39 protein-coding genes, 2 tRNA genes and 1 pseudogene (1 of these 42 running past the window's edge) are annotated in these 51769 nt (G+C 46.3%); 22 read left to right on the top strand and 20 right to left on the bottom strand.

Annotated elements, in window-relative coordinates:
• Window positions 1-240: 240 nt before the first annotated feature.
• Entirely contained in the window at window positions 241-1869 is a 1629-nt protein-coding gene (locus tag AAKU61_RS08425; RefSeq protein ID WP_354331292.1) for an NAD(P)/FAD-dependent oxidoreductase, read from the top strand.
• Between the two features lie 118 nt (window positions 1870-1987).
• Here AAKU61_RS08425 and AAKU61_RS08420 read toward each other — a convergent pair whose 3' ends face one another.
• The 6 genes from AAKU61_RS08420 to glnA all read right to left on the bottom strand — a co-directional run bounded on the left by AAKU61_RS08420 (window position 1988) and on the right by glnA (window position 8872).
• Window positions 1988-2815 carry an HDOD domain-containing protein gene (locus tag AAKU61_RS08420; protein WP_354331290.1) on the bottom strand — a complete coding sequence of 276 codons (828 nt, stop codon included), beginning with the start codon at window positions 2813-2815 and terminating at the stop codon, window positions 1988-1990.
• Between the two features lie 284 nt (window positions 2816-3099).
• Window positions 3100-3606, bottom strand: coding sequence for an arsinothricin resistance N-acetyltransferase ArsN1 family B (locus AAKU61_RS08415; protein ID WP_354331288.1), 507 nt, complete (start codon window positions 3604-3606; stop codon window positions 3100-3102).
• A 247-nt stretch (window positions 3607-3853) separates the two neighbouring features.
• Window positions 3854-5377: a nitrogen regulation protein NR(I) gene (ntrC, locus tag AAKU61_RS08410; protein ID WP_354331286.1), complete on the bottom strand. Its 1524-nt coding sequence runs from the start codon at window positions 5375-5377 to the stop codon at window positions 3854-3856.
• Between the two features lie 82 nt (window positions 5378-5459).
• Window positions 5460-6521, bottom strand: coding sequence for a nitrogen regulation protein NR(II) (gene glnL / locus AAKU61_RS08405; protein WP_416200141.1), 1062 nt, complete (start codon window positions 6519-6521; stop codon window positions 5460-5462).
• A gap of 98 nt (window positions 6522-6619) precedes the next feature.
• Window positions 6620-7108 (bottom strand): DUF4124 domain-containing protein, encoded by a 489-nt coding sequence (locus AAKU61_RS08400; RefSeq protein WP_322121511.1) that lies wholly within the window; start codon window positions 7106-7108, stop codon window positions 6620-6622.
• Between the two features lie 348 nt (window positions 7109-7456).
• Window positions 7457-8872, bottom strand: coding sequence for a type I glutamate--ammonia ligase (gene glnA, locus AAKU61_RS08395; RefSeq protein ID WP_322121510.1), 1416 nt, complete (start codon window positions 8870-8872; stop codon window positions 7457-7459).
• Window positions 8873-9535: 663 nt separating this feature from the next.
• Between glnA and AAKU61_RS08390 the strand changes: the two genes are divergently transcribed.
• The gene (locus AAKU61_RS08390; RefSeq protein ID WP_354331283.1) at window positions 9536-10006 is read left to right on the top strand and encodes a rhodanese-like domain-containing protein; all 471 of its coding nucleotides are present in this window, start codon (window positions 9536-9538) and stop codon (window positions 10004-10006) included.
• A 72-nt stretch (window positions 10007-10078) separates the two neighbouring features.
• Here AAKU61_RS08390 and AAKU61_RS08385 read toward each other — a convergent pair whose 3' ends face one another.
• A complete protein-coding gene (locus tag AAKU61_RS08385; protein WP_354331282.1) occupies window positions 10079-10558 on the bottom strand; it encodes an Lrp/AsnC family transcriptional regulator in 480 nt (159 codons plus the stop codon).
• A gap of 148 nt (window positions 10559-10706) precedes the next feature.
• Here AAKU61_RS08385 and kynB point away from each other — a divergent pair, with 148 nt between their 5' ends.
• The 4 genes from kynB (at window position 10707) to AAKU61_RS08365 (ending at window position 15853) form a co-directional block, all read left to right on the top strand.
• Window positions 10707-11366 carry an arylformamidase gene (gene kynB / locus AAKU61_RS08380; protein WP_354331280.1) on the top strand — a complete coding sequence of 220 codons (660 nt, stop codon included), beginning with the start codon at window positions 10707-10709 and terminating at the stop codon, window positions 11364-11366.
• Between the two features lie 72 nt (window positions 11367-11438).
• The gene (gene kynU, locus AAKU61_RS08375) at window positions 11439-12695 is read left to right on the top strand and encodes a kynureninase (RefSeq protein ID WP_354331278.1); all 1257 of its coding nucleotides are present in this window, start codon (window positions 11439-11441) and stop codon (window positions 12693-12695) included.
• Between the two features lie 151 nt (window positions 12696-12846).
• A complete protein-coding gene (kynA, locus tag AAKU61_RS08370) occupies window positions 12847-13644 on the top strand; it encodes a tryptophan 2,3-dioxygenase (protein ID WP_354331299.1) in 798 nt (265 codons plus the stop codon).
• 382 nt (window positions 13645-14026) lie between these two features.
• Complete coding sequence (locus AAKU61_RS08365) at window positions 14027-15853, top strand: sensor domain-containing diguanylate cyclase (protein ID WP_354331276.1); 1827 nt, start codon at window positions 14027-14029, stop codon at window positions 15851-15853.
• A 171-nt stretch (window positions 15854-16024) separates the two neighbouring features.
• Here the strand turns inward: AAKU61_RS08365 and AAKU61_RS08360 are convergent, their stop codons facing one another.
• On the bottom strand, window positions 16025-17200 hold the full coding sequence (locus AAKU61_RS08360) for an acyl-CoA dehydrogenase (protein ID WP_322121505.1): 1176 nt from the start codon (window positions 17198-17200) through the stop codon (window positions 16025-16027).
• A gap of 494 nt (window positions 17201-17694) precedes the next feature.
• Window positions 17695-17769 (bottom strand) — tRNA-Arg (locus AAKU61_RS08355).
• Window positions 17770-18012: 243 nt separating this feature from the next.
• On the opposite strand from AAKU61_RS08355, the gene abc-f reads away from it, so the two are divergent.
• Complete coding sequence (abc-f, locus tag AAKU61_RS08350) at window positions 18013-19905, top strand: ribosomal protection-like ABC-F family protein (RefSeq protein ID WP_354331274.1); 1893 nt, start codon at window positions 18013-18015, stop codon at window positions 19903-19905.
• A 206-nt stretch (window positions 19906-20111) separates the two neighbouring features.
• Here the strand turns inward: abc-f and murJ are convergent, their stop codons facing one another.
• Window positions 20112-21662 carry a murein biosynthesis integral membrane protein MurJ gene (murJ, locus tag AAKU61_RS08345; protein WP_354331272.1) on the bottom strand — a complete coding sequence of 517 codons (1551 nt, stop codon included), beginning with the start codon at window positions 21660-21662 and terminating at the stop codon, window positions 20112-20114.
• Window positions 21663-21881: 219 nt separating this feature from the next.
• Here murJ and AAKU61_RS08340 point away from each other — a divergent pair.
• A tRNA-Ser gene (locus AAKU61_RS08340) sits at window positions 21882-21972 on the top strand.
• Window positions 21973-22105: 133 nt separating this feature from the next.
• On the opposite strand, the gene AAKU61_RS08335 is transcribed toward AAKU61_RS08340, so the two are convergent.
• Both AAKU61_RS08335 and AAKU61_RS08330 read right to left on the bottom strand, forming a co-directional pair.
• Window positions 22106-22972 carry an SIR2 family protein gene (locus AAKU61_RS08335; RefSeq protein WP_354331270.1) on the bottom strand — a complete coding sequence of 289 codons (867 nt, stop codon included), beginning with the start codon at window positions 22970-22972 and terminating at the stop codon, window positions 22106-22108.
• A complete protein-coding gene (locus AAKU61_RS08330) occupies window positions 22969-23961 on the bottom strand; it encodes a ParA family protein (protein ID WP_322121500.1) in 993 nt (330 codons plus the stop codon). Before AAKU61_RS08330 ends, AAKU61_RS08335 begins: the two co-directional genes overlap by 4 nt.
• A 485-nt stretch (window positions 23962-24446) precedes the next feature.
• Here AAKU61_RS08330 and AAKU61_RS08325 point away from each other — a divergent pair, with 485 nt between their 5' ends.
• The 3 genes from AAKU61_RS08325 to AAKU61_RS08315 are packed head-to-tail and all read left to right on the top strand — an operon-like array spanning window position 24447 to window position 27451.
• Window positions 24447-25214: a substrate-binding periplasmic protein gene (locus AAKU61_RS08325; RefSeq protein ID WP_322121499.1), complete on the top strand. Its 768-nt coding sequence runs from the start codon at window positions 24447-24449 to the stop codon at window positions 25212-25214.
• 51 nt (window positions 25215-25265) lie between these two features.
• On the top strand, window positions 25266-26330 hold the full coding sequence (rlmF, locus tag AAKU61_RS08320) for a 23S rRNA (adenine(1618)-N(6))-methyltransferase RlmF (protein WP_354331268.1): 1065 nt from the start codon (window positions 25266-25268) through the stop codon (window positions 26328-26330).
• Window positions 26327-27451 (top strand): acyltransferase family protein, encoded by a 1125-nt coding sequence (locus tag AAKU61_RS08315; protein WP_354331266.1) that lies wholly within the window; start codon window positions 26327-26329, stop codon window positions 27449-27451. Before rlmF ends, AAKU61_RS08315 begins: the two co-directional genes overlap by 4 nt.
• 230 nt (window positions 27452-27681) lie before the next feature.
• Here AAKU61_RS08315 and AAKU61_RS08310 read toward each other — a convergent pair whose 3' ends face one another.
• A complete protein-coding gene (locus AAKU61_RS08310) occupies window positions 27682-29520 on the bottom strand; it encodes a DUF885 domain-containing protein (RefSeq protein ID WP_354331264.1) in 1839 nt (612 codons plus the stop codon).
• Window positions 29521-29907: 387 nt separating this feature from the next.
• The gene (locus AAKU61_RS08305) at window positions 29908-31725 is read right to left on the bottom strand and encodes a PAS domain-containing sensor histidine kinase (protein WP_354331262.1); all 1818 of its coding nucleotides are present in this window, start codon (window positions 31723-31725) and stop codon (window positions 29908-29910) included.
• A 144-nt stretch (window positions 31726-31869) separates the two neighbouring features.
• On the opposite strand from AAKU61_RS08305, the gene AAKU61_RS08300 reads away from it, so the two are divergent.
• Window positions 31870-32304, top strand: coding sequence for a hypothetical protein (locus AAKU61_RS08300; protein ID WP_354331260.1), 435 nt, complete (start codon window positions 31870-31872; stop codon window positions 32302-32304).
• A 10-nt stretch (window positions 32305-32314) separates the two neighbouring features.
• Here AAKU61_RS08300 and AAKU61_RS08295 read toward each other — a convergent pair whose 3' ends face one another.
• Together AAKU61_RS08295 and AAKU61_RS08290 are read right to left on the bottom strand one after the other, a co-directional pair.
• Window positions 32315-33076 carry an IS1595 family transposase gene (locus AAKU61_RS08295; protein ID WP_354331298.1) on the bottom strand — a complete coding sequence of 254 codons (762 nt, stop codon included), beginning with the start codon at window positions 33074-33076 and terminating at the stop codon, window positions 32315-32317.
• Between the two features lie 111 nt (window positions 33077-33187).
• Window positions 33188-33274: pseudogene (locus AAKU61_RS08290) on the bottom strand (transposase); the annotation flags it as partial.
• A 209-nt stretch (window positions 33275-33483) separates the two neighbouring features.
• On the opposite strand from AAKU61_RS08290, the gene AAKU61_RS08285 reads away from it, so the two are divergent.
• The 3 genes from AAKU61_RS08285 (at window position 33484) to AAKU61_RS08275 (ending at window position 38422) form a co-directional block, all read left to right on the top strand.
• Entirely contained in the window at window positions 33484-33711 is a 228-nt protein-coding gene (locus AAKU61_RS08285; protein ID WP_354331258.1) for a DUF6471 domain-containing protein, read from the top strand.
• 110 nt (window positions 33712-33821) lie between these two features.
• Window positions 33822-35741 carry a site-specific DNA-methyltransferase gene (locus AAKU61_RS08280; protein WP_354331256.1) on the top strand — a complete coding sequence of 640 codons (1920 nt, stop codon included), beginning with the start codon at window positions 33822-33824 and terminating at the stop codon, window positions 35739-35741.
• Entirely contained in the window at window positions 35738-38422 is a 2685-nt protein-coding gene (locus AAKU61_RS08275; RefSeq protein WP_354331254.1) for a DEAD/DEAH box helicase, read from the top strand. The genes AAKU61_RS08280 and AAKU61_RS08275 overlap by 4 nt, the downstream gene beginning before the upstream one ends.
• Window positions 38423-38447: 25 nt before the next feature.
• On the opposite strand, the gene AAKU61_RS08270 is transcribed toward AAKU61_RS08275, so the two are convergent.
• Entirely contained in the window at window positions 38448-39068 is a 621-nt protein-coding gene (locus AAKU61_RS08270) for a hypothetical protein (RefSeq protein WP_354331252.1), read from the bottom strand.
• Window positions 39069-39527: 459 nt separating this feature from the next.
• On the opposite strand from AAKU61_RS08270, the gene AAKU61_RS08265 reads away from it, so the two are divergent.
• On the top strand, window positions 39528-40196 hold the full coding sequence (locus AAKU61_RS08265; protein WP_354331251.1) for a hypothetical protein: 669 nt from the start codon (window positions 39528-39530) through the stop codon (window positions 40194-40196).
• A 126-nt stretch (window positions 40197-40322) separates the two neighbouring features.
• Here the strand turns inward: AAKU61_RS08265 and maiA are convergent, their stop codons facing one another.
• From maiA to AAKU61_RS08250, 3 genes are all read right to left on the bottom strand, one after another.
• On the bottom strand, window positions 40323-41006 hold the full coding sequence (maiA, locus tag AAKU61_RS08260; protein ID WP_354331249.1) for a maleylacetoacetate isomerase: 684 nt from the start codon (window positions 41004-41006) through the stop codon (window positions 40323-40325).
• A gap of 89 nt (window positions 41007-41095) precedes the next feature.
• On the bottom strand, window positions 41096-41797 hold the full coding sequence (locus AAKU61_RS08255; RefSeq protein ID WP_354331247.1) for a fumarylacetoacetate hydrolase family protein: 702 nt from the start codon (window positions 41795-41797) through the stop codon (window positions 41096-41098).
• 47 nt (window positions 41798-41844) lie between these two features.
• The gene (locus AAKU61_RS08250) at window positions 41845-44457 is read right to left on the bottom strand and encodes a DUF349 domain-containing protein (RefSeq protein WP_354331246.1); all 2613 of its coding nucleotides are present in this window, start codon (window positions 44455-44457) and stop codon (window positions 41845-41847) included.
• A 562-nt stretch (window positions 44458-45019) separates the two neighbouring features.
• Between AAKU61_RS08250 and urtA the strand changes: the two genes are divergently transcribed.
• The 6 genes from urtA to AAKU61_RS08220 all read left to right on the top strand — a co-directional run.
• Window positions 45020-46273 (top strand): urea ABC transporter substrate-binding protein, encoded by a 1254-nt coding sequence (gene urtA / locus AAKU61_RS08245; RefSeq protein ID WP_322121489.1) that lies wholly within the window; start codon window positions 45020-45022, stop codon window positions 46271-46273.
• A gap of 358 nt (window positions 46274-46631) precedes the next feature.
• Window positions 46632-48233, top strand: a complete 1602-nt coding sequence (gene urtB, locus AAKU61_RS08240; RefSeq protein ID WP_354331245.1) for an urea ABC transporter permease subunit UrtB — start codon at window positions 46632-46634, stop codon at window positions 48231-48233.
• Window positions 48230-49378 carry an urea ABC transporter permease subunit UrtC gene (gene urtC, locus AAKU61_RS08235; protein ID WP_354331243.1) on the top strand — a complete coding sequence of 383 codons (1149 nt, stop codon included), beginning with the start codon at window positions 48230-48232 and terminating at the stop codon, window positions 49376-49378. The genes urtB and urtC overlap by 4 nt, the downstream gene beginning before the upstream one ends.
• The gene (gene urtD / locus AAKU61_RS08230; RefSeq protein ID WP_354331241.1) at window positions 49375-50226 is read left to right on the top strand and encodes an urea ABC transporter ATP-binding protein UrtD; all 852 of its coding nucleotides are present in this window, start codon (window positions 49375-49377) and stop codon (window positions 50224-50226) included. Before urtC ends, urtD begins: the two co-directional genes overlap by 4 nt.
• A gap of 65 nt (window positions 50227-50291) precedes the next feature.
• Complete coding sequence (gene urtE / locus AAKU61_RS08225) at window positions 50292-50990, top strand: urea ABC transporter ATP-binding subunit UrtE (RefSeq protein ID WP_354331239.1); 699 nt, start codon at window positions 50292-50294, stop codon at window positions 50988-50990.
• Window positions 50991-50997: 7 nt separating this feature from the next.
• Window positions 50998-51769, top strand: partial view of an urease accessory protein UreD gene (locus AAKU61_RS08220; protein ID WP_354331237.1) — the 5' portion only. It continues 122 nt past the right edge of the window; the window shows 772 of its 894 coding nt (coding positions 1-772); the start codon lies at window positions 50998-51000; its stop codon lies beyond the right edge, outside the window.

Below are 51769 nucleotides of genomic sequence, written 5' to 3'. Positions count from 1 at the left end.
CTGATCTTATTCAATTCTCTGCCTTCAAACTCCGTACTCACTTCTTGTGTTTCACTATCTTTCTTACCTCTACTTCCCCGCCTCTCGACGGGAGCCGAACTATAGCAAACTACACCTCCCTTTGGCAAGTAGTTTCAAATACAAAGTCATTGCAACTGGTTTTAACCCTGATGCGGAGAGTAAAATGTTGGTTTGGTCTTTGCTATACAGAAGGCTCTTTATTTACCTGGAATGCCGTAAATGCTACGTTTGACTGATATACAACTCCCACTCGATCATCCTGAGTCCGCTATTAAGATAGCTATTTTGCAGCGTTTAGATATTACTGAAAGTGATCTAGTCAGTTTCACTGTCTTTCGCAGAAGCTACGATGCCCGCAAGAAATCTGCCATTGTCTTGATTTACACCATAGACGTCGAAACGACTAAAGACGCGCAATTATTGTCCCTGTTAAAGAACAAGCCCAATATCGGCATCACGCCAGACACCAGCTATCACTTTGTCACTCAAGCGAAGAGCGCCCCCGAAGTACGACCTGTTGTGATTGGATTTGGTCCTTGCGGCTTGTTTGTTGCTTTAATTTTGGCGCAGATGGGATTTCGCCCCATCGTATTAGAGCGTGGCAAAAATGTTCGTGAACGTACCAAAGATACCTGGGGTCTATGGCGCAAACGTGAGCTGCAGCCAGAATCGAATGTGCAATTTGGTGAAGGTGGTGCCGGTACTTTTTCTGATGGAAAACTCTGGAGTCAGGTCAAAGATCCCAAGCATTACGGACGTAAAGTATTAACTGAATTTGTTACTGCCGGCGCGCCGCCAGAAATCATGTATGTCAGCAAGCCGCATATCGGGACTTTTCGATTAGTGAAGATGATTGAAGAAATGCGCGCCAATATCGAGTCTCTAGGTGGCGAAATTCGCTTTGAACAAAAAGTCAGCGACATTGAAATTACAGATGGTCAGATTAACGGCGTGCATCTGGCCGATGGCTCATATATAGCGACGAATCATGTCGTCTTGGCTGTAGGACATAGCGCAAGAGACACTTTCAAAATGGTACATCAGCGTGGAATTTATGTGGAGGCGAAGCCATTCTCCGTTGGCTTTCGCATTGAACATCCGCAATCCATTATTGACAAAGCCCGCTTCGGGCCGAATGCAGGCAATAAGATTCTAGGCGCTGCCGACTATAAATTGGTACATCATGCAAGCAACGGACGCTCCGTTTATAGTTTCTGTATGTGCCCTGGCGGTACTGTGGTGGCAGCAGCATCCGAACCGGGTCATGTCGTGACCAACGGCATGAGTCAATACTCTCGCAATGAACGCAACGCCAATAGCGCCATTGTTGTGGGAATTACTCCAACTGACTACCCGGAACATCCATTAGCTGGCATTGATTTCCAACGAAAACTAGAATCTCTGGCATTCCATTTAGGGGGCGAAAATTACAATGCTCCAGGACAGTTGGTTGGTGATTTTTTAGCAAACAAACCCTCAACAGAATTAGGCAGCGTAGAACCGTCCTATAAACCGGGCATTACCTTATGTGATCTGGCCGCAGCCTTACCTGACTTTGCCATAGAGGCTATAAGAGAAGCGATCCCAGCATTCGACAAGCAAATTAGTGGCTTTGCGATGAAGGACGCAATCATCACGGGCGTTGAAACAAGAACGTCATCGCCGATCCGGATAAAACGCGATGATGTGAGTTTGCAGAGCATTAATACAAAAGGTTTATATCCCGCAGGAGAAGGCGCGGGTTATGCTGGTGGCATATTATCAGCGGCAATTGATGGCATCCGAGTCGCTGAAGCGCTAGCCCTAGATATGCAAAAACACATGCAAAAACGGATTACCTCAAACTAATCACGCAATCATCATTACGCGCAAAACGGACAGATCTAAGATTCAATCTGTCCGTTTTTTTCAAAAATTTGCTTTTGATTTGTGATCTGGCTTTCTGGTCTAACTACTAAACAATTTACTACGCAATTAAGTCTTCCATCCCCTCGCTTAGCTCAGTCAAAGTCGGCATGTCATTCAATATGGCGTTAGACGAAATGCCGAGTTTTTTCGCTACCTCGACTGGGAAAGTGGCGTCTAACTCTTCTTGCGAGTAATTATTTTCCTGCGCACGTGAACGCCAGGCGGCAATGTGGATGATCGCTGCCATTGGTTCAAAAGGTGTATGTTCTAGCGGCTCTGGGAAAGCCTTAATCACAGTCGCAAAATTATCCGGAAAGCGCCAGCGCTTTGCCAGCTCTGCACCCACGTCAGAAAAATCATATCCAAACGAAGAATGCTCAACACTCAATCTGCGAGAATCTAAAGTCCCGGCGATTTTATCAACTTGTAGCATTTGCTCAGGCATTGCTGCATGCATTACCAGTTGACCAATCGCATGCATCATCCCGACGGTAAATGCAAAATCCGAATTACCCCGAATTTGTTTTGCAAGCCACTTTGCGATCACTGCGGTATGCAAGCTATAACGCCAAAACTGCTTTAAATCCACACCTGGCATCGCCTTAAAACCACCGGTCAAACCGCTACTGACAACCAGTGTACGTACTGCCATAAAACCCAGCATCAAGACAGCATCATCCACAGTGCCTATGGTTCTTGATGAATGGTAATACGAAGAGTTTGCCAGTCGTAATAACTTTGCACTCAAGACTTGGTCAGCGGCTAATTTTTTTGCAATCTCATCAATTGATACGTCTTCATTATTAAAACTATCAATGACTTCTTGAACGACTTTAGGAATGGTAGGCAGCGCATTTTGTTGCTGGAATAGTGCGTCGAAATTCATATAGCATCTCCTTTAACGACAGTTTGGAACTGTTACAGCTCATTATTGAATTTATATGCACAAGGAAAGCGATTGCCGCCTTCAGTTGATGTGAGGATTTTATTTTGCTCTCACTATCGAAAATCATACTCCGATAAGATACCGAAAGACATTAAATTTTCTACGAGATCAAAAAAGCACGTCGCCTCTAACGGACGTATATGCAAAAAAGGCGGGCTAATAAAAATTTAGTGCACTCCGTATTTACAAAGCAGCTTGTACGAATTTGCATAAGTCCTAAAAAATCAAAGTTGTTTCTGCCAATACGCAACATCGATCCATCGCCCATGCTTAAAACCGACCTGTGCAAATTGTGCCACTTGCTTAAATCCACATTTTTTATGCAAATGCACGCTCGCCTCGTTGGGTAAAGCGATACCACCAATTGCAGTATGCACACCCTGCTTAGCTAATTGACTCAACAAGGCGCCATACAAAATCGTGCCCGCCCCTTGGCCATGCGCCTCCGGTGACAGGTAGACAGAAACCTCTGCTGAAAATCGATATGCTGAGCGCGCCCTCCATTTTGTTGCGTATGCATAACCAAGCATAGCGCCATCACGTTCCAGGATTAACCACGGAAAATTCTGTGTTACCTCAGCAATGCGATCCGACATTTCAGCCAGACCGACCTCGCTCTCTTCAAAAGAGATCGCTGTAGTCACAACATAATGGTTATAAATTCTACAAATTGCTTCAGCGTCGTCAAGACTCACGGGGCGCACATCGGACATCATCATATTCTCACTCATAAAAAAACGCCTACCTGTACCATCACAGAGAGGCGTCTTTATTGACCTCAGATCAGAAATATTTCTATCACTTCATAGAGCATTTGAACAAGTCAACATCTAGGCAATATCAATATACTCCCCCTATTTTTCATCAAAAACCTTAGATTAACTAGGTTTTACTAGGACAACTAAAAATACTTACTAGGAGTATATTAATTAACTGCTTCCAACTCGATACATAAAGACTGGAAGAGTGCTCAAACTTTTATTCGTCTTTAGCACCATCAATGCCAAGTTCTTGAATCTTCCTTGTAATCGTGTTGCGCCCTATTCCCAACCGAATTGCCGCGTCATTTTTTCTACCGTGTGTATGTTTTAGTGCCGCCTTAATCACGACGGATTCAAAACTACGACCCAACTTATCGATCACATCGGATTGGCCTTGCGTCAGCATTGCTGTCGCCTCGGCTTCCAGCAAACTCATCCAATTATCTGCCTTGTGTTGCTGCGATTCTGCACTGCTGCCAACCAAACTATTACCATTTAAAACACTGCTGCTCAAGGTATCAGCTTGGCGCAACAAAGACGATTCGCTAGTAGTGTTGGCATGCTGCATCGGGGCTGCAACATGTACGGGAACCGGTAACAAATCCTGAGGCAAGTCCGGCACCTCTACCGTTTGCCCCGGTGCCATCACGGTAATCCAATTGCACAAATTTTCTAACTGCCGCACATTACCCGGAAACTCTAATCCAGACAAAAATTGCAATGCTGGTTCTGACATCCGCTTAACTTCTACGCCAAGTTGCTTGGCGCTTTGCGCTAAGAAAAATTTAGTCAGTAGCGGAATATCTTCGCGTCGTTCGCGCAAGCTGGGTAAGCGTAAGCGAATCACGTTTAAACGGTGATATAAATCCTCGCGAAACAAGCCATCCTTGACGCGGAATTCTAAATTTTGATGCGTCGCCGCAATCACACGAACATTCGCTTTCATAGGTTGATGTCCACCGACGCGATAAAAATGACCGTCGGACAAAACCCGCAGTAACCGAGTTTGCAAATCAAAGGGCATATCGCCAATTTCATCTAAAAATAAGGTACCGCCTTCGGCTTGCTCAAAGCGTCCGCGTCGGGTCGCTTGCGCACCGGTAAATGCGCCGCGCTCGTGTCCGAATAATTCAGACTCCAATAAATCTTTAGGGATCGCGGCGGTGTTCAGCGCGATAAAAGGCTGTGCTGATCTGGGGCTGTGTTTATGCAAAGCCCGAGCGACTAATTCTTTTCCGCTACCGGATTCGCCAGTGATCAAGACTGTGACATTCGATTGAGATAAACGGCCAATCGCTCTGAAGACATCTTGCATTGCGGGCGCTTGCCCCAAAATCTCTGGCGTCTCCGAAATGGTTTGCTCTACATTCGATTCGCGCAAACTTTCATCCAAAGCGCGACGAATTAATTCAACCGCTTTGTCCAGATCAAATGGCTTGGCGAGGTATTCAAACGCGCCGCCTTGGAACGCCGCTACCGCCGAATCCAGATCCGAAAACGCGGTCATGATAATCACCGGCAGACCAGGGAATTTTGCTTTAACGACCTGCAATAACTCTAAGCCAGAAGCGCCATGCATACGGATATCGGAGACCAAAACCTGTGGCGTATCGCTTTGCAATGCAGCCATCGCATCACGCGCATTAGTAAAGCTTTTTGTCGTGAGATTTTCGCGTGCTAAGGCTTTTTCAAGCACCCAGCGAATTGAATCGTCATCGTCAACTATCCAGATTGGTTTCATATAATCGTTTTGTCCCGCATTAAAAATTAAAGCAAATTAGATAGCGGCGCTTGTGGCACCACCAACGTTCCATCCACCCGCATTAAGGCAATGGAATCAAAATCCGGAAATCCGTGCACCCAGGCCGACTTTCGCAATCAATCACGCCCATGTGTTGCTCGATAAAAGTTTGCGCTAGTGTCAGTCCCAATCCGCTACCACCGTCACGTCCCGATACCAAGGGGTAAAAAATGCGATCGATAATTTCGGCTGGAATACCTGGTCCGTTATCGATGATATGCAAATCTAATGCCAGCCTGTACCGTATCTTGGAAATAGTAATCTGGCGCACCACACGCGACTTAAATGTCAGCTCGGCATCGCCACGCTTGATGCGCTCGCTTAAAGCCTGCGCTGCGTTGTGGGCAATGTTGAGTACGGTTTGAATCAGTTGCTCCTGATCGCCGCGGAACTCAGGAATCGACAAATCATAATCACGCTTAATACTCAAGCCTTGCGGAAATTCGGCAAAAATCAAACTGCGTACTCGCTCACAAACTTCGTGAATATTCACATCGCCAACGATGTGCGGCAAACGATGCGGCGCCAGCAAGCGATCAACCAACGTCTGTAAACGATCGGCTTCTTTGATAATGACCTGGGTGTATTCGCGTAACTCTTTTAGCTGACGCTCGGGCAATTCAAGTTCTAATAATTGCGCGGCACCGCGTATGCCGCCGAGGGGATTTTTGATCTCATGGGCCAGGTTGCGAATCAATTCTTTATTCGCTCGGTTCTGGTCTTGCATACGTTCTTCGCGATCCAGCTTGAGCTGTTGTACGTTCTCGCGCAACTCGATTAATACCGGATTATCGGGATTGTCCAGTGCAGTGACAATACTGTGTACATGCAATGGATCTTTGCCCGCCCGCACCAGAGTTAAATCTTGGCGCTTGTCCCCGAACTGATGTGCGACTGCCTGATCAAATACTTCTAACAGCTCGTTACCGTTTAAAAACAAATCACTTAATTTTTGTTGATTTAAGGCCTTGAGTGAATTCTCTAGCAAACTCTCTGCCGACGCATTGGCATATAAAATATAACTATCTGCATCCAGCACAATTACGGCTGAAGTCAGCAAATCGAGTCCCGCAAAAGAGGTCATTGGTGTTTTCAAGATAATCCATAAAAAAAGGCCGCCTAGTGCGACCTTGTTAAGCAAGCATCATGCCTGAAATCTTTTTTTATTCAGACGCCAGCTCTTTATTTTAAATTGCTGAGCTCTCGTTTCAGTGCTTCGATGTTTTTTTCGGTGCGGCTAATATCATCTTTCATCATATTAGTGCGCTCTTGATACTTGGCATAATTTCGCTCATCGCCACGTCGTTCTGGCTCACCATTGTTGTAATCTTTTTTCAATGCAGCTAATTTTTGCTCTTCCGTTTTTAACTCATCTTGCAGAATTTGTTTTCGATCAGAGTCACGTGCTTTCTGAGTACTCTCATCCACCTTGGGGAAATCCGAAGGTGAGGATGCTGATTTTGACGCTGTTTTTTTTGTCCCCATAAATGCTGGCGCAGGGACGACTGTAATGCCGGGCAACTCAACTCGCTTGCAACCTTTAGTTTCGCCGGTGTTTTTGTACTCTTTATTGCCATTGGCATCGACGCACAAAAACACATCCGCATCTGCATGTGCGGACGGTGCAAAAAAAACTGCCAGTAAAGCTAGGCCACTCAATAGTCGATTCATTTTATCTATAGGTCAGTCAATAACCTCTTTAGTGTATTCCAAGCAAGCGCCCAGCACAATTACCATCTGTAAATGCTTACAATAAATTACTTAATAAACATGACATTTAAGTTATCAGCATATCGACAAAGAGGTATTTTTTAAATACTCCCTCTTATTTTTCTAATTTATAGTCGATTGTCCATACTTTATATGGACGATAAAAATATACTCATAGTAAGTATATTTAGGAAGCAAGAGAAATTTCGTCCTACTTAAGCTAAAAAGACATAAAAAAAGCGGAGAAATCTCTCCGCTTTTGACTTCGTTGCTAATTGCTTTAATTAGCTTGAATTGGCATGTACCCGATTACAAAGAGTAGTACATATCAAACTCAGCAGGATGCGTGGTCATACGCATACGCTGTACATCTTGCATTTTCAGTTCGATGTAAGCATCAATCATACTGTCGCTGAATACGCCACCGCGTGTTAAGAACTCACGGTCTTTGTCCAGCGCTTCTAATGCTTGTTCCAATGAATGGCAGACTGTTGGGATCAACGCGTCTTCTTCTGGTGGCAAATGGTACAGATCTTTAGATGCTGCTTCACCTGGATGTATCTTGTTTTGAACGCCGTCCAAACCAGCCATCAACAAGGCAGAGAATGCCAGGTATGGGTTAGCCAGTGGATCTGGGAAACGTGCTTCAACGCGACGACCTTTTGGATTCGATACGTAAGGAATACGGATAGAAGCAGAACGGTTTTTAGCAGAGTAAGCCAGTTTTACCGGTGCTTCGTAACCTGGAACTAAACGCTTGTAGGAGTTAGTACCTGGGTTAGTAATCGCATTCAAAGCGCGTGCATGCTTGATAATGCCGCCGATGTAGTACAGAGCAAAGTCAGACAAACCAGCATAGCCGTCACCAGCAAACAGGTTGGTACCTTCTTTCCATACGGATTGGTGAACGTGCATACCAGAACCATTATCGCCAACGATAGGTTTTGGCATGAAAGTCGCTGTCTTACCGTAGGTGTGCGCCACGTTCCATACAACGTATTTCAGGTTTTGTGTCCAGTCAGCGCGCTCTACCAGAGTAGAGAATTTAGTACCAATTTCGTTTTGGCCAGCGCCAGCAACTTCGTGGTGATGCACTTCAACTGGAATGCCCAAGGATTCCAGAATCAAACACATTTCAGAACGCATGTCCTGGAAGCTGTCGACTGGTGGCACTGGGAAGTAACCGCCTTTAACTGTCGGACGATGGCCAGTATTGCCGCCTTCGAGTTTTTCGCCTGTGGTCCATGATGCCTCTTCGGAATCAATCTTCACGAAGCAGCCGGACATATCGATTTTCCAGCGTACGCTGTCAAAGATGAAGAATTCTGGTTCTGGGCCAAAGTAGGCAGCATCGCCAATACCGGAGGATTTCAGATAGGCTTCAGCGCGCTTGGCGATGGAGCGTGGATCACGGTCATAACCTTTGCCATCGGTCGGCTCGATCACGTCACATTGCATGAACAATGTTGTTTCTTCCATGAACGGGTCAATGTTGGCAGTAGCAGGGTCCGGCATCAACAACATATCGGATGCTTCAATCCCTTTCCAGCCAGCGATAGACGAACCGTCAAATGCGTGACCAGATTCGAATTTATCCATACTGAACTGGGAAACTGGAACCGTGACGTGCTGTTCTTTGCCTCTTGTATCTGCAAAGCGGAAATCAACGAATTTAACTTCGTTGTCTTTCGCCATTTTCAAGACTTCTGCGGCTGTCATTGCCATGTGAAACTCCTCAAATAAAGCTAAAAATAAATTCGGAAAATGCTGAGCTATCTGCCAACTATCGACCAACCATCGACTGAATAACGGTTAACTTAGTTCGGCTAACTTACTACCGCTAAATTCTTGCCGCTAAATTCCTACCGATCAACTATCAATCAACTAAGCCAATTCTTAACTGACACCTTGAAATGGTGCATTCTTATTTGTGTCTATCATTGCGTTGTTATTCTACAAGAAGCCGCGCCAGAAAAACGACAGCAACCTAAACACACTAAAACACGCTACAACAGATAAAAACCTTCTGCACCAAGTCAATAATGCAACTCGCAAACGATAATAGCAGAATCCGTGCCACCATTTAGGGAAAGAAATTGCGACCACTGAAGATGCTAAATCTTTGTTTTTTCTAAAAATTTTCTGACAACATGATCAAACAAGACATATTCATCCAACAAATTTTGCACCAAATTAAAACATAAAATCATAAGCGCACCAAATTAACGCTTTTTATAAAAAATACTTAAAATTGCACCCGCATAAAGCATGATCAGAATTTATTACTCTGCTCAGTTAACATAGCGTTCATTCTCAAACCAGCAGTACATAATCTGGTTTAGTACATCCATTGTTGAAGTTGAACGATTTACACCAAGGCTCAATATCATGACAAGCACAACTCTTACATTACTCACGTCAGCCCGCCAACGCGGACAAGAACAAAGTCTGCCGTACGCAGGAGCGGTCACTCCGGAAGAGGCTTTTGCGCTGTTAGAAAGCGATATCAACGTCTTACTGGTTGATGTGCGCACCAATGCAGAAAGAGACTGGATTGGTCGCGTTAAACTATCCGATGCTCAGCACCATGCCGTGCAATGGAGTACCTACCCGGGCGGCAATCCCAATCCTGACTTTTTGACTGAATTAACCAAGGTAACGGCAGACAAAAATACCACTATCCTGTTCCTATGCAGGTCCGGCGTACGCTCACGCCATGCCGCAAAACTCGCCACTGAAAACGGTTACATAGCGTGCTTTGATATTTTGGAGGGATTTGAAGGTGATAAAGACAGCGAAGGTCATCGCAAAACGCTGGGCGGCTGGTGCCAGAGAGGTTTGCCTTGGTTGGGTGCCTGAGTATTTAGCCCCAGATTGATCACAATCTGTAGGTCACAATCTGTAAATCACCATATGGCGCCATCAAATTCGCTACTTCTCTGACTGCAGCAGATCGACCGCAATCTCGCTGGTGTCCTTCAAAGTTTGCAGCACAATATTCGAACGGATATCTAAGACGCCCGTGGTCTTATACAGTCGCTCCAGCACAAACGAGGAATAGTGTTTGAGATTACGGGCTTTTACCCGCAATAGATAATTAGCATCGCCCGTGATGATGTAAGAGCCGACAACTTCGGGCCAGCTTTGTAAAGCAAGCGTGAAATTTTCATGCCATTGCTCTACATCGCGGCGCATGGTGACCTGCACAAAGGCATCCACCTCCAGACCAAGCGCGGTCGGATTGAGGACGGCGCTGTAATGTTGGATGATGCCGCTTTCTTCCAGCAATCGTACCCGACGCAGGCAAGAAGATGGCGATAAAAACACCTTGTCAGCCAGCTCCTGATTGCTGATGCGTCCGTCGATTTGCAGGTAGTGCAAAATTTTAATATCCGTTGCATCTAGCTGCATTTTGACTATCTCCGTACATTCCATCATTAATTGAGTATTTTTTCGCAGTTTATTCTACATAAGCTGGTTTAACCACCTCAATTTGCAAGAACAATTTTTTCATTTGGGAATAAACTTACTGGCATATTTTTCTCTGATGGAGACATCGATGTCAGCTTCTGATCACCAAAAACCGCAACAAAAAAATCCGCAAATTTGGGATATCTCCCCTGCACTGCAAAGCGGTATGCCCGTATGGCCAGGCGACACGGCTTACAAGGCAGAGTCCACCTGGCAAATTGAAGCCGGCTGTCCGGTCAAAGTCAGTAAGATCAGCATGTCCACTCACACGGGTGCGCATTGCGATGCGCCTTCACATTACGATGCGGCTGGCAAAGCGATTGATCAAGTTGATTTGACGACGTATATCGGTGCTTGTCGCGTCATCCATTGCATTGGCCGTCAGCGAGTAGAGCCTGAACATATCGCGGCGCAACTGGCGGGTACTCCGCCGCGGGTTTTATTACGTACTTACTTTGCCGCACCGCAGACTGAATGGGATGATCATTTTCCTTATATTGCACCCGCCACCATAGATCTGTTGGCAAGCCACGGCGTGCGTCTGATTGGGATTGATACGCCCTCGCTCGATCCACAGGATTCAAAAACGATGGATTGCCACTTGACTGTGAAAAAGCATCAGATGGCGATCTTAGAAGGCATCGTGCTGGATGCGGTCAGCGCGGGCGATTATGAGCTGATTGCTCTGCCACTCAAACTGGCGGGACTGGATGCGAGTCCAGTTCGTGCAATTCTTCGTTCGCTCTAAATAGCTACAAAAATAAGCCCTCGTCAAAATCATCGTCCGCTCAATTTTTAACCATACTCATTTTAAATCGCCATGACCACACTCCACCGCCAGCATTGCCTCGACCTCGATGTACAAGATCCTCTTGCCACTTTGCGCGAAGAATTTGATTTGCCCAAGGACGTGATTTACCTCGACGGTAACTCACTCGGTGCAATGCCAAAAGCATCACTGACCCGAGCGCAAGAAGTGATCCGTCAGGAATGGGGTAATGATCTGATCAAGAGTTGGAATAAAGCAGGTTGGTTTGATTTGCCATCTCGTCTGGGTGACATGCTGGCGCCACTGATTGGTGCCGCGCCGGAAGAAGTGGTGGTGACGGATTCGACCTCGATCAATTTATTTAAAGCGCTAGCGGCGGCTTTGCATCTTCAGGCCAGCAATCCTGCTACAGCCGATCGTAAAGTCATCGTGACCGAACGTAGCAACTTCCCGACTGATATCTATATGGCGGAGGGCATTACCCGCTGGCTGGATCGTGGTTATCAAATCAAACTGGTAGACACACCAGACCAATTGGCGGCGGCGATCGACCAGACTACCGCGGTCGTGATGCTGACTCATGCGAATTACCGCAGTGGCTATTTACATGACATGGTCGCAGTGACTGCGCACGCGCATACACAAGGAGCTTTAATGCTATGGGATCTGGCACATTCAGCCGGTGCGGTGCAAGTGGAATTAAACCAGGCGCAAGCGGATTTTGCCGTGGGATGTACTTATAAATATTTAAACGGCGGGCCAGGTGCTCCGGCATTTATCTGGGTGGCAGCACGCCACCAAACGGCATTTTCTCATCCTTTGTCCGGCTGGTGGGGTCATGCAACACCATTTGAAATGGCACCGTCGTTTGTTGGCACACCAGGCATTCGTCGGGCGCTGTGTGGTACACAGCCGATTGTCTCTTTGGCGATGGTGGAATCAGGTCTGGCAGTATTTAGCAAAACCTCGATGGCTGCGATCCGTGCAAAATCCTTAGCACTGACTGAGCTATTTATTCAATTGGTCGAATCACGTTGCGCCAATCAATCCCTGGAACTCGTCACACCGCGCGATCAGGCGCGGCGCGGCAGCCATGTCAGTTTTACACATCCACATGGTTATGCGGTAATGCAGGCGCTGATCGCGCGCGGCATCATTGGCGACTACCGCGAGCCTGCCATCATGCGCTTTGGTTTTACCCCGCTGTATACCAGTTTTGTCGATGTGTGGGATGCCGTCGAAGGTCTTCGCGATATTCTCGAATCCCAAGCCTATGAGTTAAATGCAGAACGTCATGCGGTGACTTAAGCAATCCGATATCAAGCTAAAAACGCCTCCTCAATTACTAAATAAAACACTCATTATGACTAGCGACATCGACAACGACAGCACAGAACAAGCTCCCGGCGGCGCCAGCGAGAATGCCGGAAAATGCCCGGTCTCATGGCATGGCGCCAAAATGGATTTTAAAAATGATATGAGCTATGGCGACTATCTGGGTCTGAATCAAATCCTGTCAGCACAACATCCCCGCTCACCCAACCATAACGAAATGCTGTTCATCATCCAGCATCAAACCAGCGAACTATGGATCAAGCTAATGCTGCATGAACTGCACGCGGTGCGTGCGCAATTGCGTGCTGGCGACTTACCACCGGCATTTAAAATGCTCTCGCGGGTTGCTCGCATCATGGACCAACTAGTGCACGCATGGGATGTCTTGGCAACCATGACGCCGAGCGAATACACTGCGATCCGGCCATATTTGGGCAACTCATCTGGCTTCCAGTCACATCAATACCGTGAGCTGGAATTTTTACTCGGGAATAAAAACGCTAGCCTGCTTAGCGTGCATGAAACCAATACTGAAGCACATACCAGCTTGTCCGATGCGTTGCATGCGCCCTCGATCTATGACGAAGCCATCATGCTCATGGCACGCCAGGGATTTGCCATTGATGCAGCACGTTTAGCGCAAGACTGGACGCTTAATGTCGAGCCAAACGAGTCCGTCAAAACCGCCTGGTTACAGGTGTACCAGCAGCCAGAGCAACATTGGGTACTGTACGAACTAGCAGAAAAATTAGTCGATATGGAAACCGCTTTCCGCATCTGGCGCTTCCGCCACGTGACTACGGTGGAGCGGATTATCGGCTTTAAAGTCGGCACCGGCGGCACAGCAGGCGTCAGCTATCTGCGCAAAATGCTCGACGTGGTGTTGTTCCCAGAGCTATTTTCACTCCGCACGGCTTTGTAAAATCACAGGCAAGCTTATCAAGTCACCAAGCAAGTAAATAATATACTCCTATCCAGTAAATTTAATTGTCCATATAAAGTCTGGACAATACGACTATTTTATAAAAATAGTGGGGGAGTATATGATTTTACGCCTCAAAAACGACGGTATATGAAGGTACAAAAAGCCAAGTCATTAAAAATATTCTGACGAATATTGTTTAACATGTTTTTTTGCTCACATTTTGATTTATTATTTGTTAACAATGTTTAACAGTCCAGAGCGGCAATCATCATGTGAACACGGATTCGTTTTCCGCATCCGACTTAACTGAATTAGCGCTGCTCTGCCCCGTCGCTTTCCAGCAACTGAGAAAGCACAATTCCTTAAGGTGAGGCCGCAGATGCCAGATCCCTCGCAAGTCACTCAGATCAGTAGCACGGCGACAGGCGTGGCAGAATCACCGCCTGAAGATACCGCTTCTACCTCTCCACCACAGCGTCCCCAAACGCCGTTGTTACCGCAACGCGGCTGGTTTGGATTACGCGAAAAATTGTTGATGCTAGTGATCGGAGTCGCCATCGGCTGCCTGTTTGTGGCAATGGCGACTTGCTACTTTGTTAGCCAACGCTCGATGGAACTGGTGATCGAATCACATCTGGCGTCGGTGGCACGTTTGCATGCGCAACGGATAGACGAATTCAACGCATTTCTGCGCACGCAAGTGCGCCTGATCAGCACCAGAACTCAGTTGAGTAAATCGGTCAGCAATTACATCGATCAACGCAATCCCGACGCATTGGACTTGACCAAGCAAATGCTGGAAGACGCCAAACGGTCTGCGTCCTCATTAGATAACGTATTGGTATATGGGCTGGATGGCAAACTGATCGCATCGATTTCTGCCATCAGCCAAGAATCGCAACAGCTAGATACCCGTACCCGGGACGCCCTGCTGACCAGCCAACAAGTTACCAGTAGCATCATGGGGTCAGATGGCAAGCGGCTAATGCGTGCAGGCGGCCCTTTGATGGATGGACAACGCGCTATTGGTATTCTGGTTGTGCTGAATAGTCTGGAACCTTTGCGTGCGATGTCGAGTAGTAGCGCAGGCTGGATATCCGAGGAACTGATCATCACCGAAGCTGACAGCGAAGGACGTGTGCGACCGCTGACACCGCTGCGTTTTGCGATGCTGGATGATGTCCCGGTCGCCGAATTAACACGAATTAAAAATCCCTACTCTGGCACATCAGAAGAACATCATCTGCTGGCAGGCAAAGATTATCGTGGTGTGTCGGTACTGGCTTATACGCAAACATTGACTCAGCCAAACTGGACCGTGATGGTCAAAATTGATCAGGAAGATGCATACAAACCTATCTACGATCAGCGCAATCTATGGCTAGCCTCGATCTTGGTGATATTGGTCATTGTGGCGCTAATTGCAGTCTGGCTATCCAGCCATTTCAGCCTGCCTATCATGCGTCTGGCTGAGGTTGCCGTGATGATCGCCAGCGGCGACATCAAGCGCCGCATGAACCATCAATCAAGAGATGAACTAGGCATGCTGTCTTATGCCGTCAATCGCATGGCCGACGAACTGGTCGACGTGAGTGAAGAATTAGAAACTCAATTACGCCTACAGCATGACAAAGCAGACCGTCTCAATGAACAATTAATCCACGCCAATAACGAGTTGCACTGGTTATCGCGTACCGATGCCCTCACCCGCTTATTTAATCGCCGTACGTTAGAAGAAACCTTAGAAAGTGAATGGCTGCGCGCCATCCGCAACCATCATTCGATGGCAGCGATTATGATCGATATCGATTTTTTTAAACTGATCAACGACGTATCAGGACATGCCAACGGTGACGAATGTCTGCGTCGTTTTGCGGGCGTATTAAAAGAGACCGCACAACGCAGCGGCGACTTTGTCGCCCGCTACGGCGGTGAAGAATTTGTAGTGCTAGTGGTCGATGCCGATCTGGATCAGGCACTGGCATTTGCAGAACGAATTCAGGCACGATTGGCAGAAGAAGCGATTCCGCATCCCTCCTCTATCTTAGGACCGGTGATCACCGTTAGTATCGGCATTGCTGCTTGCTTCCCAAACAAAGACGGAGCGCCACGTGAACTGATGTCGCTGGCAGATCAGGCTTTGTATCTGGCAAAATCAAGGGGCCGCAACAGAATAGAAAGTCTAGTAAAAACCGAACCAAAATAAAACAGGCGACAAGAACATTGCCTTGTCGCCTGTTTTTAATCGCGGCTTTTAACTGCGTTTTTTATTACTTTTTTATGGTGCTTGCTAATTAAAATTACTGATTAAAATTGTTGATTAAGCTGATATAGCAAAGCACGCCATATCAGCCGCAATCAACAGAGATATTCAATATTAAAACGCCGCAATACCAGTCTGGGCACGACCCAAAATCAAAGCATGAATATCGTGTGTACCTTCGTAAGTATTCACCACTTCCAGATTCACCAGATGGCGTGCCACGCCAAACTCATCCGAGATACCGTTGCCACCCAACATATCACGTGCCATACGAGCGATATCTAATGATTTTCCGCAAGAATTACGCTTCATGATCGAGGTAATTTCTACCGAAGCAATGCCCTCATCCTTCATGCGCCCCAAACGTAAGCAACCTTGCAAGGCCATCGTGATTTCAGTTTGCATGTCAGCCAATTTTTTCTGAATCAATTGATTCGCAGCCAGCGGGCGACCAAATTGCATACGATCCATCGTGTATTGACGCGCGGTGTGCCAGCAAAATTCTGCCGCACCCAGAGCACCCCAGGCAATACCATAGCGCGCAGAATTCAGGCAGGTGAACGGACCTTTTAAACCCTCGACATTCGGCATCAGATTTTCTTCAGGGACAAATACATTGTCCATCACGATTTCACCGGTAATCGAGGCACGCAAACCCACCTTGCCGTGGATCGCCGGTGCGGATAAACCCTTCCAGCCTTTTTCCAAAATAAAGCCGCGGATACGACCATCATCGGTCTTCGCCCACACTACAAATACATCGGCGATCGGGCTATTGCTGATCCACATTTTGGCACCGCTCAGCGCATATCCACCAGGGACAGTTTTCGCCCGCGTGACCATGCTGCCAGGGTCAGAACCGTGATCAGGCTCAGTCAAACCAAAACAACCAATCCACTCACCTGTTGCCAGCTTAGGCAAATATTTCTGCTTCTGCGCCTCACTACCAAATTCATTAATCGGCACCATCACCAGCGAGCTTTGCACACTCATCATCGAGCGATAACCAGAGTCAATACGCTCTACCTCGCGTGCCACCAGACCATAACAAACATAGTTAAGACCAGCACCGCCGTATTCTGTAGGGATGGTCGAACCGAGCAAACCCAGTTCACCCATTTCACGAAAAATTGCCGGGTCTGTTTTCTCATTACGGAAAGCGTCCAATACCCGAGGTGCCAGCTTCTCCTGACAATACACACGTGCAGCCTCTTGCACCATGCGCTCGTCATCAGTCAACTGCGATGACAACAATAAAGGATCGTCCCAATGAAATGATGCTTTTGCCATTTGTCTCTCTCTGTAATTAATATAAAAATGTCAGGCGAGTATTTTAATACTTTAGTTATACCTGTATTTATTTCTTGCAGAAATTTCTATTTTGCCAATTTCTTACGACAAGTTTAATCCGATAGTGATCACGCTGCGCTTTTGAGTTTGAAGCTAGTTTGATCCTGGTCATAACGCCGTAATACTTCAGCCGTAAGATAACTATATCTGCTGTACGTGCAACCGATATGCCCGATGGCAGCCAGGTGCGCCTTGCCCGATTAGGACAAGGTCAGCACCGCGCCCAATTCTATGCCAGCGCATCAACGCGACGGCAATCAATCATCCCAAACTATTTACTGTATTTCTGAGATAAAAAATAATATCTCGGAATTTGAGCTTATTAAAGTATGCCAATGAGCTTGGATGGCAAATAGGTGATTGACAGACAACGCGTGATTGTTTGCGCCACGGAACCAGATATTTTTTGATTTGGGAATAATGCAGTATGGCTTTGGTCCCTCCGACTGGAATCGAACCAGTATCCCACGCTTAGGAGGCATGTGCACTATCCATTGTGCTACGGAGAGACGCTAATCGAGCTGGAGTATTACTTGCTCTTTGGAAGAAGCCGCATCTTACCTGAGCGGGGCTGAACAATCAATTCGGCTGTTTTTAGAGATGCGCTTTCTCTATGAGGTCACGCACTCAAGTACAATACTGCCTTTATTCATCCAATTGCAGCAGATTACCGTCAATTTCGGTCGTGTTTAAGGAAATTGTCTCATCTGCAAACGCTCTAATCAGTTCATCTTTTTGTTCACCAGGTAATTATGGCAGTCATTTCTCTCAGCAATGCCCAATTGGCATTCGGTCACGTCGCCCTGCTCGATCATGCAGAATTTTCTATTGAGACCGCAGAACGCGTCGGTCTGATCGGTCGCAACGGCACAGGCAAATCATCTTTGCTCAAGATTATTGCGGGCACGTCCAAATTGGATGATGGCTTACTCGTCATGCAGCAAGGCATCAAGATCGCGTATGTCGAACAAGAGCCACAATTTTCGCCTGACATCAGAGTCTTTGATGCGGTGGCATCCGGTATGGGCGAGATGGCTGCGCTTTTGCAAGAATATGAAGAGCTGACCGGTCAGTTTGGTGGCGACAATGATGATGCCTTAATGGAGCGCATGCATGACATCCAGATCAAACTGGATGCGGCAGATGCATGGAGTCTGACTAACAAGGTTGAAACTACCTTAGACAAACTTAATCTCAGCGCAGATGCGATCATGAGTACGCTTTCTGGCGGGATGAAAAAACGTGTCGCGCTAGCATGCGCCTTGGTCAGTGCGCCCGATGTGTTGCTGCTGGATGAACCGACCAACCATTTGGATTTCTCGTCTATTCAATGGTTAGAAGCTTTATTGCGCGATTTTAAAGGTAGCGTGCTGTTTATTACCCATGATCGTAGCTTCCTGGATAACGTCACGACACGGATTATTGAATTAGATCGCGGCAAAATCACTTCTTACCCCGGCAACTTCACGACGTATCAAACGCGTAAAGAAGAACAGTTGGAAAATGAGGAAGTTGAGAATGCCAAGTTCGACAAATTTTTAGCGCAAGAAGAAGTCTGGATACGTAAAGGCGTCAAGGCACGCCGCGTACGTGACGAAGGTCGTGTCAAACGTCTAGAAAATCTGCGTGCGCAACGTAGCGTGCGCCGGGATCAGCAAGGTCAGGTCAAACTGGATGTCACTACTGGCGAACGTTCAGGCAAGATCGTGGCGGAACTGGAAAACGTCTGCAAATCATTTGGCGAAAAAGTCATCGTTACCGATTTCTCCAGCATCATCATGCGCGGCGATAAGATTGGTTTGATTGGTCCAAATGGCGCGGGTAAAACAAGCCTGCTGAAATTAATTCTTGGACAAGATGAGCCAGACAGCGGCACCATCAAACAAGGTAGCAAATTACAAATCGCCTATTTTGATCAGATGCGTGCTCAGTTGGATGATGAAATGAGCTTGGCAGAGACTATTTCTCCGGGTAGTGATTTTGTCGAAATCAATGGCCAGCGCAAACACGTGATGTCGTACTTGGGCGACTTTTTGTTTGCCCCAGAACGCGCTCGCTCTCCGGTGAAGTCATTGTCTGGTGGCGAACGTAATCGCTTGCTGTTAGCCCGTTTGTTTGCCAAGCCAGCCAACGTTTTGGTGCTGGATGAGCCAACTAATGATCTGGATATTGATACCTTAGAATTGCTGGAAGAACTATTGGAAGACTACGATGGCACGGTATTCTTGGTCAGCCATGATAGAACCTTCCTGGATAATGTCGTCACACAAGTGATCGTGGCGGAGGGCGATGGACAATGGGGTGAATTTATCGGTGGCTACAGCGACTGGGAGCGTTATCGCAATAGCGTGCCCGTCACAAAAAAAGTGAAGAATACGTCGCCGTCAGAAGTTAAAACAGAAGCGAAAGTAGCACTCGCAGCCAAAAAGAAACTCAGCTACAAAGAGCAAAAAGAATTAGATGAATTGCCAGCCTACATCGCAAAACTGGAAGCAGAACAAGAAGCGATTACTGAAACTTTGGCTGATAGCGATTTCTACAAAAATAATTCGTCAGATGAAGTCAAAAAGCTGAATGATCGTTTTGCCGAGATTGATGAAATCTTGCTAGTCGCAATTGATAAATGGGATAGATTGGGTAGCTAATCCGCTACATTGATCTGAATTACATCAAATCAACTAGTGGCTATGCTTAGTCACTGTCACTTAGTAAGTACTACTTAACAATTCTCGCTTAACAAGTATCACCTAACGTCGTTCCAGAAAAAACTGGAGCGACGTTTTTACATGCGCTTTTATATACGCTACTACATGCGTTAATACATGCGTTAACACCTGCACATATTTATGGTTCAGCGCTCGCTTTTACGAAAATCTTTCAGGCGAAATCCCATTACAAATAAAGAAGCAAAGTACGTCACCATGCAGGTCAAAATAATACCCAGCAAAATAGCAAAACGGATCCACCCGTTGCTACGCAAAGCAATCCAGTCAAACTGATTTGCGGACAAAACTGCAACGATACCCATTAACACCAGTGCCACGAGTAATTTCACCAAAAAAAGTAGCCATCCTTTTTCTGGCACATAAATACCCCGACGCCGCAAGCCCATATACAACAAGGTCGCATTCATCCAGGCACCCAAGCCTATTGATAACGCCAAGCCAGCGTGCTGTATGTAGGGCACAAATAGCAAGTTCATCAGCTGGGTAGAAATCATCACGATCACCGCAATTTTCATCGGCGTGCGAATATTTTGTTTCGCATAAAATCCCGGCGCCAAAATTTTAACCACGATCAATCCCGTCAATCCTATGCCATATGCCGCCACCGCCTGCGCGGTCATGTGCACAGCTTCGGCACCAAATTTGCCATGGTTAAACAAAGTCGCTGTGAGGGGAACAGGTAAAGTTGCCAGCGCTACTGCGGCAGGCATCGCCAGCAAACAGGTCAAGCGCAGACCCCAATCTAACAAAGAAGAATATTCATGTGTATCCGCATCAAAATTCGCCTTAGACAAACTGGGCAATAAAACCGTACCTAATGCAACGCCAAGTAAAGCAGTCGGAAACTCCATCAACCGATCTGCCGATGCCAACCAAGACATGCTGCCATCCCGCAAATGCGATGCCCAGGTCGAATTAATCAAAACACTGATCTGGGATACAGAGACCGCCAACACAGCGGGACCCATTTGCCGCAAGATACGACGCACACCAGGGTCGCGCAAACCAAACAAAGGATTCAAATGAAAGCGTGGCAACATCCCAATCCTTACCAGGGAGGGTACTTGTATCGCCAGCTGCATTACACCGCCGACAAATACCGCAATTGCTAAAGCATAAATCGGCTGCGCTAATAAAGGTGCCAGATACAATGAACCTAGAATCGATGACACGTTCAATAGCACTGGAGTAAAAGCTGGGATTTTAAATTCGCGCCACGTATTTAAAATCCCGCTCGCTAATGCCACTAAGGACATAAACCCAATGTAAGGGAACATGATGCGCGTCATCATCACCGTGACATTAAATTTAACAGGATTGTCAGCAAATCCTGATGCAAACAAATAGACTAAAATTGGCGCTCCGACCACGCCAATGATGCAAGTCAAAAGCAATGCCCACGTCAAGACAGTTGCGACATCATCCACCAACTCTTTAGTCGCCTCATCCCCTTTTTGATTCTTATATTCGGCCAAAATTGGTACAAAGGCTTGCGAGAACGCACCCTCAGCAAATAAGCGCCTGAAAAAATTAGGAATACGAAACGCAGCGTTGTAAGCGTCAGTCAAAGCATCTGCACCAAAAGCACTATTAATCAGTACCTCACGAAGCAAGCCAGTGATCCGCGATAGCATGGTTATGCCACTAATAGTGGCGAGCGTTTTGAGTAAGTTCATGGAGCGGCATTATAACGGTAGCCTCAGCAAGAGGCGCATCTACTTGGCATAGAAATAATTTAGCAATCGGAATCTGACAATAATCATAAAAAAACAAGCGTGGAGCACGCCAGCTAAAGTTGCCTCCCTATGACAGAGGGCGCCAGAACAAAACATTTGCTGCCAAAACTTTATCTGCTATAATTGCGAGCTTCGCAAATGAGCAACAATGCGAAATCCGGAGAGATGGATGAGTGGTTTAAGTCACACGCCTGGAAAGCGTGCGTAGGTTCATAGCCTACCCGGGGTTCGAATCCCCGTTTCTCCGCCAGCATAGATAAAATAAGGCTCTCCTCGTGAGAGCCTTATTTTTTGCCGTTCAAACTGAATGTGCTATTCAATTCAATTTCCACAGTCCGCACTAAATTTTACTTTTAGAGTAAATTGAGTGATCAACAGCTTACCTACCACCTTAGGTCAGTTGCCTTTTGACCTCTGAAGTCTTCAACCAATTTGACTAAATCCTTGAGAGAATTTGTTAATTCCTCATGACCATTATCTGAGGAGTATTCCATAAATTTTAACCGCATAGATTCCGACGCAACTTCTAGCACGGCGGGATGAACTTCGTCTCTCGGTAAAGTCATGTAATGAAATGGCATGCGCCCATGAGCAAACTGAACATCTTCAAACAAAAGACGTATATCTGGATCGTCAGTACCACAGCCAACAAACAAAAAAGTATGTGTTAACACTAATGATTTAAGAATTTCATAAAAAAGTACGTATTTTGTACGAGCTTTCGCATAATCATTTCTTGTAAAAATTATCTCCTGGGGAGTGTTCGCAGATCCATGGGTTTTAAGAAGCAATCGTACGTCGCCCCCCAACAAATAATTCGCAATGTCCTGACTAGTGTGATCTTTTATTATGATTGTGCTCTTGGATGTGTTTGAGGCATAAGTATCATAAATATTGTCAAAATTTGGACTCGCCACTATTGACGCGTCTAAATTGTATATATGTTCATGGATAGCTGCGTGGCCGTATCCTTGACCTTGATATTCTTTTTGCACTAGGTCAATAAATTGGTCTGGCTTAAGCCTTTTTTTGATTAGTTCACAAGCCGTTAGGAAGTCTTTCCTATTGATTAATTCATCGATATGCTCTGTATTGTCAAGAGTTTGAGAGCATCCTTTTAAAAATTGCTCCCACGTTGCGGGTCTTTTTCCAGCTATGTTTTGTGAATTTCTCGAAACACCTGCACCAATGACTATTACGCAACGTCTTCTACCTATTGCTTGCACTAATTCAATTGGCCAATGAATCATTGAGAAATTCTTTCATAGAATTTTTGGGAAATACTATGAAAAAATTCACCTGCCTCTGTAACCCGTGAATATTGAGAACCAACAATTCCGTCTTTAGATCCAAGATCAAAAATCGGTGCATGCGCTTGTTGCGATAACGGGACTACACTACTTAATGTTGGTATCACACCTAAATCAACCATTTCTGGATTCACATTGAAAAATAAGCAAAGATTATTAATTTCTTTTGTCTGCTTTTCGATTATTCGCTCGAATGCCATGACGGGTTGGCGAGTTCCACCTTTGCTTTTCGCCTGATATTGCTGCATTACAAATCCTAAAAATTTTAAACTCCAACTGACATCATGATTTTGAATTTGAAATGCACAACCTTCTTGCTTTTGATGCCGTTCAATTGCATCGTTTAAACCAGTCATCCAATTTTGAAATGATTTAATTATATTTTCTACTGCCATCAGACTAAAAATATCAACTGAAAGCGGCATGACGAAATAGTCTACGGCTAACAATACTGACCTGTTCAATGCACCTAAAGATGGTCCCATATCAACAAGCACGAGATCATAGTTTCCCAAGCGACTAATTAATTCTTTGATCGCGTATGTAGTTTGAAATCCTCTAGGATCTCCATTTTTTGTTGACGCCCAATCGGTAGCTAATAAATCCTCACGAATTGACAACTTAGGATCGCCAACGATTAAATCAACGCAGAATCTAGTACTTCTAACAATTGTAGGCAGTTCTGTTGGATATCCTTGCCCACGACGGACGGGTTCATAAAACGAATCTAAACTATAGTGGGTATCGTCTAATAAAATCCCCTCCAATTCATCATCATTAAGCAAATACGCCGAAGCATTACATTGTGGATCTGCATCAATAATTAATACCTTCTGATTTTTTACCTTTGACAATGATGCCGCCAAATTACATATCAAAGTAGTTTTACCAACTCCACCTTTGTTATTAAAAAATCCAATACTTTTCATGACGATCCTTCAAAAACGTTCTGATTGATTTGGTTTCTATTTTCAGAATCACCTACGAAAAACTCAGTAGAAATCGCGAAAAAAAGAATTGAGATAAATATATTTCATGAAATTATAGCAATGATTTTGATTTCGCCAGTAGATCCTTTTTGGCAAATCTCAGCTATGAGCTTACCAATACATATTTCTTAAACCGCAATAAAAATCTCAACAATCATATTTTTATTCCAGTGGTTCAACAAATTCTGATTTTTGCCTACAGACACTCCCAGTAATTTTGCTGTCAGTATGAAATAAAAGAGTTGCAGTATGCTCCAAAGTTTTTGCGTCATTGGCACATTTAGGAGCATAAATCATGTTCCGTAAATAGTTCGATTACTTTGATTAAGCCCAGCACCCGGGTAAAAGTCGGTCTTCCAACGCAAATCCAAAGTTGCGTCGCGCATTGCGATGTGACATAGTAATCGGGACATAGTTAAACTATTTTGAGTAAGACGATCAATTGTCACTCCGGATATCAAATGGCTCTTTCCCGAATATCACTGCTCACCCTGTTCCTTCTCTTTGCTAAATTTGCCGCGCCTGCCTTTGGTGGCGAGTTGGTGGTCATTGAAAAAGAAGAGATCACCAAAAAAACAGCCGATGGTGCATTTGTCGGACGCTTTCAGACCGATCTTGGGAAGCTATTGGCAGAGCAAATGGGGCGTACTCTCATAGTTCTTGATCTGCCTCGTAAGCGATTTTCTCCTGCGTTAAAATCAGGTAGTGGTGATATTCTTTGCGGCTTTATTCCGCCTTGGATGCCGGGTGATTTTGATTGGAGTCAGTCATTTATTCCCGTGGCGGACATCGTCATATCTGTCAGTAGTGTGCCTAAACCTGCTTCTATCCAAGATTTAAAAAATAAGCGCATAGGTACGGTATTAGGCTTTACTTACCCCGAACTAGAAAATGAATTAGGTAAAAATTTTTTACGTGATGATGCCCCGTCGATTGACTCATCTTTGCGCAAGTTAATGGCTGGTCGCTTTGATTATATGACGACGACCATGTCAAATTTAAATGAACATCTCAGGCTGGGCGATCTTTCTGTTACGCTCAATCCCCCTTTAATCATTAAGCAGTTCAACACAAAATGTGCTGTCTCTAAAAACGGTCGGGTCAAACTGAGTGAGCTTAATAAAGCGATTGATGCGATTGTGAAGAACGGGGAATTTGCTAAGCTGTTAGCACGCTACCGACCAGAACATTAATAAGAAAAATCTTAACTGAGATTAAATTCCGGTTAAAAAACTCCTCCTACAATGACAAAAATTACGCCGCCATCAGGCACGGCCAATAGCAGCCATCACTTGCACCCACGGAATCGACATCAAGGTCACTATGACTTTGCCAGATTGACCCCATTGGATGCTGAGCTGGCAATGCTGGTAAGCACCAACACGCATCAAAAAACACCGCAACAATCTCAACAGCAAACACATCAAAAAACCACCATAGACTTTACCGATCCTGTCGCAGTAAAAGCCCTCAACCGAGCGTTGCTTAAGGATTATTACGGCATTCAGGGCTGGGATATTCCGGCACATAATTTGTGTCCACCTATACCAGGGCGCGCGGATTATCTGCATTATCTTGCCGATCTGCTGGCATCTGGCAACGCTGGAAAAATACCAAAAGGGTCAGCGGTACAAGTGTTAGATATTGGTGTGGGTGCTAGCTGTATTTATCCGCTGATTGGTAATAAGGAATATGGCTGGCATTTTGTCGGCACTGATATCAACTCGGAATCAATCACCAATGCGCAGACGATTTTAGAGGCAAATCCTGCGATGAAACCAGCAATACAATTGCGCTTACAAACCTCGGCCAATACGATTTTTAAAGGCGTCGTTAGCGATGATGATTGGTTTGACCTGAGCTTATGTAACCCACCTTTTCATAGCTCCGTCAAAGAGGCTAGCGCCGGAACGCAGCGCAAATGGGAAAATCTTGGTAAAGAAGCTGCGAGTGCGCCCACTGTAAATTCAGCTAACACAGCGAACTCGCCAGCATCTACAACATCGCCATTACTCAATTTTGGTGGGCACGATGCCGAGCTCTGGTGCCCAGGTGGAGAACTGGTATTCATACAGCGTATGATTAAAGAAAGCGCTCAGATACCAACGCGCTGCTTTTGGTTTAGTAGTTTGGTGTCCAAATCAGCCAACCTGCCGGGTATTTATGCAGCACTAAAACAAGCTGGCGTACATGACAGTAAAACCATCGCGATGGTTCAGGGGCAAAAACAAAGTCGCTTCGTTGCATGGACTTTTCTTAACACTAGCCAACAGACGGCCTGGCGCAAATTACGTTGGTCAAAAGTGTGACTGATTTTTCTCTCCACAAATACCAGACGCTCGATGGCATACGCGGTGTTGCGGCCTTGTTGATTGTGTTATTTCATACTGCGGATTATTTTGGCCAGGTGTACTTCCCTGAGAGCTATCTGGCGGTAGATTTATTTTTTGTCTTAAGCGGTTTTGTGATCGCTAAAGCCTATGCGCAACGGCTGGCAGATGGTTTATCCGCCGGCGGGTTTATGCGATTGCGACTGATCCGGCTGTACCCTTTGTATGCGTTAGCCACTGTGCTGGGGATTGTGTCGTTCGCGGCTAGTGTGTTGGCAGGGAAGAATGCAGCACAGTGGAGTACCAGCGATTTAATTATTAACTCGGGGTTGGCGATATTGCTGCTGCCCTCACCTTTTACGCCGCAGTTATATGCGATCAATGCGCCATCCTGGTCGCTATTTTTTGAACTTATCGCCAATGCTTTGTATGCGGTCTTGCACCGTTTTTTGAACACGAGCATCTTACTATTAACGATCGCCATTTCTGCCATCGCTTTGCTAGCTTGCACGGTATATTTTGGCAGCCTCGATGTAGGTTACAAGTGGACGCATGCGGTGGGCGGAATACCCCGAGTGCTGTATTCATTTTGTATGGGTCTATTGATTGCGCGGCTGAGTGGTGTACAAGGCGGTGTGCAAGGTGGTGCGCAGAGTAACGATGCTGTTTTTAGTGATGCATTAAGGCGTGTATTGGCGGACTTTAAACTTCCATCATCCATACTACTTTTATTGACGCTGCTGACTCTGTCCGTGACACCGACTGACGCCATCCGTCCCTGGTATGACTTGGGTGCGGTGCTCATTTTATTTCCCTTGATTGTTGTACTCGCCGCCAGATCCGAACCTCGCTCTCTTGGTCTGAAAAAAATCTGCATTTTTCTAGGCGCAATCAGTTACGCGATATATGTTTTGCATGTGCCGATATTTATTTTAGTCACCATCGCTAGTAAAAAACTGGGACTACATGATCTTGCCGACTTTGCGCCATTCTCTGGTGTGCTGTTGTTACTGGTGTTGGTCTGTTTTGCCCGGATCGCGGATCGAGTGTATGACCAGGCGATGCGGCGATGGCTGGGGCAATTTCTGACTAGAGACTAGATTGGAAAGCTGATTCAGAACTAGATTCAGCGATCAATCTGATCGCAAACACGATAAAGCATCTAGCGATTTATTAAACTTCAGCATTAATAACGCAACTCACACAAATATATACTCCTATTAAGTATATTTATATTGTCCATACAATTACTGGTCTGGCGGCTATTTTTAATAAAATTAACGGGGAGTATATTCGACCTCATCTGCGAACATCATCTTTAAACTTCGCTTTATTGGCCGTCAGGATGATCCACATTAACGGCATACGGACTTTTCCCACCATCGGCAATAAAGCGATCAATCCGTGCTTCCAATACCGGCAACGGCACCGAGCCAAGTTGTAATACCGTGTCGTGAAAAGCACGCAGATCAAACTTATCTTTTAAGGCCGCCTCTGCTTTGTGGCGAGCTTTCCAGATCGCCATCTCTCCCAAAAAATATGACAGCGCCTGTGCTGGCCATGAGATATAACGATCGACTTCGGTTTCTATTTCATGCTCTGATAAAGCGGTGTTCTCATGCAAATAGCTTTGTGCCTGCGTCCGAGTCCAGGCTTTGGCATGGATGCCCGTATCCACCACCAAACGCGCAGCGCGCCAGGCTTGGTAGCTGAGCATGCCAAAGCTTTCGTAAGCAGTTTCATACATGCCCATCTCTGTGCCTAAACGCTCGGCATATAAAGCCCAGCCCTCGCCATAGGCTGAGATATACCCTTGCCGAAACTTTGGACGATGCTTTTGCTCCATCGCGATCGGCATCTGGAAGGCGTGACCCGGTGCGGATTCATGCAAGGTCAGCGCGGGCAAACCATACAAAGCCCGCGACGGCAAGTCATAGGTGTTCACCAGATAAATGCCAGGGCCACCACGACCCGAAGTATAAAACGGTGCCTGATCATCTGGTACGGGAGTAATTGCAAAACGCATACGCGGCAAATAGCCGAAAAAATTAGCCGCTTTGCCATCAAACTTTTTAGCAATATAGGCAGCGCGCATTAATAAGTCTTGCGGAGTTTTTGCATAAAACTGAGGGTCGGTACGTAAAAAAGTGAGGAACGCAGGCAAGTCGCCTTTAAATCCTGTTTGTTGAATGACGGCTGACATTTCCTGGCGAATTTTTGCCATCTCGGTCAGTCCGATTTGATGTATCTGGTCTGGCGATAAATCCAGTGTGGTGAACTCTTGTATCTTTGCTTGGTAATACGCCTTGCCATCTGGCAGGCTCTCGGCACTCAGCTCATTACACGCTTTGGGGAAATATTCTGTCTGCAAAAAAACCAGTAGCTCTTTATGGGCAGGAATCACCAAATCCTGAATCACCTTTATACCTTCAGCACGTAGCTGATTTTGCTGATCCGCACTAAGCGTCGCTGGCATATTCTTGAAGGGCGTGTAGAACACCGTGTCTTGTACCGTCTTGGCGTCAATCACGGACGCAACCGAAGCATCGCGTCCCAGCAAAGTCACTTTAGGCGGGGTAAAGCCGCGCTGCAATCCTGCCCGCATATTGCTGACGTTTTCAGCAAAATACCGTGGCACATCCTTTAACTGAGCAAGGTAATTACGATAGTCGACCAAGCTGAATAAAGGTTTTCTGGCAGCGTAGGTCAGGTCAGACCAAAACGCAGAATCGGCATTCAAAGGCTTTTGATATTCCATCAATATCTGATCATTTAGCAAGGCTTTGATCTGGGCGCGATACACGGCGTAATTGATCTGATCTTCCGTCGATAAAGCTGAAGGATTGATCTTGTCTAACTGGCGCATAACATCCGACCAATACACCAACTTTGCTTGCTGTACTACAGCACCGACCTTGGGCAAACTTGGGCTGACACCACGATCGTTATCTTCGTCAAACTCACCAGTCTGCGCCTGCCGCCACGCAGCTTCTTTTGTGTAGATTGCTTTGAATTGCTGTGCGATTTTAGAGTCGGGCTTAAGGTCAGACTTGAAGTGAGGCTTGAGGTTGGGCGTGGTCAACTGATCTGCGGCAAACGATGGTAGCGATGTCGCTGATAATAGTGAAGTCGATACCAGATAAAAAAATGCAACTGAAAAACGGTTCATTATTTCTCTCAAAAAAGGTGCTACCGAGAATTAGCGCCCGGCAATATCAAAATAAAACAGGGTTGCGGAAAAATAGAGAGGGGAAGAAAACATACTCAGCATCTGTGTGTCTATGTGTTCTTACATCCCCAGATATCTACACCTCTGAGGTAAGGTCTTTTTCTAAACTTGCACCAGATTTAGCACTACCAAATATCATATACTCCCCCACACTTTATTAAAAATACGCCCATTGACCAGTAATTACCTGGACAAATAAATATACTTACCATGAGTATATTAATATAAGCAGAATATAAGCAGAATATAGGCGAATTAGCTAAGCAAATAAAACGGATGAATAAGCTGCCTGAAAAATGTGTGAAACAGATATGAGAGATGTGTGACTTAAAGATCAATCACTTCCGGCTCCACATCAGAGGACATCGCTGGTGCGGACAATGGCAGCAAGATCGTAAAGCTAGTTCCTTCACCGACTTTGCTATCAAGATGGATAGAACCACCCAGGACACCTGTCACCAGGTTGTACACAATATGCATACCAAGTCCTGATCCGCCCTGCCCTAATTTAGTGGTAAAAAACGGATCGAAAACGCGCTTTTGGTCTACCTCCGGAATACCAATGCCGTTATCAGCAAAAACAATCTCAACATGCTGATCGTCTACCAAACGGCTGGTGATCTGTATTTCATCCTTAAGTTCACGCTTAATTTCACCCTTCATCTCACCTTTATCTATTCCATCAAAGCCATGGTTGAGCGCATTGCTCATAAAATTAGTCAATATCTGTCCTAATGGTCCGGGAAAACTATCCATAACAATGCCTGGACTAAACTCTGTCCGCAGACTCAGCACCTCTTTATTAAACATCGGCGCTAAGGTCGTGATGACTTCATCTAAAGAAGTTTTCAGATCAAATATCCGCCGCTGATTACTGGCTTGATCAACCGCGACTTGCTTAAAGCTGCGTATCAGTTCGCGCGCAATACCTAAGGTTTTCATCAGCAGCGCAGTACCCGTGGTTGCACTTTGCAGGTACTCGTCCAAAGCAGAACGTCGCAGTTTACCTGCTGATACATCGTCCAATAGCTCTTTGGTCCTGTCTTGCAAGGTGCTGGCAACAGTGACACTGTTGCCGATAGGCGTGTTGAGTTCATGCGCGACACCGGCAACCAGAGAACCTAATGCGGCCATTTTTTCAGAGCGTATCAATTCATCTTGCGCGTATCGCAATGATTCCATGGCTTCTGCCAATTCGATATTGGCTTGCTCCAGCTTCAAGGTTCGCAACCGGACGCGGGCTTCTAACTGCACGGTCATGTCACGTATCTCTTGCTCTACCTGATACTGCCTGGTGACATCCAGCAAACTGAAAATGAAGACTTTATTACCCGCCATATCAAACAAGCGCGCAGATAACAGGCAAGTCAATACGCGACCATCGTAACGCCGGTGCAACATCTCAAAGCGATCTACCCGTCCCTCATTTAATAGAAGCTGCATCATCAAAGCACGCTGTTCAGGCTTATCCCAAAATGCTAACTCGACTGCAGTACGTCCGATCACCTTTTCGCGCGGGAACCCAAACTGCTGGAGCCAGATGTCATTCACTTCAATGACTGACTTAGTTTCAACATCGACCAAGCCCAGTGGGATCGGTGACAACTGAAAAATCGTGGAATATTTATGTTCGTTTTCACGTAATAAACGTTCAGCATCAGCCCGTGCTTGTTCGGTTGCAAGTTCCTGCTCAATGTTTTGCGAGGCTATTAATAAATAGGTCTCATTTTCAGATTCAAATTTAGAGCCAGAAACGCGGCATTGAAAAATGTGACCATCCTGATGACGAAAAGAGATCTGCATATTTCTCACTTCACCATCACGATTGATCAACTCTACTAATTTATTCCTTTGTTCAATCTCCGCCCATAAATTGATGTCGGCTGAGGTAACGCCGATCACTTCATCTCTGGACCAGCCAGAAAGCGACTTCCAATTACGATTGACGTCGATATAGTAACCATCCCTCATCCTGGTCACGGTCAAGGTCACAGGTACCAGTTGGAATACTTTCTCAAACAGCGCCTTACGCTCTTGCAGGACATGTTCTGCATGCTTACGCACGTCCATTTCTGTTTGTATCGCATGCAAGGCCGCATCGGTGTGATGTTGCTGATCAACGATTGCAGCGATCAGCAACATCATGCCAATGCTCAGGTCAATCAAACTGGTCGCTGCAAGACCCCAAAAGATGAAAATATCCGGAATTATGTAGCAACCGCACAAAGCTTTTCCTGATTTAAAAACCTACAATCGCCCTAGTAAATCATCATTTTCTAGGAGCGTCAAATGGCAGAATCAATGGTTGTATCCGGGCTGGTCTCAAAGCGCGCCGAAGTCGCTGGACAAATCGCCTCATTCAAAACAGAAATCATCCGGTTGCAAGGCGCATTATCGCACCTCGATGGCAGCATCAAGCTATTCGCACCGGAATTTGACCTGCGCACTGTCAAGGCCAAGCGCACGAACAAGCGCAATCAATATTTCGCGAAGGGAGAAGCGCAGCGTATGGTGCTAGACGCCATGCGCGAAGCTGGCAAGCCGTTGAATAGCCGTGAAATCACCGACCGACTACTCAAACGCAAAGGTATTGCATCCAGTGCCGAGTTAATCGCACGAATTCAAAAGAACGTCATCGCCGTACTGCACCGCCAGGATGGTCAATTGCTGGAACAGGTAGAGAACAATGACGAACACGGCGCGATGAAATGGGTGATTATCTGAACCGGTTGATTCAAGCCGCCAACAGTTCGGCTACGCGCTTATTGCCCTGCCAATATCCGCACCAGTCCCGGCTGGTCGGTGTCGCAGCACACTTCGTGCAAATGTCATCGAAAATATCGCCATTACTCATGCGGCGAGTGTCTTCGCGGTACGCCGCTTCATTCGCATAGTTGTTCAGGTATAGATTGCCGAACTTGTGGCATTGGCCGTACTGCATGCGGCGGAAGCGTGAGAAATACGACTCGGCCAGATTGTTCGTGGTTCCGGCATCGCTACGGTATTCAACGGCATGGTTGACACGGCGCGTATCAAATTTAGCATGCAGGCCATCGTAGGCCGTCGATTCATCGGCGCAAATCACAGAACCCTTCTGCACATACAAATCGGCCAGTTTGCCGACATCGGCTTGGTTCTCTGCCTTAATCACAAATGACATGGTTTTGTTCGCGCCCTGGATCGTATCGCCGATGATGCTGACCTTCTGGCGCATCACGAACACACAGCGCTTGTCGGGCTTTTGATTCTCCACCAGGCGGCGATCAACCCGGTCTTCCTTCTTATTCTTTGGGCGGACATGACCGTTGACATAAGCACCGTCCATGTGGATCTCACCGGAGAGTTGTGATGTATCGCGCTGTTCCATCAAGGACTCGCGGATTTTATGGGTGAGCACGAAGGCGGTTTTGTATTGCACATCTAAATCACGCCCCATTTGCAGGGCTGAAATACCTTTGACGGCATTGGTGTAGATCGCAATTGCCGCCAGGTACATCTTGAGTGGCAGTTTGTGAAAGGCGAAGATCGTACCGCTGGTGACAGAAAACGTGTGATTGCAGTCCACACAACGCCACTGGCGGCGCGTGGCAATGAAATAGTGTTCATGGACGACACCGCAGGCTGGGCAAGTAACGGCCTTGCTGTCGCCCCAGCGTACTTTTTTGAATACCTTGAATGCCTGTTCGTCGTTCATCTCGAAGACGCGGCGGACTGACAGGGTGCGGGCTTTTGCTGAGAGGAGGAAGTGTTGGGTCATGAGATTCACCTTAAATCTGCTTATATGCAGATATTATAGCAAATACGAGAATTAATACAGCTCTTTTATGCTAATATTTCTTCTTTAAAGCAGAAATTGATTCATATGTGCTATTCTATTACTAGTGTATTTATGGGAGAATTCAGATGACTGAAGTCGAATGGAAGCAATTTGCTGCTCAAACACTGAAAGCTGAATTAGTTAAATCTAGGGTGACTTACGAAAACTTGATTCAACGCCTGCAAGCTATTGGGGTTGATGAGAGCTACAAAGGTATAGCCTCGAAAATAAATCGAGGAACTTTTAGCTTTTTGTTTTTTGCACAGTGTATGAAAGCACTTGGCCGCGACATGGTGCGTTTAGATAGCAACTGATGTCGTGCTGGCCGCATCCATTGCTCAATACGTTGAATCCATGGCCTTCGGATTCTCGCCAAGCATCATATGAGTACAATCAAAATGCAATCCGAATTGGAATAACTAAGATGAAACAGAATATCGAGAGTATCGAAAAATATTTATCCACGTTAAATGAGCATGAGTTGCGCCGAGAGCTTACAGAACGCATGACTACACAGTCGCTTGGATTGACTTGGGAACACAACAAGATCTCCAGAGATAGGGTATTGAATGCCGATATCGTTCTACCACGTCTACGTGAAGAGCTTTCCTGCCGTAGCGTGGAAAGTCAGTCTACAGAACCCTATCAAAATTTAATCATTGAAGGAGATAACTTCGATGCGCTTCGATTGTTGAAAGCAACTCACGCCAACAAAATTAGGGTGATCTATATCGATCCACCATATAACACTGGAAATAAGGATTGGGTATATAACGATCAGTACGTCGGAAAAACTGATCGCTGGCGGCATTCACAATGGTTGGAGTTTCTTTTTCAGAGACTGACATTGGCGCGAGATTTATTAAGTTCAGACGGCGTAATCATGGTAAGCATCGACGACGTTAATCGTTCTCGACTTGAGTTGTTAATGGATAAGATATTCCCCGGTATGCGAGCCGGCAGTTTTGTCTGGAAATGCAGATCCGGTGGGAATGATACGAAAGGAACCTTGCTTTCATCCAACCATGAACATGTTTTGGTTTATAGCGGTGATGCATTCGTATTTGCTGGCGACGGTAGAGAAGAAAGTGCCTACGATAATTCTGATGATGATGAACGAGGAGAGTGGTCAAGCGGTGACTTGAATAAAGCTCATACTGCTAAGCAACGTCCTGAAGCATACTACACAATTCGCAACCCAGAAACTGACGTTCACTATCTTTGTGATCCAGATAGCGTTTGGCGTTTTTCATCAACGACACGCCCGCTCAAGAAAAAATTACAGGCTGATCCAATTGAAATAATTATTGCCGAAAAGCGTATTCTTTGGCCAACTAAGGATCAAACCATAACGTATACGTCAGTAGCAGAAATCAACGCCGCCTTGACGGCTGGCACTGCCCCAAAACAGTTGAAAATATATCTCGACTTGCCTAAGCTAAAAACGCTTGCAAAGAAGGATGAAAAAGTAGCCCGCTTGGTGAGCTATATAGAACCAATAGAGGCGTGGGTCGGCCGAAAAATTGGTGTTGGAAAGCCGCGCTATAAACGTTTTAGAACGCAATTACTGCGGGATGTAACCCCTCTTTCATCCTGGTTGAATCCATCAGCCGATGGTGTACCTGTTGAAACAGAGGACGATGAAGAAGCCGTAGTCCTTACCGTTGGAGCAACCTCTGAAGGTACAACACTATTAAAGCAAATTACCGGCAACAAAGATTTCCCATTTCCAAAACCACTTTCATTACTAAAGGGATTGCTTCAACAGGCATGTAAGCCAGGAGACATTGTGTTGGATTTTTTTGCTGGGTCAGGTACGACCGGACAAGCCGTATTGGAACTTGCCGAGACAATACCTGGACTGCGCTTCATCATGTGTTCAAGTAAAGAATCAACGAAGGCTGAGCCACACAAAAATGTGTGTCTGGATCAATGTGCTGCACGCCTTAAGGGTGTCATCAATGGGTACGGCAAACAACCTGGCACAGGTGGTGATTTCGGCTATGTTGATCTTGTAAAATTTCCACATGCCGATGCAACGATGGATGCATCTCCTGATTTGGCGTTCCAATTACTTAGTTTCAGAAATACTTTGGGTGCGACGCCATTGATCGCAGGCACATGTCATGTAGTTACTTCAACTGATGAATTCGCGGTGGTATATATTCCGGCAGTCACCCCAACCGCTATCAAAGCATTAATTGAACTTCCACAACCAACGTTAGCAGTGTATTCGACAAGACCACAGACGGTTGCTGAACAATTGGAGCTAAGTGGAAAACAGGGACAAAGCTATGCAATCGGTGATGCAATCGTTACCGGACAAAATGGTGGTGCGGCATGAGCGCAGATACCGATTTTATCGCCGCCCAAAGTACACGAATCCATACAGAGGAATTTCAATCCCAGTTGATCAGCAGTATCGCAGCTAGACTGTTGAGTGCACAGCCACCACCGTGCCTACTTCGTGCTCCAACCGGTTCAGGTAAGACCTATGTCATATCGATGATATTGGAAAGTGTGACGCATGCCAGCCCGACAATTTGGTTTTGGTTCGTTCCATTCTCTAATCTCGTACAGCAAACAGAAGATTCAATTGCGGCAAATACGACCGGGTTGACACCTATTATGCTTTCACGCGGGCGCAATCAAGACCCAAAATCTGGGATGGTGGTACTGTCCACAGCACAGGCCGTTGCTAAAGCAACCTCTCGCAATAAGGGTTATCGAGACGGAGAAGATGATGAGATGCGCAGCTTGGCAGATCAAGTCGCTCTTGCCCGCGCCCGTAATCTTAAAATCGGCTTGGTCGTTGATGAAGCGCACATAGGACTTGATTCGCAAACTGAATTTGGTAAGTTTGCCCATTGGTTACAAGCCGACAGACTCATCATGGCGACAGCCACACCACGAGATCAACGTATCTCCGATTTTTTAGCTAATGCTGGATACGCAGACTGCGAAACATTTTCAGTATCGCGTGACGAAGTTGTCGATGCCAGACTGAATAAGCGGTATATCGAGACAGTCATTTATGATTTGCGAGACAGCATGCAAACGATAACCGACTTGCAAAGAACAGTTCTTCGTCAGGGATGGCGACGCAACCGGCATATTCAAACAGAATTGATAAAACAGAATGTTCCCGTTGTTCCGTTACTTCTGGTTCAAGTGGGAAATGGTGAGGGAACGGTCGAAGCAGCCGTGAAATTTCTTATGCAAGACTGTCATGTGCAACAACAGGAAATTGGTATGCATTCTTCAGATGCGCCTAATCCAGTTTTGATGGCATCAATTGCCAATGACTCGACAAAACGGGTATTGGTTTTTAAGCAGTCCGCAGGGACAGGTTTCGATGCACCGCGCGCATTCGTGCTTGTATCAACCAAAAACGTGAACGATCCAGACTTCGCAATGCAGTTCGTCGGACGTGTTATGCGTGTGACGCGACAAATTCGTTCAAGCTACCCAAAACCTATATTAATTCCGGATGAATTTGATACCGCTTACGTTTATTTGGCGAATATGGAAGCACAGGCTGGATTTGAGCAAGCTGTAGCCGCGACTGCCCAAGTGAAAAGCCAATTGGAAGGACAGTCAGAAAAACTTGTTGCAAGACGAACGTTAGATGGCGGCGTTGCGTACACCAATCGCACTACCAATCAACCAATGCTTCCTTACGGTCCAAATCTTCAGTATGGAGAGCGAACAGATACATTGTCTAAAGAAAAGCCCGTCGCTATCGTTGACGCACAATCCCAGCCGGACATGTTTGATGAAGACATTCATTTGGATAGAATTCTGCCAGACATCAAAGCAACCTCGGTACAAAAACGCCCACCAACGCAAACGACACGTGAAGGATTGTTGAATGATCTATCGGAGCGCGGCATTCAGTCCTTTTCGCGACGAGTAGATTTAGTAGGCGTTCCCATTTGTTTAAAACGCGAGTGGCGTCCTGAGATGGCAGATATGTCAGAGATCTCCAGGTCGTGCGCTTCGAGGCTTAACATACCCGACGATATGAAGGATGTTGCGGTTCGCGCCGCATTAGACAGACAAAAAGAGCGAGAAATTCATAAAGAATTGATCACAAAGACGCTGAGGTCAGAAGACGTTCTTGTCATAACTGATCGCGTCAGTCTGGCGAAGGAAGCGCGAATCGCTCTTTCAACATTGCCACAAGTCGAAGAGGAAGATGCCAATATCATCATCCACACATTATCACAGCGCATGCGCCCCGACATTGCCAGTCAGTTCGAACATTTGGAGGAGTTTGATGAAAATCGCCCCGATGAACAAAAAATAATCAAGTGGGCGCGCGACGCAGCGCATATGGTTATTCGAAAACTTATCGGCGACTTGGAAGCTCTATTGCACGAAGAAATAGCCACACGAGCGCATACAATGGATGCAGGGCATCTGCCTGAAGCGATGCTATTCCCTGCAGAAATCGCGCTTGAGGCATCGTTCCGGAATATATACGGTGTATTACCACCATCAGAGGACGATATTGAACGTGTTCCTATGGTTCTGGTTGCGGAAGATCGTGCATGGCTCAAAGATGAAACTTATTCATTAAATTCTGGTGAATCCGTTCTTCTGTCGCGATTCGATTTTTCAGGGAAATTAAATGGGGAAGAACGGGATTTCGCACGCGCCTTGGATCGTGCGGAATTTGTCCGTTGGTGGCACCGCAACTCTGATCGAAAGCCGTGGTCGGTAGCTCTCGTTCGAGGTGAGCACAAAAACTATTTTTACCCAGATTTTGTTATTTGTCTGGACCACTTTCCAGGAGATGAACCGCTTCTCCGTTTAGTTGATACCAAAGAAAATACGAAGGACGCAGCAAGAAAATTAAAACACACACCAAATTATTACGGCAAGGTACTATTTCTTACAAAAGACGGTAAGAAAATAAAATGGGTAAAAGATGATGGATCACTTGGCGATCAGGTTGATTTTGATAATCTTAATAAAATGAGAGATTGGCTAAGAATAAGTCGGCCAGCACGTCAACGTTGAGCTTGGAAAAAGCTTTGTGCGGCTGCTACATAATACCGAAAATATCTTCCGTCGCAAAAACAGGAAAGCCAATGAATAGCATGCCTCTGATCAAGATCAGCAAGAAGAGGATAAGGTGACCCAAATTGGGCTTAGTCTGATGTATTCGCAAAAAACTAAGCGCAGATGCAAAAAGTAATCCGCCACAGTACAAATGCGTCAGGAAGTCAGGCCAGATCAATTCAGGAAAAACTAATTGGGTTCCAATACTCCAGACCGAAACGGCCCCAGAGAAAACGAGAATCCGCTTACTAAATATGGGCAAATCAATAAATACGCGGGTACCCATCCAGAAGAAACTAGCAAACCCGATAAAGAAAAAATCAACGCCGACCGCACTGATATAAGTTTGAACTACAGCGGGCTGAAATGCAGTAAGTTGGAATACAGCGGGTTGGAATACTGCGATCAGCCCGAAAAGATATCTGACACCGACACAGGCATAAGCAATCATCCAAAAACGGGTTGCACGCCTGCAAATATCAATATGCTGCAAGTACATCAGCACCAACACCATGAGCGTACTAATACTGACGGAGAGAGCGCTAGCAACAGTTAAAAGAGAGAGCGGCATAAAAATTCTGCGAAGAGAAATATTAACCAGCAAAAAGCGAATGCTATCAATTGCGATTGATAGTCAGGTATTAAGAGTACAGGTATAGCACCGTTTAGTAGCAAACTTAACTGAGTCTAAACGGGTGAAGAGGTAGAAGCAAGTCGCACTGCAATGCCGCACTGCACTGCCGCATTGCACTGCATTACTTACTGGTGACTAAATATGCTCGTATACGATAAATCGATCTGCAGCAGAGTTATCACGACGAACTTTTAAATGAGATAAATCATATTTTTTGCATCTGCGTAATAACTAGCCTAAGTATCGCCGATCCAGTGATGATGTTGAATCGATGCTTAACCAATACCGAGTCAATGTTGAAAATTTGAGACTAAACGCGCAATTTAGTTGTCATTTTTAAAAAAAATGTACTTGCTCTTGATTATCGTCATTGCTTCACATAAGATGAAGTAAGAAAAAAATTTAACCCAAGCAACAGGGAGAAAACTGATGAAGTCTCAACACAGTAAGATGCCCGGCTTGTTGGCTCAAATGCATGTTCAACCCCACATGCAAACGCCAATACCTTACCAGTGGCTGGCCTCTGGTATTGGATTAGATGAAGTAAAAAAGACAGGTATCGGTAATTATTTGTTAGATGACCTGATATCTAGCTGCTCTGTGAGCAAAAACGATGATGACTTGATCGACTTCCTTGATGAAGATACCGACGTCGACGACCCCAAATTGGGAGCAATTCCCTGGAAAATTTTAATCGCTGATGACGACAGCAACGTGCATGACACAACTTTGCTCGCGCTCAGCGGAGTGCAAATACATGGCAGACCGTTAGAATTTTTACACGCGTATTCTGCAAGAGAAGCCAGACAAGTGATTGTTGATCACGGTGATATCGCACTAGTGTTGCTTGATGTCGTAATGGAGACGGTGGATGCGGGACTAAAGCTGGTCAGCGTTATCCGCAATGAGCTTGGCAGAGATAATCTGCGCATTGTGCTTCGAACCGGCCAACCAGGCTATGCGCCAGAAAAAGTAGTTAATCATGAATTAGCCATTGATGGCTACACCACCAAATCAAAACTGACGCGCTCTATTTTGATTTCGGTTCTGACCGACACCTTGGGGGCAGAGTTTCCTAAGCAAGATCTGCCAAATTAGACTGTAATAAATAATTACTGAAATAAAAAAGGAATGCTGAGCAAATCAGCATTCCTTTTTTTGTTTAAGCAACGATAAGGTGCAAGGCCTAACAATCGCGTTAGTCAGTGACGCTACCCAATGACGTTATTCAGCGTCTGGCTGCATCACAGGTGACGCATTGATAAAGGCGGGGATAGTAAGACAATGCTGATTAATTCTTGTCAAAGTGGGCATCTGGCTTAGATCGCAATTGAAACGCTGTGCATTAAAAATCTGCGGTATCAGACAACAATCTGCCAGCGTCGGCGTATCACCAAAACAGAACAAACCAGTACGCGAATCGCTTGCTAATTTTTTTTCTAAGACCATCAATCCAGGCTCACACCAATGTTTGTACCAAGCCGTCTTTTGCTCATCGCTCACGCCTAAGTTTGCACTCAAATATTTGAGTACCCGCAAATTATTTACGGGGTGGATTTCACATGCGATTGCCAGCGCGAATGCACGTATATGGGCACGGGCTATAGCCTCTTTTGGTAACAGCGGAATCGCGGGATAAACCTCTTCCAGATATTCTATGATCGCCAATGACTGTGTGAGCGAGTTTGTCATTGAGGATGCAGTGTCCGCACTGTCGTCAGTCGATTGATCTGGCAAAAAAGCGGGTACTAAGGCATCAGGATTCAGCGAACGAAATTGTTCAGAAAATTGCTCACCACCATTTTTTACCAAATGCACAGGTATCGATTGGTAATCGAGTCCCTTGAGATTCAATGCAATCCGCACCCGATAAGATGCAGAACTGCGAAAGTAGCCATATAGTTTCATGAGATATCGAGTTGAATAATCAGTTTGATATTAAGGTTGATATGAAGGTTGATATTGAGATCGATGTTCGCTTAGGCAGCGTAGTCACCCTAATCGGCTTTAGCCATGCGTACTTTTAGGTCGCCCAGACCCTCAATACTTGCTTCCATCAAATCGCCGATCTTAACGGGGCCGACGCCTTCCGGTGTGCCAGAGTAGATCAAGTCACCCTCTTGCAACTCATAAAATGTAGACAGCGTCGAAATCACTTCCGCTACATTCCAGATGAGCTTTTTGATATCGCTGTCTTGCTTTTGTACGCCATTTACATCCAGATGGATATTGCCCTGCTCAATCCAACCGGTGTCAGCAATGGGATGCAACGGTGAGATGGGCGCAGAAAAATCAAATCCTTTTGCGGTATCCCAAGGGCGCCCTTGGTCTTTGGATTCCGCTTGCAAATCGCGTCTGGTCATATCCAAACCAACGGCGTAACCCCAGACGTGTCCGGCAGCGGCTTCGACTGAAATATTTTTACCGCCTTTACCAATAGCGACCACCAGCTCAACCTCGTAATGCAAATTATTGGTCATGCCGGGATAAGGCATCTCGCCGGTTTGTCCATAGGCAACTGGCAGCACGGCATCGGCTGGCTTCATAAAAAAGAATGGTGCTTCGCGGCCTGTCCAGCCCATTTCTTTTGCATGCTCAACATAGTTACGGCCAACACAGTAAATTCTATGAACAGGAAAAAGCAGCTCAGAATTAGCGACAGGCACGCTCACAACTTTAGGCGGAAATAAATAAGACATGATTTTTCTCACTAATAATTAATCAGGCAATCTTAAATTAGGTAATCTTAAGTAAGGTTAAGCATCAACAGCTTATCCAGGCGCTGCCGTTGGGTTTGGTCTAACAGTACCGGCAAACTACACAAACGGTGCAACTGCTCTTTGGCAGCATCTGCGTTATTGCCAGATCTGAGGGCTGCTTGCAATACATCTACTTGAATTTGCAGGCGTGTTCTCGCCAGTTCTGGTGGGCTATCAATACTATTTAAAATCTCTAATTGCAAAATACTTTGTGCTGCCGAGTCCGCATTTTTTTGCAGCAGATTAGCATAGGAGGCGTCACTATTTTGTACTGCCTGACTAATCGCCGCAAACCGCTTATCTAATTCTGAATCTAATTTACCTGGTAACTTAGTTGATGGCTTTGCTGTCAGTGTTGCCTGAGATGATAATTGCTGCCATTCCGCCGAGAGTTGTGACATCAGCGTTTGTGCCTTACTCGTATCCTCTACAAAAGCTGCCTCTAGCTGCTGACACAAACGAAGCTTCGCTTGTAGCAGCTTTTTACCAGCCTGACTTTTTTCATCATGTGCTTGTTGTAAAAGTCGTTTTAATTGCGCGACGGCGTTCTCATAACGGCGATCAATTTCATTCTCTTCACCACGCGGCACATACCCGATTGAGCGCCAGGTATTTGCCGCCTCTTGCAATAATTGTTTGATTGCTGATTCGGACAAAGCGTCTGCCGACGGCGCTCGCTCTAAGCTCGTACACAAAGTTTGTTTGGCTTGCAGGTTAGCCTTGCGTTCCGCATCTGCGCTATCAGACACCGCTTTGCGTTGCGCAAACAAGCCGTCGCAGGCTGCGCGGAATTTCTCCCACAATGCTTGCTCATCTTTACGACGCAAAGGCAGAGCTTGCGCCTGCTCTTGCCAGCGCGCTTGTAAGGCACGCAACTGATCAACCGAGTCACGCTGCTGCGGATCGAGGGCGGCGACTTGCGCAATTAATTGCTCACGCGACGCGACCTCTGCTTTTCTTTGCTGCTCTAAGGGCTGTGATAAGGACTGATAAATTGCATAAAATTGTCCATCAACCCGGGCTTTATTTTTACGATCAACCGCAGATAATGTTTGCCAGGTTTGCTTCATCTGCATCGCAGTTTGTGAGATGACTTTCCAATCTGGTGCTGTCTGTATTGTCTGCAATAAGGCATCAGCAGTAATGCGCCACTCGCTTAGTTGTAGTTCAGCCTTTTCCAAATTAACTTTGCGCTCTTCTGCTAATTGCTGAAAATAAGCAGCAGCCGGTGCATAGGCCAGATTGCAGGCGGTATCAAAGCGATCCCAGATTTCTCTAGCCGCACCGCCAGTGCTAGCTTCTAAAGACTTCCAGCGCTCACGCAAGCCGCTTACTTTTTTTGCCAGATTATCAGGTTCCAATTCTTTTGATGGCAATTCTTCTGCCGCTTTGATCAGTTCATCGCGGGAGATACTGCCACCCCATTTGGCCCATGACAGTAATCGCCCAAGCTCGCTCTGGACTTTGAATAAACGTTCTTTTTGCTCTGCATTTAAGCCAGTGTGTTTGAGATCAACACCACGCAATACCTCACGCTCCAGTTTTTGCGCCAGCAACGCACTACCCTGCTCCAAGGCTGCCTCCATATCTTGGATCGCCGCCAAAATTTGCTCTGTGCTGACCTGTACCAGCTTGACTGGTTTAGCCTTTGATGAAGGCGTCGTAATTTGCGCAGGCTTTTCCGTCGATGTTGGATCAGTATGCATTGCATTAGCAGGCGCTACATCTACGCTGTCTGAAGTTTCAGCAGCGACAAATTCTGTGCTTGATTCAATCGTCGTAGCTACAGGTGCTGACACTGGTGCTGATATGTAGGTTTTAGCATCGGCTATTTTTTGCTTTTGTAGTTGCGCCCATTGTTCACGTGCGGCCTGCATTTTATGCGTGAAATCTGCCAGCAAATTTTTAGGTAAAGCCACAGCTTCTGCCTGTTGCAAGCATAAATCAAAGGCTTGCTGCCATATATCCAACTGAGCGCCATGGGCGTCGTCAGCAATCCCTTGGGATATGGTCAAATGCTGTACCAGATCCAGCACCTGTCTTTGCAGCGCCGTCTGTGCCTGCAAGCGTGTTTGCAATATCGTGTAGTGGGCATCAAATTCTGCTTTTAAAGCATCGGGAAAATGTTTGAGGCCTGCCACCAACTTATCCAGATCAGCAATTTGCTGCGGATTTAAGCTAGCTTGTAAACCCAACTGCTGCGCTTGATTGATACAGCGCAAAGCCAGTTGTTGCTGTTGATCTGCTTGCGCCAGCACATCCAAACGTGCCTGCATCAGTTTGGCAACACGCTTATCTGTGTTGCGCATTGCGCTCAGTACTTTTTGCAGCGCGGCTGCGCTGTGTACATGATTAGCCGCTTTAAAACGACCGTCAGCAAAATCACAAGATAATAACAAGCTAACGATTGCGTCTTCTGCACCGGGATTGCTTGCCAGACTCTCTAACTTAGCCAAGGCAGCGGCACGCGCCTGGGCAATTTGTTGCTGTTGATCTGCTTTGGCAACGCTCGCCAGGCTGGCAGCGTTAGCGGCGGCTAAATTGCTATTGGCAGAGGAAGATGTTGCTTTAGGTTTGCGCTTAAAAAGGAAATCGAACATGAGTGTTTGGATTGGTAGGTGGGCAAAAACTGCATGATAGCAAGATTCGGCCGAATTCGGCTGGATTCGACTTGGGGGCATGGGGTTCGGCTAGATGAAGCACTCACCCTGTCAATTCAGTATTTTCAGCAATTAAGCTTGCACCAACATCTGTCAGTTGTTGTAGATATTCTCACTACGCACGAAAGAAGGGATTTAAACCATTTCTCTGCACATATTTGTAGCAAACAAATCTAGGCTTTTGGTCTATATGGGGTTGAGTAGCTAGTAGTGAACGTAGCGCACAAGCTGGCACATAAACTGCTATTTATTTTTATTGCGTACAAATAATTCCTACTTTTAGGAAGTCCGTCACAGTGATATTGCTACGTGAAAATGGCAAAGTAATTATCGCAGCAAGTATTTGCAATGTCGTGGCTCAGTACGATGATGGTTTGCTGCGATTGTCTCTCAACCAAATAGGAATTACTCACACACTTATACATACCCAAATAAATTAGTCATCAGGCTCTCAACTACGCTCATTACTACACGTCTATTACTTCAACACCAAGGAGAAATTATGTCACGTCGTACCGTACTAAAAGCGACCGCACTCGGCGCTATGGCTTTGACTGCATCAACCTGGATGGCACAGGCATTGGCAGCAGATACGATTAAAGTCGGAATTTTACATTCGCTGTCGGGCACGATGGCAATTTCCGAGACTTCCCTCAAAGACGTGGCATTAATGACGATTGATGAGATCAATGCCAAAGGTGGCGTAATGGGTAAAAAGCTGGAGCCGGTGATCGTCGATCCCGCCTCCAATTGGCCCTTGTTTGCAGAGAAAGCGCGGCAACTGATTTCACAAGATAAGGTGTCGGTCGTGTTTGGTTGCTGGACATCGGTATCCCGTAAATCTGTCTTGCCGGTATTTAAAGAACTTAATAGCCTGCTGTTCTACCCTGTGCAGTACGAGGGTGAAGAGCTAGAGAAAAACGTGTTTTACACTGGTGCCGCCCCAAATCAACAAGCGATACCAGCGGTGGAATATCTGATGTCAAAAGAAGGCGGCGGAGCCAAGCGCTTTGTTCTGCTCGGCACTGACTATGTTTATCCACGCACTACCAACAAAATCTTACGGTCCTTTTTGCACAGCAAGGGCGTGAAGGATACTGATATTGACGAGGCCTACACCCCGTTTGGTCATTCTGATTATCAGACGATTGTTGCCAATATCAAGAAATTCTCCGCTGGTGGCAAAACTGCCGTCATCTCCACGATCAATGGCGACTCCAACGTACCGTTTTATAAAGAATTGGGTAATGCAGGTCTGAAAGCGACCGACGTCCCTGTCGTCGCCTTCTCAGTCGGCGAGGAAGAACTACGCGGTGTTGATACCAAGCCCTTAGTCGGCCATCTGGCAGCTTGGAATTATTTTGAGTCGGTAAAAAATCCGGTCAACACCGAGTTCATTAAAAAATGGAAAGACTACGCGGTCGCCAAAAAATTACCGAATGCAGCTACCGCTGTGACTAACGATCCGATGGAAGCGACGTATGTCGGTATCTATATGTGGAAGCAAGCAGTAGAAAAAGCCAAATCTACTGATACCGACAAAGTAATTGCAGCAATGGGCGGACAAACCTTTAAAGCACCGTCTGGCTTTGTCTTAAGCATGGATGCAACCAATCATCATTTACATAAGCCAGTAATGATCGGTGAGATCAAAGCGGATGGCCAGTTCAATGTCGTTTATAAAACGAAAGAAACTATTCGCGCACAACCTTGGAGTCCGTACATCCCTGGTAATGAGGCAAAGCAAAAAATGTAATAGCGCGATAGTGATAGCGGGGCTTCAAAAAAACTATCTGCTTGTCCGTCGCTCCTGCTAGCTAGGCAGAAGTCCAGAGACGTGTTGTCATCCACATACGTCTCTGGATTCCTACTAAAAGCACGCAGGAATGACGCGCATCGTATTAGGTCGTATTAAGTCGTATTTAATTATTTTGTGGGCTCTTAATTAACTGGTTTTTAGAAATTTCTAATTTTCAACGTCCAATGATTTGGCGGTCTCCAGACCATAATTGGCCTGGAAGCCGCAGAAATAATGGACATCCTTTTTGTACTTTTGTACCTTCATCTCTGTAAGGTAAGTCTGGCAGTACTCAAAATCGACCTCAAAATATCCTATGAAAATATTCCAATTCAGTATTTTGACTGTCCTGTTTTGCATGAGTTGCGCCGCGCAAGCTGCGATTGATGCCAAACTTTTACAAGGCTTAAACAGCGATGATCCCGATACCCGTATCGCCGCAGTCACCGAGATAGCAGCACTGGCAAATGACGATAGCAGCAAAGTTTTAAATGCACTCAAAAGCGAATCGCTATACACCACAACAGACGGCGCAGTTTTGATCGTCGATGGCGACAATGCCTACAATCCCGCCACCGGAAAATCCAGTAAATTACCCGACGGTAGCGATGCGATCAGTATCAATAATCGTCTGCGTGGTGCTATCGACAATGCCCTCTCCGGCCTGAAGTTATTTTCTGCAGACAAATCTGTACGCCTGGCAGCAGCCACTAGCTTGCAAACCGATGCCAGCTTGGAACAGCTACCGCTCATCAGCAAAGCCTATGCAAAAGAATCCGATCCCGAGGTGAAATCGCTTTTACAACTGGTGATTGCCACCGCTAACCTGCAATCACCCGGTGCAGCGCAACGTAAAGCCGCTGTCACTTCCTTAGTCGGCAGCAGTAATGCCAAGCTCAAACCTTTGCTGCAAAAAATGCTGGATAAAAATCCCAACGGTAGTTTTATTGAAGCAGATGCCAGCATCCGGACAGAGGTCAGCGCGACCTTAAAAGCCATTGATTCCCGGCTGGCACGTACCGAGTTCATTGGTAATTTATTCTATGGTGTGTCCCTAGGTAGCGTCTTACTACTCACCGCGCTGGGCCTTGCGATTACCTTTGGTTTGATGGGCATCATCAATATGGCGCATGGCGAGTTATTGATGATCGGTGCTTACACTACCTATGTCGTGCAAATGCTATTCCGCAAATTCATCCCTGGTGCGCTGGACGCCTATTTGATCGTCGCGCTACCTGCCGCTTTTATTGTTGCTGGTGCGGTGGGGATTTTTTTAGAACGTACTGTCATTCGTTGGCTATACGGCCGACCGCTAGAAACCTTACTCTGTACCTGGGGTATTAGCCTGATGCTGATGCAAACGGTACGCACTATTTTCGGCGCGCAAAATGTGGAGGTTTCTAATCCATCCTGGATGTCTGGTGGCATTACGGTGTTGGGATCGCTGGTATTGTCGTACAACCGCATCTTCATCATTTTTTTCGCCTTCATCGTCGTGTTTGTCGTCTGGCTAATTTTGAACAAAACCAGAATGGGTTTGTTCGTTCGGGCCGTGACACAAAATCGTCGTATGGCGGATTGCGTTGGCGTCGCTACCGGCAAAATTGATATGCTGACTTTTGGCTTGGGCTCGGGTATTGCCGGCTTGGGTGGTGTCGCCTTGTCGCAGTTAGGCAATGTCGGCCCTGATCTGGGTCAAAGCTATATCGTTGATTCGTTTATGGTGGTCGTACTGGGCGGCGTCGGTCAATTGGCGGGCACCGTCATTGCCGCCATCGGCTTGGGCGAAGTGAATAAATTTTTAGAACCCGTTGCCGGTGCGGTGATGGCAAAAATCGTCATCCTGGTATTCATCATTGTCTTCATCCAACGTAGACCACAAGGTTTATTCGCACTGAAAGGCAGGAGTGTCGAATGATCAGCGCCCCAACACAAAGCTATAACAATCCTTCCTTCTTCTCACGTCCGGCCTGGACCGGCATCATCGTTTGTGTCCTTATTGCCGCCCTGTTGCCCATACTTAATTTAAGTTTTCCAGCGGGTCATACCTTACACATTTCCAGCTATACGATTGCCCTGATCGGTAAGTTTATGTGCTACGCGATGGCGGCGCTGGCACTTGATCTGGTCTGGGGTTACACCGGTATTTTATCGCTGGGTCATGGTGTATTTTTTGCGCTAGGTGGCTATGCGCATGGCATGTATTTGATGCGGGCAATTGGCCGCGATGGCGTGTATCAAAGTGACTTACCGGACTTTATGGTGTTCCTCGATTGGAAAACCTATCCATGGTATTGGTCAATGACCGATAACTTCTGGTATTGCATGGCGCTGGTCGTATTGGTACCCGGTGTACTGGCGTTTGTATTTGGTTTTTTTGCCTTCCGCTCACGAATTAAGGGTGTGTATTTCTCTATCATTACCCAAGCGATGACCTTTGCTTTTATGTTGCTATTTTTCCGCAATAACACTGGCTTTGGTGGCAATAACGGCTTCACCGATTTCAAACGGATACTGGGTTTTAACATTACTGCGCCCGGCACCAAAGCCGCTTTATATCTGATCACCTTAGCCGCCCTATTTGGCGCTCTGATGTTATGCCGCTGGATCGTTACATCCAAACTGGGGCGGGTGCTGCAAGCAGTGCGTGATTCGGAATCACGTCTAATGTTTATCGGTTACAACCCGCTTTGGTTCAAGCTGTTTGTCTGGACTTTATCTGCGGTGTTGTGCGGAATTGCTGGTGCCTTGTACGTGCCGCAAGTCGGCATCATCAATCCATCTGAAATGTCGCCTGGTAATTCGATAGAAATGGTGATCTGGGCGGCAGTCGGCGGACGAGGAACATTACTAGGACCGATCATTGGTGCCTTCACGGTGAACGGATTAAAAAGCTGGTTCACTGGTGCTTTCCCAGACTTGTGGTTGTACGCGCTGGGTCTGATTTTTATTTTAGTCACGCTGTTTATGCAACAAGGTATTTTGGGTGTTGCTAAACAAATCAGTGATAAGTTTAAAAGCAAGTTTAAAAACAAGTCCCAAAAAAATAAGGAGGCAGTATGAGCGAGCACAGCACCGTACTGCAGCCTGGCCAAACCTACGATAGCGCAACTGGTGACGCAACAGCCTCTTTTGAACGAGTCAAATCCAATCAGGTTGATACCAGCCACGGCGCAATCTTGTACTTGGAAGACATCACCGTATCGTTTGATGGATTTAAAGCGATCAACAATTTAAATCTGGATATTTCGGTCGGTGAATTGCGTTGCATTATCGGTCCCAATGGCGCGGGCAAAACTACGATGATGGATATCATCACCGGAAAAACCAAACCAACATCAGGTAAAGTTTTTTTTGGTCAGAGCATGGATCTGACCAAAATGACGGAAGTAGAAATCGCGCATGCGGGTATTGGTCGTAAATTCCAGCGTCCTACCGTTTTTGAGCAGCACACTGTCTTCGACAATCTGGAACTGGCGATGAAGATGGATAAGCGCGTCAAGACCACATTATTCGCCAAATTGAATAGCGAACAACGCGGCAAGATAGACAATATCTTGCAACTAATACGCCTGAATGGACAAGAAAATAGATTGGCAGGTTTGCTGTCTCATGGTCAAAAACAATGGCTGGAAATCGGCATGCTATTGATTCAGGAACCGCAATTAATCTTGCTGGATGAACCCGTCGCCGGGATGTCCGATGCAGAAACTGCGCGTACGGCTGAGCTACTCAACGAGCTGCGCGGTAAGCACTCAATTATGGTGGTAGAACACGATATGGGGTTTGTCACCGAGATCGCGCAACAAGGCAAAGTCACCGTGCTGCATGAAGGTTCCGTGCTAGCCCAAGGCACGATGCAGCAAGTGCAGGCAGACGAAAAAGTAATTGAAGTGTATTTGGGGCGTTAAGTTCTAGCTATAGCCAAAATGTCCCGTCTAACACTGACGAAAATGTATTAATACCGGAATCAGACATGCTACAAGTCGAACAAGTACATCAACACTATGGCTCATCCCATACTTTGCGGGGTATTTCTCTTAGCGTTAAAAAAGGGGAGTGTTTGTCGCTACTCGGACGTAATGGGGTTGGTAAAACGACGCTATTAAAATGTCTGATGGGTGTGCTCCCATTATCCCAAGGCAGCATAGAGCTGGACGGTAAAAATATCAGTAAATTGTCGCCGCATGAAAGAGCAAAACTAGGTATTGCCTACGTACCGCAAGGTCGTGAAATTTTTGCCAGACTCACAGTTGAAGAAAATTTGCTAATGGGCATGGCAACGCTGTCGAGCAAAAAAGCATCGACCATCAAAGGCGAAGTTTATGAACTTTTTCCCGTATTAAAAGAAATGCTGCAACGTCGCGGCGGTGATTTATCAGGCGGTCAACAACAACAGTTGGCGATAGCGCGGGCCTTGCTGGCAGAGCCCAAACTGATCATTCTGGACGAACCGACCGAAGGCATTCAACCCTCCATCATCAAAGACATCGGCCGCGTGATCCGCCTGCTGCGTGAGCGCGGTGATATGGGGATTTTATTGTGTGAGCAATATTTTGATTTTGCCCGCGAACTGGCCGATCATTTTGTGATTTTAAATCGTGGCGAGGTAGTCGCCTCTGGTGATCAAAATTTAATGGATGGGGATGACGTAAAGCGGCACTTGGCGGTATAGTAAAGGCATGATACTTACTGATTTATCCCCCTCCATTATTCACGATCATGCCGCAGCTAAAAAGCAGCACTGGCAAGCCAAACTGCAACTTGGCTTTAGCGATGATCAGGGCGTTACCCGACTGACCGAACGTAATCATACCGGCCCGCTGCGAGTACAAAAACCCCTGTACCCAGAAGGCCAAAAAATTTGCCACGCCATCATCATCCATCCACCCGGTGGGGTAGTCGGTGGCGATCAGCTCAGCATTAAAGCGGCACTTGGAGTAGCAAGCCACGCTCTCATCACCACCCCGGGCGCGGCCAAATGGTATCGCAGCAACGGGTATACATCGCAGCAGCATATTCATCTGCTGGCAGAAGCCGGTGCCAAGCTGGAATGGTTGCCGCAAGAGACGATATTTTTTGATGATGCGCAAGTCGACTTACATCAGACAATTCAACTGGCACAAGACGCCTGCTACATCGGTAGCGACATCCTGTGCTTTGGGCGCACCGCATCAGGCGAGAGCTATCGTAGCGGAAAAATAAAACAACATACCCGAATAGAACGCGCAGGCAAACTGATCTGGCATGAGCAAGGCAGCATACGAGGCGGTAGCGCAGCGATGTCCAGCCGCATGGGCTTGGCAGGCAATACCGTTTGCGCCACGGTGATTGCCAGCCCGGCACCGCTCAATGCGGCAGGCTTGCAAGCGCTGCGGGATCAAACCCACAATTGGTTGCAGCAAGCCGAGGCAGGTGCACAATGCGGCGTATCGCAATTAAAATCCTTATTGG

Source organism: Undibacterium sp. GrIS 1.2, from assembly GCF_040544435.1.
GTDB lineage: Bacteria > Pseudomonadota > Gammaproteobacteria > Burkholderiales > Burkholderiaceae_D > Undibacterium.
Note: the sequence above shows the minus strand (reverse complement) of the source record. Positions and strands in the feature narration are given on the sequence as shown.

Excerpts from the sequence above, each read along its gene's own strand:
- AAKU61_RS08285 (WP_354331258.1), top strand. The coding sequence starts at position 33,484 with ATGACTGAAGTCGAATGGAAGCAATTTGCTGCTCAAACACTGAAAGCT.
- AAKU61_RS08300 (WP_354331260.1), top strand. The coding sequence starts at position 31,870 with ATGGCAGAATCAATGGTTGTATCCGGGCTGGTCTCAAAGCGCGCCGAA.
- glnA (WP_322121510.1), bottom strand. The coding sequence starts at position 8,872 with ATGGCAATGACAGCCGCAGAAGTCTTGAAAATGGCGAAAGACAACGAA.
- AAKU61_RS08305 (WP_354331262.1), bottom strand. The coding sequence starts at position 31,725 with ATGATGTTGCTGATCGCTGCAATCGTTGATCAGCAACATCACACCGAT.
- AAKU61_RS08275 (WP_354331254.1), top strand. The coding sequence starts at position 35,738 with ATGAGCGCAGATACCGATTTTATCGCCGCCCAAAGTACACGAATCCAT.
- AAKU61_RS08255 (WP_354331247.1), bottom strand. The coding sequence starts at position 41,797 with ATGTCTTATTTATTTCCGCCTAAAGTTGTGAGCGTGCCTGTCGCTAAT.
- AAKU61_RS08365 (WP_354331276.1), top strand. The coding sequence starts at position 14,027 with ATGCCAGATCCCTCGCAAGTCACTCAGATCAGTAGCACGGCGACAGGC.
- urtB (WP_354331245.1), top strand. The coding sequence starts at position 46,632 with ATGAAAATATTCCAATTCAGTATTTTGACTGTCCTGTTTTGCATGAGT.
- kynU (WP_354331278.1), top strand. The coding sequence starts at position 11,439 with ATGACCACACTCCACCGCCAGCATTGCCTCGACCTCGATGTACAAGAT.
- AAKU61_RS08280 (WP_354331256.1), top strand. The coding sequence starts at position 33,822 with ATGAAACAGAATATCGAGAGTATCGAAAAATATTTATCCACGTTAAAT.
- AAKU61_RS08390 (WP_354331283.1), top strand. The coding sequence starts at position 9,536 with ATGACAAGCACAACTCTTACATTACTCACGTCAGCCCGCCAACGCGGA.
- AAKU61_RS08425 (WP_354331292.1), top strand. The coding sequence starts at position 241 with ATGCTACGTTTGACTGATATACAACTCCCACTCGATCATCCTGAGTCC.
- maiA (WP_354331249.1), bottom strand. The coding sequence starts at position 41,006 with ATGAAACTATATGGCTACTTTCGCAGTTCTGCATCTTATCGGGTGCGG.
- AAKU61_RS08360 (WP_322121505.1), bottom strand. The coding sequence starts at position 17,200 with ATGGCAAAAGCATCATTTCATTGGGACGATCCTTTATTGTTGTCATCG.
- AAKU61_RS08310 (WP_354331264.1), bottom strand. The coding sequence starts at position 29,520 with ATGAACCGTTTTTCAGTTGCATTTTTTTATCTGGTATCGACTTCACTA.
- AAKU61_RS08295 (WP_354331298.1), bottom strand. The coding sequence starts at position 33,076 with ATGTACCTGGCGGCAATTGCGATCTACACCAATGCCGTCAAAGGTATT.
- AAKU61_RS08330 (WP_322121500.1), bottom strand. The coding sequence starts at position 23,961 with ATGAAAAGTATTGGATTTTTTAATAACAAAGGTGGAGTTGGTAAAACT.
- glnL (WP_416200141.1), bottom strand. The coding sequence starts at position 6,521 with ATGACCTCTTTTGCGGGACTCGATTTGCTGACTTCAGCCGTAATTGTG.
- AAKU61_RS08415 (WP_354331288.1), bottom strand. The coding sequence starts at position 3,606 with ATGAGTGAGAATATGATGATGTCCGATGTGCGCCCCGTGAGTCTTGAC.
- abc-f (WP_354331274.1), top strand. The coding sequence starts at position 18,013 with ATGGCAGTCATTTCTCTCAGCAATGCCCAATTGGCATTCGGTCACGTC.
- murJ (WP_354331272.1), bottom strand. The coding sequence starts at position 21,662 with ATGAACTTACTCAAAACGCTCGCCACTATTAGTGGCATAACCATGCTA.
- urtA (WP_322121489.1), top strand. The coding sequence starts at position 45,020 with ATGTCACGTCGTACCGTACTAAAAGCGACCGCACTCGGCGCTATGGCT.
- rlmF (WP_354331268.1), top strand. The coding sequence starts at position 25,266 with ATGACAAAAATTACGCCGCCATCAGGCACGGCCAATAGCAGCCATCAC.
- AAKU61_RS08335 (WP_354331270.1), bottom strand. The coding sequence starts at position 22,972 with ATGATTCATTGGCCAATTGAATTAGTGCAAGCAATAGGTAGAAGACGT.
- AAKU61_RS08265 (WP_354331251.1), top strand. The coding sequence starts at position 39,528 with ATGAAGTCTCAACACAGTAAGATGCCCGGCTTGTTGGCTCAAATGCAT.
- urtC (WP_354331243.1), top strand. The coding sequence starts at position 48,230 with ATGATCAGCGCCCCAACACAAAGCTATAACAATCCTTCCTTCTTCTCA.
- ntrC (WP_354331286.1), bottom strand. The coding sequence starts at position 5,377 with ATGAAACCAATCTGGATAGTTGACGATGACGATTCAATTCGCTGGGTG.
- urtD (WP_354331241.1), top strand. The coding sequence starts at position 49,375 with ATGAGCGAGCACAGCACCGTACTGCAGCCTGGCCAAACCTACGATAGC.
- AAKU61_RS08420 (WP_354331290.1), bottom strand. The coding sequence starts at position 2,815 with ATGAATTTCGACGCACTATTCCAGCAACAAAATGCGCTGCCTACCATT.
- urtE (WP_354331239.1), top strand. The coding sequence starts at position 50,292 with ATGCTACAAGTCGAACAAGTACATCAACACTATGGCTCATCCCATACT.
- AAKU61_RS08400 (WP_322121511.1), bottom strand. The coding sequence starts at position 7,108 with ATGAATCGACTATTGAGTGGCCTAGCTTTACTGGCAGTTTTTTTTGCA.
- kynA (WP_354331299.1), top strand. The coding sequence starts at position 12,847 with ATGGATTTTAAAAATGATATGAGCTATGGCGACTATCTGGGTCTGAAT.
- AAKU61_RS08385 (WP_354331282.1), bottom strand. The coding sequence starts at position 10,558 with ATGCAGCTAGATGCAACGGATATTAAAATTTTGCACTACCTGCAAATC.
- AAKU61_RS08250 (WP_354331246.1), bottom strand. The coding sequence starts at position 44,457 with ATGTTCGATTTCCTTTTTAAGCGCAAACCTAAAGCAACATCTTCCTCT.
- kynB (WP_354331280.1), top strand. The coding sequence starts at position 10,707 with ATGTCAGCTTCTGATCACCAAAAACCGCAACAAAAAAATCCGCAAATT.